60 protein-coding genes and 2 pseudogenes (2 of these 62 cut by a window edge) are annotated in these 55,586 nt (G+C 65.4%); 27 read left to right on the top strand and 35 right to left on the bottom strand.

The features are described 5' to 3' along the window. The 5 genes in view from glnT to ACQHI0_RS02655 are tightly spaced (at most 28 nt apart) and all read left to right on the top strand, a layout consistent with a single transcriptional unit that may run on beyond the window. Positions 1-706 carry the 3' portion of a type III glutamate--ammonia ligase gene (gene glnT / locus ACQHI0_RS02675; protein WP_427906343.1) on the top strand. 656 nt of this gene lie to the left of the window's left edge, so the window shows 706 of its 1,362 coding nt (coding positions 657-1,362); its start codon lies off the left edge, out of view; the stop codon is at positions 704-706. Between the two features lie 23 nt (positions 707-729). After that, complete coding sequence (locus ACQHI0_RS02670; protein WP_427906342.1) at positions 730-1,629, top strand: class II glutamine amidotransferase; 900 nt, start codon at positions 730-732, stop codon at positions 1,627-1,629. Further along, the gene (locus tag ACQHI0_RS02665) at positions 1,614-2,312 is read left to right on the top strand and encodes a protein glxC (protein ID WP_427906341.1); all 699 of its coding nucleotides are present in this window, start codon (positions 1,614-1,616) and stop codon (positions 2,310-2,312) included. The genes ACQHI0_RS02670 and ACQHI0_RS02665 overlap by 16 nt, the downstream gene beginning before the upstream one ends. A 28-nt stretch (positions 2,313-2,340) precedes the next feature. Further along, complete coding sequence (locus tag ACQHI0_RS02660; RefSeq protein WP_427906340.1) at positions 2,341-3,654, top strand: FMN-binding glutamate synthase family protein; 1,314 nt, start codon at positions 2,341-2,343, stop codon at positions 3,652-3,654. An 11-nt stretch (positions 3,655-3,665) separates the two neighbouring features. After that, positions 3,666-4,907 carry an allantoate amidohydrolase gene (locus tag ACQHI0_RS02655; protein ID WP_427906339.1) on the top strand — a complete coding sequence of 414 codons (1,242 nt, stop codon included), beginning with the start codon at positions 3,666-3,668 and terminating at the stop codon, positions 4,905-4,907. A gap of 253 nt (positions 4,908-5,160) precedes the next feature. Here ACQHI0_RS02655 and ACQHI0_RS02650 read toward each other — a convergent pair whose 3' ends face one another. The 13 genes and pseudogenes from ACQHI0_RS02650 to ACQHI0_RS02590 all read right to left on the bottom strand — a co-directional run bounded on the left by ACQHI0_RS02650 (position 5,161) and on the right by ACQHI0_RS02590 (position 14,406). After that, entirely contained in the window at positions 5,161-5,574 is a 414-nt protein-coding gene (locus tag ACQHI0_RS02650) for a helix-turn-helix domain-containing protein (protein WP_427906338.1), read from the bottom strand. Continuing rightward, positions 5,571-5,810 (bottom strand): annotated as a pseudogene (locus ACQHI0_RS02645) (type II toxin-antitoxin system RelE/ParE family toxin); the annotation flags it as partial. The pseudogene ACQHI0_RS02645 and the gene ACQHI0_RS02650, both read right to left, overlap by 4 nt. A gap of 422 nt (positions 5,811-6,232) precedes the next feature. Further along, entirely contained in the window at positions 6,233-6,607 is a 375-nt protein-coding gene (locus tag ACQHI0_RS02640; protein ID WP_427906337.1) for a DUF5615 family PIN-like protein, read from the bottom strand. Continuing rightward, positions 6,604-6,837, bottom strand: a complete 234-nt coding sequence (locus ACQHI0_RS02635; protein ID WP_427906336.1) for a DUF433 domain-containing protein — start codon at positions 6,835-6,837, stop codon at positions 6,604-6,606. The genes ACQHI0_RS02640 and ACQHI0_RS02635 overlap by 4 nt, the downstream gene beginning before the upstream one ends. Before the next feature lie 342 nt (positions 6,838-7,179). Next, positions 7,180-7,695 (bottom strand): DUF3558 domain-containing protein, encoded by a 516-nt coding sequence (locus ACQHI0_RS02630; protein WP_427906335.1) that lies wholly within the window; start codon positions 7,693-7,695, stop codon positions 7,180-7,182. 75 nt (positions 7,696-7,770) lie between these two features. Then, positions 7,771-8,814, bottom strand: a complete 1,044-nt coding sequence (locus ACQHI0_RS02625) for a HEAT repeat domain-containing protein (RefSeq protein WP_427906334.1) — start codon at positions 8,812-8,814, stop codon at positions 7,771-7,773. Then, a complete protein-coding gene (locus tag ACQHI0_RS02620; protein ID WP_427906333.1) occupies positions 8,801-10,108 on the bottom strand; it encodes a putative toxin in 1,308 nt (435 codons plus the stop codon). The genes ACQHI0_RS02625 and ACQHI0_RS02620 overlap by 14 nt, the downstream gene beginning before the upstream one ends. 2 nt (positions 10,109-10,110) lie before the next feature. Then, positions 10,111-10,413, bottom strand: coding sequence for a WXG100 family type VII secretion target (locus ACQHI0_RS02615; protein ID WP_427909060.1), 303 nt, complete (start codon positions 10,411-10,413; stop codon positions 10,111-10,113). Beyond that, complete coding sequence (locus ACQHI0_RS02610) at positions 10,413-10,736, bottom strand: WXG100 family type VII secretion target (protein WP_427906332.1); 324 nt, start codon at positions 10,734-10,736, stop codon at positions 10,413-10,415. The genes ACQHI0_RS02615 and ACQHI0_RS02610 overlap by 1 nt, the downstream gene beginning before the upstream one ends. A gap of 119 nt (positions 10,737-10,855) precedes the next feature. After that, on the bottom strand, positions 10,856-11,131 hold the full coding sequence (locus tag ACQHI0_RS02605; RefSeq protein ID WP_427906331.1) for a hypothetical protein: 276 nt from the start codon (positions 11,129-11,131) through the stop codon (positions 10,856-10,858). Positions 11,132-12,231: 1,100 nt separating this feature from the next. Beyond that, positions 12,232-12,675: a hypothetical protein gene (locus ACQHI0_RS02600; protein WP_427906330.1), complete on the bottom strand. Its 444-nt coding sequence runs from the start codon at positions 12,673-12,675 to the stop codon at positions 12,232-12,234. Further along, positions 12,657-13,307, bottom strand: a complete 651-nt coding sequence (locus ACQHI0_RS02595; protein ID WP_427906329.1) for a hypothetical protein — start codon at positions 13,305-13,307, stop codon at positions 12,657-12,659. The genes ACQHI0_RS02600 and ACQHI0_RS02595 overlap by 19 nt, the downstream gene beginning before the upstream one ends. Further along, positions 13,291-14,406 (bottom strand): hypothetical protein, encoded by a 1,116-nt coding sequence (locus tag ACQHI0_RS02590; protein ID WP_427906328.1) that lies wholly within the window; start codon positions 14,404-14,406, stop codon positions 13,291-13,293. The genes ACQHI0_RS02595 and ACQHI0_RS02590 overlap by 17 nt, the downstream gene beginning before the upstream one ends. 537 nt (positions 14,407-14,943) lie before the next feature. Here ACQHI0_RS02590 and ACQHI0_RS02585 point away from each other — a divergent pair. Beyond that, positions 14,944-15,699, top strand: coding sequence for a class I SAM-dependent methyltransferase (locus ACQHI0_RS02585; RefSeq protein ID WP_427906327.1), 756 nt, complete (start codon positions 14,944-14,946; stop codon positions 15,697-15,699). A gap of 7 nt (positions 15,700-15,706) precedes the next feature. Here ACQHI0_RS02585 and dnaG read toward each other — a convergent pair whose 3' ends face one another. From dnaG to ACQHI0_RS02560, 5 genes and pseudogenes are all read right to left on the bottom strand, one after another. Then, positions 15,707-17,632: a DNA primase gene (gene dnaG, locus ACQHI0_RS02580; protein ID WP_427906326.1), complete on the bottom strand. Its 1,926-nt coding sequence runs from the start codon at positions 17,630-17,632 to the stop codon at positions 15,707-15,709. A gap of 25 nt (positions 17,633-17,657) precedes the next feature. Continuing rightward, entirely contained in the window at positions 17,658-18,911 is a 1,254-nt protein-coding gene (locus ACQHI0_RS02575) for a deoxyguanosinetriphosphate triphosphohydrolase (protein WP_427906325.1), read from the bottom strand. Between the two features lies 1 nt (position 18,912). Further along, a complete protein-coding gene (locus ACQHI0_RS02570) occupies positions 18,913-19,491 on the bottom strand; it encodes a YdcF family protein (protein ID WP_427909059.1) in 579 nt (192 codons plus the stop codon). Between the two features lie 119 nt (positions 19,492-19,610). Beyond that, positions 19,611-19,889 carry a hypothetical protein gene (locus ACQHI0_RS02565; RefSeq protein ID WP_427906324.1) on the bottom strand — a complete coding sequence of 93 codons (279 nt, stop codon included), beginning with the start codon at positions 19,887-19,889 and terminating at the stop codon, positions 19,611-19,613. Between the two features lie 72 nt (positions 19,890-19,961). Further along, positions 19,962-20,066, bottom strand: a pseudogene (locus tag ACQHI0_RS02560) (MBL fold metallo-hydrolase); the annotation flags it as partial. A gap of 44 nt (positions 20,067-20,110) precedes the next feature. Between ACQHI0_RS02560 and ACQHI0_RS02555 the strand changes: the two are divergent. Both ACQHI0_RS02555 and ACQHI0_RS02550 read left to right on the top strand, forming a co-directional pair. After that, positions 20,111-21,853 (top strand): N-acyl-D-amino-acid deacylase family protein, encoded by a 1,743-nt coding sequence (locus ACQHI0_RS02555; RefSeq protein ID WP_427906323.1) that lies wholly within the window; start codon positions 20,111-20,113, stop codon positions 21,851-21,853. Next, positions 21,854-22,531: a TetR/AcrR family transcriptional regulator gene (locus tag ACQHI0_RS02550; RefSeq protein WP_427906322.1), complete on the top strand. Its 678-nt coding sequence runs from the start codon at positions 21,854-21,856 to the stop codon at positions 22,529-22,531. On the opposite strand, the gene ACQHI0_RS02545 is transcribed toward ACQHI0_RS02550, so the two are convergent. Continuing rightward, the gene (locus ACQHI0_RS02545) at positions 22,503-23,180 is read right to left on the bottom strand and encodes an MBL fold metallo-hydrolase (RefSeq protein WP_427906321.1); all 678 of its coding nucleotides are present in this window, start codon (positions 23,178-23,180) and stop codon (positions 22,503-22,505) included. The genes ACQHI0_RS02550 and ACQHI0_RS02545 overlap by 29 nt on opposite strands. 68 nt (positions 23,181-23,248) lie before the next feature. Here ACQHI0_RS02545 and ACQHI0_RS02540 point away from each other — a divergent pair, with 68 nt between their 5' ends. Continuing rightward, entirely contained in the window at positions 23,249-25,219 is a 1,971-nt protein-coding gene (locus ACQHI0_RS02540) for a TPM domain-containing protein (protein WP_427906320.1), read from the top strand. 45 nt (positions 25,220-25,264) lie between these two features. Continuing rightward, the gene (locus ACQHI0_RS02535; protein WP_427906319.1) at positions 25,265-26,083 is read left to right on the top strand and encodes a MerR family transcriptional regulator; all 819 of its coding nucleotides are present in this window, start codon (positions 25,265-25,267) and stop codon (positions 26,081-26,083) included. Positions 26,084-26,159: 76 nt separating this feature from the next. Here ACQHI0_RS02535 and ACQHI0_RS02530 read toward each other — a convergent pair whose 3' ends face one another. Together ACQHI0_RS02530 and ACQHI0_RS02525 are read right to left on the bottom strand one after the other, a co-directional pair. Then, entirely contained in the window at positions 26,160-27,431 is a 1,272-nt protein-coding gene (locus tag ACQHI0_RS02530) for a phthiocerol/phthiodiolone dimycocerosyl transferase family protein (RefSeq protein WP_427906318.1), read from the bottom strand. Positions 27,432-27,588: 157 nt separating this feature from the next. After that, a complete protein-coding gene (locus ACQHI0_RS02525) occupies positions 27,589-28,989 on the bottom strand; it encodes a glycine--tRNA ligase (protein WP_427909058.1) in 1,401 nt (466 codons plus the stop codon). A 189-nt stretch (positions 28,990-29,178) separates the two neighbouring features. Between ACQHI0_RS02525 and ACQHI0_RS02520 the strand changes: the two genes are divergently transcribed. The 12 genes from ACQHI0_RS02520 to ACQHI0_RS02465 all read left to right on the top strand — a co-directional run bounded on the left by ACQHI0_RS02520 (position 29,179) and on the right by ACQHI0_RS02465 (position 37,013). Next, entirely contained in the window at positions 29,179-29,529 is a 351-nt protein-coding gene (locus ACQHI0_RS02520) for an ArsR/SmtB family transcription factor (RefSeq protein ID WP_067456316.1), read from the top strand. A 4-nt stretch (positions 29,530-29,533) separates the two neighbouring features. Further along, a complete protein-coding gene (locus ACQHI0_RS02515) occupies positions 29,534-29,974 on the top strand; it encodes a Fur family transcriptional regulator (protein WP_427906317.1) in 441 nt (146 codons plus the stop codon). Positions 29,975-30,080: 106 nt separating this feature from the next. Continuing rightward, positions 30,081-30,374 (top strand): type VII secretion target, encoded by a 294-nt coding sequence (locus ACQHI0_RS02510; RefSeq protein WP_427906316.1) that lies wholly within the window; start codon positions 30,081-30,083, stop codon positions 30,372-30,374. Beyond that, positions 30,374-32,233: an alpha/beta hydrolase gene (locus ACQHI0_RS02505; RefSeq protein WP_427906315.1), complete on the top strand. Its 1,860-nt coding sequence runs from the start codon at positions 30,374-30,376 to the stop codon at positions 32,231-32,233. Before ACQHI0_RS02510 ends, ACQHI0_RS02505 begins: the two co-directional genes overlap by 1 nt. 5 nt (positions 32,234-32,238) lie before the next feature. Further along, a complete protein-coding gene (locus tag ACQHI0_RS02500; RefSeq protein WP_427906314.1) occupies positions 32,239-32,736 on the top strand; it encodes a hypothetical protein in 498 nt (165 codons plus the stop codon). 57 nt (positions 32,737-32,793) lie between these two features. Beyond that, on the top strand, positions 32,794-33,405 hold the full coding sequence (locus ACQHI0_RS02495) for a DUF3558 domain-containing protein (protein WP_427909057.1): 612 nt from the start codon (positions 32,794-32,796) through the stop codon (positions 33,403-33,405). Positions 33,406-33,415: 10 nt separating this feature from the next. Next, complete coding sequence (locus tag ACQHI0_RS02490) at positions 33,416-33,796, top strand: hypothetical protein (protein WP_427906313.1); 381 nt, start codon at positions 33,416-33,418, stop codon at positions 33,794-33,796. Next, positions 33,793-35,118 carry a hypothetical protein gene (locus tag ACQHI0_RS02485; RefSeq protein ID WP_427906312.1) on the top strand — a complete coding sequence of 442 codons (1,326 nt, stop codon included), beginning with the start codon at positions 33,793-33,795 and terminating at the stop codon, positions 35,116-35,118. Before ACQHI0_RS02490 ends, ACQHI0_RS02485 begins: the two co-directional genes overlap by 4 nt. Next, positions 35,105-35,857, top strand: a complete 753-nt coding sequence (locus tag ACQHI0_RS02480) for an ESX secretion-associated protein EspG (RefSeq protein WP_427906311.1) — start codon at positions 35,105-35,107, stop codon at positions 35,855-35,857. The genes ACQHI0_RS02485 and ACQHI0_RS02480 overlap by 14 nt, the downstream gene beginning before the upstream one ends. 42 nt (positions 35,858-35,899) lie before the next feature. Next, complete coding sequence (locus ACQHI0_RS02475) at positions 35,900-36,160, top strand: type II toxin-antitoxin system CcdA family antitoxin (protein ID WP_427906310.1); 261 nt, start codon at positions 35,900-35,902, stop codon at positions 36,158-36,160. Further along, positions 36,063-36,527: a PIN domain-containing protein gene (locus ACQHI0_RS02470; protein ID WP_427906309.1), complete on the top strand. Its 465-nt coding sequence runs from the start codon at positions 36,063-36,065 to the stop codon at positions 36,525-36,527. Before ACQHI0_RS02475 ends, ACQHI0_RS02470 begins: the two co-directional genes overlap by 98 nt. Before the next feature lie 69 nt (positions 36,528-36,596). Next, positions 36,597-37,013 carry a DUF4172 domain-containing protein gene (locus ACQHI0_RS02465; protein ID WP_427906308.1) on the top strand — a complete coding sequence of 139 codons (417 nt, stop codon included), beginning with the start codon at positions 36,597-36,599 and terminating at the stop codon, positions 37,011-37,013. A gap of 138 nt (positions 37,014-37,151) precedes the next feature. Here the strand turns inward: ACQHI0_RS02465 and ACQHI0_RS02460 are convergent, their stop codons facing one another. From ACQHI0_RS02460 to ACQHI0_RS02440, 5 genes are all read right to left on the bottom strand, one after another. Continuing rightward, complete coding sequence (locus tag ACQHI0_RS02460) at positions 37,152-37,520, bottom strand: hypothetical protein (RefSeq protein ID WP_427906307.1); 369 nt, start codon at positions 37,518-37,520, stop codon at positions 37,152-37,154. Further along, positions 37,520-38,614, bottom strand: a complete 1,095-nt coding sequence (locus ACQHI0_RS02455) for an RHS repeat-associated core domain-containing protein (RefSeq protein WP_427906306.1) — start codon at positions 38,612-38,614, stop codon at positions 37,520-37,522. Before ACQHI0_RS02455 ends, ACQHI0_RS02460 begins: the two co-directional genes overlap by 1 nt. A 197-nt stretch (positions 38,615-38,811) precedes the next feature. Continuing rightward, complete coding sequence (locus ACQHI0_RS02450; RefSeq protein ID WP_427909056.1) at positions 38,812-42,912, bottom strand: putative T7SS-secreted protein; 4,101 nt, start codon at positions 42,910-42,912, stop codon at positions 38,812-38,814. Beyond that, entirely contained in the window at positions 42,815-43,579 is a 765-nt protein-coding gene (locus ACQHI0_RS02445; RefSeq protein WP_427906305.1) for a hypothetical protein, read from the bottom strand. Before ACQHI0_RS02445 ends, ACQHI0_RS02450 begins: the two co-directional genes overlap by 98 nt. Continuing rightward, entirely contained in the window at positions 43,579-43,980 is a 402-nt protein-coding gene (locus ACQHI0_RS02440) for an SseB family protein (protein ID WP_427906304.1), read from the bottom strand. Before ACQHI0_RS02440 ends, ACQHI0_RS02445 begins: the two co-directional genes overlap by 1 nt. A 157-nt stretch (positions 43,981-44,137) precedes the next feature. Between ACQHI0_RS02440 and ACQHI0_RS02435 the strand changes: the two genes are divergently transcribed. Then, positions 44,138-44,401, top strand: a complete 264-nt coding sequence (locus tag ACQHI0_RS02435) for a type II toxin-antitoxin system Phd/YefM family antitoxin (RefSeq protein ID WP_427906303.1) — start codon at positions 44,138-44,140, stop codon at positions 44,399-44,401. Beyond that, positions 44,386-44,784 (top strand): PIN domain-containing protein, encoded by a 399-nt coding sequence (locus ACQHI0_RS02430; protein WP_427906302.1) that lies wholly within the window; start codon positions 44,386-44,388, stop codon positions 44,782-44,784. Before ACQHI0_RS02435 ends, ACQHI0_RS02430 begins: the two co-directional genes overlap by 16 nt. A 68-nt stretch (positions 44,785-44,852) precedes the next feature. Here the strand turns inward: ACQHI0_RS02430 and ACQHI0_RS02425 are convergent, their stop codons facing one another. Beyond that, on the bottom strand, positions 44,853-45,827 hold the full coding sequence (locus ACQHI0_RS02425; RefSeq protein WP_427906301.1) for a hypothetical protein: 975 nt from the start codon (positions 45,825-45,827) through the stop codon (positions 44,853-44,855). A gap of 105 nt (positions 45,828-45,932) precedes the next feature. Between ACQHI0_RS02425 and ACQHI0_RS02420 the strand changes: the two genes are divergently transcribed. Beyond that, positions 45,933-46,544: a TetR/AcrR family transcriptional regulator gene (locus tag ACQHI0_RS02420; RefSeq protein ID WP_427906300.1), complete on the top strand. Its 612-nt coding sequence runs from the start codon at positions 45,933-45,935 to the stop codon at positions 46,542-46,544. Positions 46,545-46,653: 109 nt separating this feature from the next. Further along, on the top strand, positions 46,654-47,400 hold the full coding sequence (locus tag ACQHI0_RS02415; protein WP_427906299.1) for an LGFP repeat-containing protein: 747 nt from the start codon (positions 46,654-46,656) through the stop codon (positions 47,398-47,400). Positions 47,401-47,404: 4 nt separating this feature from the next. On the opposite strand, the gene ACQHI0_RS02410 is transcribed toward ACQHI0_RS02415, so the two are convergent. The 5 genes from ACQHI0_RS02410 to ACQHI0_RS02390 all read right to left on the bottom strand — a co-directional run bounded on the left by ACQHI0_RS02410 (position 47,405) and on the right by ACQHI0_RS02390 (position 51,083). Continuing rightward, positions 47,405-47,758, bottom strand: coding sequence for a YbjN domain-containing protein (locus tag ACQHI0_RS02410; RefSeq protein ID WP_235569852.1), 354 nt, complete (start codon positions 47,756-47,758; stop codon positions 47,405-47,407). An 83-nt stretch (positions 47,759-47,841) separates the two neighbouring features. Further along, the gene (locus tag ACQHI0_RS02405; protein ID WP_378637531.1) at positions 47,842-48,657 is read right to left on the bottom strand and encodes an isoprenyl transferase; all 816 of its coding nucleotides are present in this window, start codon (positions 48,655-48,657) and stop codon (positions 47,842-47,844) included. A 146-nt stretch (positions 48,658-48,803) separates the two neighbouring features. Beyond that, a complete protein-coding gene (gene recO / locus ACQHI0_RS02400) occupies positions 48,804-49,583 on the bottom strand; it encodes a DNA repair protein RecO (RefSeq protein ID WP_427906298.1) in 780 nt (259 codons plus the stop codon). 47 nt (positions 49,584-49,630) lie between these two features. Next, positions 49,631-50,230, bottom strand: a complete 600-nt coding sequence (locus tag ACQHI0_RS02395) for a TetR/AcrR family transcriptional regulator (protein ID WP_427906297.1) — start codon at positions 50,228-50,230, stop codon at positions 49,631-49,633. Beyond that, positions 50,217-51,083 (bottom strand): alpha/beta fold hydrolase, encoded by an 867-nt coding sequence (locus ACQHI0_RS02390; protein WP_427906296.1) that lies wholly within the window; start codon positions 51,081-51,083, stop codon positions 50,217-50,219. The genes ACQHI0_RS02395 and ACQHI0_RS02390 overlap by 14 nt, the downstream gene beginning before the upstream one ends. 142 nt (positions 51,084-51,225) lie before the next feature. Here ACQHI0_RS02390 and ACQHI0_RS02385 point away from each other — a divergent pair, with 142 nt between their 5' ends. Beyond that, positions 51,226-52,653, top strand: coding sequence for an amidase (locus ACQHI0_RS02385; protein WP_427906295.1), 1,428 nt, complete (start codon positions 51,226-51,228; stop codon positions 52,651-52,653). Between the two features lies 1 nt (position 52,654). Here the strand turns inward: ACQHI0_RS02385 and ACQHI0_RS02380 are convergent, their stop codons facing one another. The 3 genes in view from ACQHI0_RS02380 to ACQHI0_RS02370 are tightly spaced (at most 19 nt apart) and all read right to left on the bottom strand, a layout consistent with a single transcriptional unit that may run on beyond the window. Beyond that, on the bottom strand, positions 52,655-54,292 hold the full coding sequence (locus tag ACQHI0_RS02380; protein WP_427906294.1) for a serine/threonine-protein kinase: 1,638 nt from the start codon (positions 54,290-54,292) through the stop codon (positions 52,655-52,657). Beyond that, on the bottom strand, positions 54,289-55,452 hold the full coding sequence (locus ACQHI0_RS02375; protein WP_427906293.1) for a DUF7373 family lipoprotein: 1,164 nt from the start codon (positions 55,450-55,452) through the stop codon (positions 54,289-54,291). The genes ACQHI0_RS02380 and ACQHI0_RS02375 overlap by 4 nt, the downstream gene beginning before the upstream one ends. A 19-nt stretch (positions 55,453-55,471) precedes the next feature. After that, positions 55,472-55,586: the end of a serine/threonine-protein kinase gene (locus ACQHI0_RS02370; RefSeq protein ID WP_427906292.1), read on the bottom strand. The gene runs 1,511 nt beyond the window's last position; the window shows 115 of its 1,626 coding nt (coding positions 1,512-1,626); its start codon lies off the right edge, out of view — the gene reads right to left on this strand; it ends in the stop codon at positions 55,472-55,474.

The following is a 55,586-nucleotide window of genomic DNA, read 5'->3' as shown; positions in this document are numbered from 1 at the left end:
CACCGCCGACCGCGTCATCACCGCGCGGTATCTGCTGTCGGTGATCGCCGAGAAGCGCGGCATGCAAGCCACATTCATGCCCAAGCCGTTCACCGACCGGACCGGGTCGGGCATGCACATGCACCTGTCACTCTGGAGCGAGAACGGCGCGGTCTTTCCCGATCCCACCGATGACAAGGGTCTCGGATTGTCGCCGACCGCATACGGTTTCATCGCCGGTCTACTCGAGCACGCCTGTGCCCTGCAAGCCGTGATCGCCCCGACCGTCAACTCCTACAAGCGCATGGGGGCCACAACCACCAGCAGCGGTGCCACATGGTCGCCGCGTTTCGCGACCTACGGCGGCAACGACCGCACGCACTATCTGCGCGTCCCCGACTCGCACCGGGTCGAACTGCGTGGCGGCGACGGCTCGGCCAACCCGTATCTCGCGGCTGCCGCGGCCGTCGCCGCAGGACTCGATGGCGTCGAACGGGCCCTCGATCCCGGCGCGCCGGGCAGCGGCGACCGCAAGAGCGACATGTTGCCGATGACCCTGCTGCACGCCATGGACGCGCTCGAACAGGATTCCGTACTCACCGGCGCCCTCGATATCGCCGGCCCCGGGGTGGCCGAATATTTCGCGCGTCTCAAGCGCGAGGAATTCTTCGCCTGGCACAACACGGTGTCGCGCTGGGAGATCGACCAGTACCTCACCGCCTTCTGACCGTCACGAAAGAGGAGCACAACATGTGTGGAATCGTGGGTTTGCACCTACGTGACCGGGCGCTGTATCCCCAATTGGGGACCTTGCTCACCGGCATGCTCGACCAGATGTGTGACCGCGGACCCGATTCGGCGGGCATGTCCATCTACGGCGACCCGACTTGGTCACCGGCCGGCCACGCCACCGTCTCATTGCTCGAAAACCCAGTCACAGCAGAAGATTTCGCGGCGGAACTCGCCGGTCGCCTCGGCGTCGATGTGACCGCGTTCGACCTCGACCCCACCACGGTGGTGTACGGGCCGGTCACCTCAGAACAGCTGCTCGACGCGGTCCGTGCCCTCGCACCGACCGCCCGGATCATCGGCTTCGGCACCGAGGTGGCCGTCCTCAAAGGAATGGGCAACCCCACCGAGCTGGCTCACCGCTTCGGGCTTTCGAACGCGTCCGGGTGGCAAGGCGTCGCGCACACCAGAATGGCCACCGAGTCTGCCGTCACCGCCGAGGGCTCACACCCTTTCTCGGTCGGCCCCGACCAGTGCCTCGTACATAACGGGTCCTTCTCGAACCACATGAGCATCAAGCACAACCTCGAACGCGAAGGCATCGTGTTCGACAGCGAGAACGACACCGAGGTCGGTGCGCGTTTCGTCGCAAAGCAACTGGCCGACGGCGTCGATCTCGAGAAGGCGTTGCTGATGCTGAACGAGACATTCGACGGCTTCTACACACTGCTGGTCTCCAACAAGGACTCCTTCGCCGTGGTCCGCGACGCCATCTCGTGCAAGCCTGCCGTCATCGCCGAGACGGACCGCTGGGTGGCGATGGCGTCCGAATACCGCGCCCTGGCAGATCTGCCGGGCGTCGACTCCGCCCGAATCTTCGAGCCCGAACCAGAAAAGGTGTACGTATGGCACCGTCAGTGACCGACACCGCCACGACCTTCGATCTGCGCACGACCACCGTGCGCAGTACCAATCAGGCGTTGCAGTCCGCCGACGCGCCCGCCCGCTCGGTGATCACCGCACCGCGCGGCGCGCATGCCTTGGCGTGCGGACTCGACAACGACATCGACGTCACCATCGACGGTCATGTCGGCTACTACTGCGCAGGCATGAACCAGCAGGCATCGGTCACCATCGCGGGCAACGCGGGTGTCGGGGTGGCCGAGAACATGATGTCGGGCACGGTGCGCGTGCAGGGCGACGCCTCGCAATCCGCCGGTGCCACCGCGCACGCGGGCCTGCTCGTGATCGAGGGCAATGCCGCTGCGCGCTGCGGCATTTCGATGAAGGGCGTCGATATTGTCGTCGGCGGCGATATCGGCCATATGAGTGCCTTCATGGGGCAGGCCGGTCGCCTCGTCGTCTGCGGCGATGCTGGCGAGGCACTGGGTGACTCGATCTACGAAGCCCGGATCTACGTGCGGGGCACCGTGGCGTCGCTCGGTGCGGACTGCATCAAGAAGGAGATGGCCGCCGAGCACCTCGCCGAGCTCGCCCAACTGCTCACCGCTGCCGGAATCGACGCCGACCCAGCAGATTTCACCCGCTACGGCTCGGCCAGGCAGCTCTACAACTTCCACGTCGACAACGCCTCGGCGTACTGACGTCGCCGCGAACGAGGAGACGACTTCCATGACCTTCAACCCGACGCTGCGCGAATCGGCGACCTTCGACCGCGCCGTGATCGCCGAGATCCAGCGGGCCGCCGAGACCGGCATCTACGACATCCGCGGCTGGGGCGCCAAACGCCGGCTCCCGCACTTCGACGACCTGCTGTTCCTCGGTGCGTCGATGTCGCGATATCCCCTGGAGGGCTATCGCGAACGCTGCGATACCGACGTGGTGCTCGGTGATCGCAACGCCAAATTTCCCCTGCACCTCGACATTCCGATCACCATCGCCGGAATGAGCTTCGGAGCGTTGTCCGGGCAGGCCAAGGAAGCGCTCGGCCGTGGCGCCAGCGAAGTCGGCACCTCGACAACCACGGGCGACGGCGGCATGACCCCCGAAGAACGTGGCCAGTCGAAGAATCTGGTGTACCAGTATCTTCCGTCGCGATACGGAATGAATCCCGACGATCTGCGCAAGGCCGATGCCATCGAGATCGTGCTCGGCCAAGGCGCCAAACCCGGCGGCGGTGGCATGCTGCTCGGCCAGAAGATCACCGAACGAGTCGCAGGCATGCGCACCCTGCCCCAGGGCGTCGACCAGCGCAGTGCCTGCCGTCATCCCGACTGGACCGGTCCCGACGACCTCGCTATCAAGATCATCGAACTGCGCGAGATCACCAATTGGGAAAAGCCGATCTATGTCAAGGTCGGCGCGACCCGCACCTATTACGACGTCAAGCTGGCGGTGAAGGCCGGTGCCGACGTGGTGGTCGTCGACGGCATGCAAGGCGGCACAGCCGCGACCCAGGACGTGTTCATCGAACATGTGGGTATCCCCACCCTCGCCGCTATCCCCCAGGCTGTCCAAGCCTTGCAGGAAATGGGACAGCACCGCACAGTGCAGCTGATCGTCTCCGGTGGCATCCGCAGCGGCGCCGATGTCGCCAAAGCGATGGCACTGGGCGCCGACGCGGTCGCGATCGGCACCGCGGCACTGATCGCGTTGGGCGACAACAGCCCTCGCTTCGCCGACCAGTACCGCGAGCTCGGCTCCGAAGCCGGGTTCTACGACGACTTCCAGGCCGGTCGCGATCCCGCCGGGATCACCACCCAGGACCCCGAACTCGCCGCGAACCTCGACCCGGTCGAAGGCGGCCGCCGACTCGCGAACTATCTGCGCGTGCTCACCATGGAGGCGCAGACCCTCGCCCGCGCCTGCGGCAAGTCGCACCTGCGCAACCTCGAACCGGAGGATCTGGTGGCGCTGACCGTCGAATCGTCGGCGATGGCCCGCGTGCCGCTCGCCGGAACCACCTGGATCCCCGGCCGGCCATGAAAGGCGCCATCATGAAAGACACTGTGCCGCACTCCTTCGACACCATGTGGGCGTCGATCCTCGAGGTCGGTCGGGCACCGTCGACCGGCGGCTATCGACGCTTCGCGTGGAACGACGCGGATATGACCCTGCGCGAATGGTTCACCGGCGAAGCGGATCGACGCGGCATGACCGTCGAAGAAGACCGCAACGGCAACCTCTGGGCCTGGTGGATGCCGATCGGCTGGACCGGCGAACCCCGCGATGCCTTCGTCACCGGGTCACACCTGGACTCCGTGCCCGACGGCGGCGCCTTCGACGGACCGCTGGGCGTGGTCTCGGCGTTCGCCGCCGTCGATGTCCTGCGCGAACGCGGCATCGTGCCGACCAGACCGGTGGCGGTCACCGCGTTCACCGACGAGGAAGGCGCCCGCTTCGGAGTCGCCTGCATCGGTTCACAATTGACCTCCGGCGCACTGAAACCCGAACGCGCGCTGCGGCTTCGCGACGCCGACGGCATCACCCTGGCCGAAGCGCTCACCGGCGCAGGCCGCAACCCCGCGCACCTCGGCGCCGATCCGACCCTGACCGAACGCGTCGGCGTCTACGTCGAACTCCACGTCGAGCAGGGACGCGCACTCGACCTCGTCGATCAACCCATCGCGGTCGCGTCGTCGATCTGGCCGCACGGCCGCTGGCTGTTCACCTTCACCGGCGAGGCCAATCACGCGGGCGCCACCCGACTCGTCGACCGCCGTGATCCCATGCTCACCTTCGCCTCATCGGTCCACACCGCCCGCGCCGCGGCCGCACTGCACGACGCGGTCGCCACCTTCGGCAAGGTGCGCGTCCTCCCCAACGGCGCCAACGCCATTCCGTCCGAAATCAAAGCGTGGCTCGACGCACGCGCCGCCGACGAAGCAACACTGACCGAACTCGTCGACCACATCACTCGCGAAATCCACGGGCACGCGGCCGCCGACGGCATCGGCTTGCATACCGAGGCCGAATCGATCACGCCGATCGTCGAATTCCCCGCGGATACCCGCAACCGTCTGCAGTCGGCACTGGGCCACCTGGGCGAAATCCCGGTGCTACCCACCGCAGCGGGACACGATGCCGGCATCCTCTCGGCCAAGGTCCCCACCGCGATGCTCTTCGTCCGCAACCCCACCGGGGTCTCGCACTCCCCCATCGAACACGCCGAAATCGACGACTGTCACGCCGGGGTGCAGGCGCTCGCAGATGTCATGGCGGACTGGGCGTCAGCCTGACTCTCTGCCCTGCAGTGATCACACCCGGCAATTAGCGGCGTGCAATATTGCTGGGCACAGCCTGACCGGGCCATATCTGCGCAGGCAACGATCGACGTTCGCAGCGGACGGCCAAGCGCCGGAATTGATGCAGCAAGGCCAGGGTTTGCTCGACGATCCAGCAGCCGGCGGTCACTTGTCGCGGCAGCTCAGCCTGGCTTCGTATCGGCCGTCGTTCGAGTTGACGGATTTGGGTGGATCGCGGAGCAAGGACTCAATGGCCCGAGAGACTGCCCTGGCATTTGGGGAATTCCTCTGGCATCTGTGGCAATGCGAGATCGCTGCTGAAGGGCCGAGCTCGGGTGGCGCTGGTGTGGCGACTGGTGAAGCTCACCTGGGTGTCATCGGCATCGAGGGCGATGTTGAGGGTGGCGTCGAGAGCTGCAGCGAGTTTCGCTAGCAAGGGCAGGGTGGGGTCGGTGTCGGAGCCCTCGATCCGTGAGATTTTGGCTTGGGTCAGACCTGCCCGTTCGCCGAGTTCGGCTTGGGTGAGGCCGAGTTCGGTGCGGCGGTCGTAGACGGCTTGGGCAAGTGCCATGGAAAGTCGGATCTCGCGGCGAGCCTCGGTGACCTCGGCGGGTTCGGTGAGTTGGCGTTCTCGGAGGGCCTTCCAGCGGGTGTGGCTCATCGGTCCAGTTCTCCTCTCTCGATCGCCCGCAAGAATTCTTGATGGGCGGGTTCGTGTTCGGCTCGGCAGGTTCGTTGCGCCAATTTCGCGCGTTTGACTTCGCTGTCTTCGCGCATCTTGGTCTTGCGGAACACCGTCAGCAAGACTGCGCGGCGTCCGGGTGCGAGCCAGTAGGTGATGCGGATCGCGGCGCCGTCCAGCGTGGGGCGTAGCTCGCGTACCCCGTCACCGAGGTGTCGGGCGAATGGTCACCACGCGCGGCGCATCTGCAGGTGTGGGCGGTGTCGGGAACATTAAAAAGTGTTGGGACACAGCGTATTTCGATCGGGGGGTTTCTGGTTCGAGTCCAGGTGGGGGAGCACGTCAAAAAGAGATTCTGACCGGCGAATATTCGCATGTGTTGGGATCTCTTTTGTGTTCCACTGAGGACGCAACGCTCTCACCTGGCCTTTTGCGCGACTCGACCCGAAGGGCAGCACGGAATCAACACGTTTTGGATTGCGCGTTGCCGCTCTCGGCATCGACAAGAAGCGCCCGTGACGTTCCTGCACCTGTTCTTGGGCATTTTGGCTGACCATGAACGCACTCGACCGTAACCCGGTTGCCGTGTATTGATCCGGATCGTCGAGCACGGATTCGCCGGGCGTCCCGCTTGTCCCTAGTCCTGTTCCGGCGTCTTTCGCTGCCAGGCCACAATCTGCGTGGGTCGGACCTCGACTCGGTCGGCATGGTCGAACGCTGCCACGATGGCGGCTAGGTGTGTCTCGAACACGGCAAGCAGATCGTTGTTGCTGATGTTGCCCATAGCTACGACCAGAAGTCGACGGGGCTGGCCGTGTAGTTGGTGTGAGATCCGGAAGTCGGCGTCCTTGGAGACCACTACACGGCCCTCCGTGTCGGCGACCTTGGCTACCTGGTCGTCGGCGGTGCGGTTTCCTGCGGGCAACTGCGCTGTGTGCCTCGCATCGTGCCCAGCATCGAGCAGGAACCGTGCGAGCCGTGCCGGGAGTTGCGCGTCGACCAGGAACTTCACGCTGCGCTGACAGAGACGACGGTGTGTCCGCCTGCCGCGAGAGCACCGAACTCCAGCGCAGCGAGCAGGTCGTCGGATTCCAGGTCTGGGTAGTCATCGAGGATTTCCTCGGTGCTCATGCCCGAAGCCATCATCTCCAGGATGTTCTGCACAGGGATCCGAAGGCCGCGCACTACCGGCTGACCATGGCAGATCTGCGGATCAGAGGTGATGCGATCGAGGCGGGACATAGGGACCATCGTAGCCTTGGCGATGAGATCTCTGCCAGCAATCATCGCTGATAGGGGCCGCGGCCCGGTCTGGACCCCGACTGGTCCGCGGTCTGTGGTTTCGTGCTGAAAGTTGGGATCGGTAGGGGGCGAGTCTGGCATCCACTTAGCTCAGTGGTAGAGCACTCGTCCTGTAGCGAAGGTCGTCAGCTCAATCCTGACAGGGGGCTCAATGCGAAAGAAAGGTTCTGCCCCTGGTCAGAGCCTTTTACGCGCTGGCCACCGCCCGCGAAACCCACAAATCGATCGCCACCTCAGCCTCGCTGAATCCGGATTCTCGAGGCAGTCAACTGATCGAGTTCATCAGGGAAGGCTGGGCGCCAGAGCGTTTGCGACGTCCAGCGCACGGGTGCACGGATCGGGTGGGTTCCGAGCTGCGGGGTTGTCGGAGGCTTGGATATATACCGTGCCTGTTCCGACAGCGAGGACGATCTCGCACTGTCGGTCGGCTGGGCGGTCCTGGATTCCGGCGCGCCCGCCGACTGCGGTCTCGATGGCTGCGGGTTTGGTTCGTCTGATGGCCTCGAGTGGGAAACTCGTGGAGAGAATGCCTAAGTGGTATGCCCAGACAGCCTTCGAGTCGTGCCAGGTGCAGTACTTCGAGTTGGGTTGCGCAGTCGCCGTGGAGGTCTTGGTGTCTGGATCGACGCCCATCTGTCGAACGAGATCGGGCGCGACCTCTGTACAGGGGTCCCACAGCGCCGCGGTGGCGGGTGCGGTGACTTCCGGTCGCTCCTCCGGCTGGTCGGGTGTGGATGCGCACGCGCCGGCGGAAAGGGCCAGCGCTGCAATGAGTATCGGGGCCGATCTTGTTCGCACGTACTCTCCTGTCTGCAGGTGCGGGCACGCAGGGACCGAGCCGGTCGGTGCGCGAGTCGATAGACCCGACTGGCCCTACTCGGACAGTCTCGCGAGCGCCTTCCTTGCTTGGTTACGTGTGTAGGGGTCGGGGTCGTCGAGATAGGACTCGATAACGGCTCGGACGCCGGTTGCCTTCATCTGTCCGAGGGCGTCGATCGCGAAGTTGCGGGTGTGTGGGTGCTCGAGGTGTGCGAGCGCGATGTCCTTGGCTCGTAATGTTTTTTGGCGGCCGATGAAGCGAAGAAGGGCGGCGATGACGGGGTGGCCGAGCGGTTGTTCGGAGATCAGGGTGACGACCAAGTCGAAGTCGCCTCGTTCTGCGATTGTGGCCAGGGCCGAACCTGCCCGGAAACGTACTTCGTCGGTCAGTGCGGGTTGCCGACGCAACTGTCCGACGAGTAGGTCGATGGCTTTGCGATTGCCTTTGGCGGCGGGGTCGTTGAGGTTGCGAATAAGATCACTGCGGATGCATGCCTTGTGATGCTCGGCGCTGTTGAAGCGGCCCCATTCCTCAGGTCCGGGGATCTTGTCGTCGAGGTGTTCGAGCCAATCGAGAAAGACCGGGATGGCGGGCGGGATCGTACGGAGTTTCGCGAGCTCACTGAGCCCGTAGCTACGCACGCCGACAGCGGCGAGATCGCGTACCAGCCGAATGTCGTAGCCATTGCGGCCATCGTGGAACCAGGCAGGCGGGTTGTCGAGCCAGTCGTCGCCGTGTGGCATTCCTGGATAGTTGAAGGCCGCTCGCGTGACGGGAAGGGAGTCGGCTGCTTCCGGTAGATCGCTGGGTTCGTTGCGCGCCGCGGCGGTTCCCGTGCTGGTCTTCGTGATGGCGAGGTGATGAATGTGTATTGCCGCGAGGCGCTTTCGGTACTGCCGGAGGCTGGCGAGTACTTGATCTCCGCGGCGGCTCCAGGCTTCGAGGTCGGCGGCAGCGCTGTGAGCGGGCGGCCCAATCGAGTCCAAGGGCTCCGCTCTCGCTTCGGCGATGCTGGTCTGCAGGGTATCGATGAACCGATCGAGTTCGTCGATGAGACGGGCAAGGTCCTGCTCGCTCGGTGAATCAGAGGTCGGCATTGTCATCGAGCTCCTTTCGGATCAGCGTGATCTTGCCCTCGTCGACCAGCTTCTGCACGTCCGGTGTGAGTGTGGTGCGGTGGTCGGTGACCAGGATCGGTGAGTAGCCCTGACTGTTGGCGTAGTCGACCATGTCCGTGATCTGCTCGGTGTCGCCCTTGTCGAGTTTGTTCTTGTTCTTGACCTCGGTGACCTGGCCCAACTGATCATCGATGTGGTCGGGGATCCTGACCCGGCCATTGACGACGACCTCCTCTTTCGGGCCGCGCGGGACGCCGGCACGATCTTCGCCTTGCTGTCCGGTTTCGCCGCTCTCACGGGTGTCGCCGTTGTGGATCGGGTCGGTGTTGCGGGGTGTTCGTTCCATGATCCCTGTCAACAGCCGCGCAGAAGCGGTGGCGTTGGTGTAGATCGCGGTGTTCGAGTTGATAGCAGTCGCGACGAAGCCATCCAGTTCGACCATGAGTGTGTCGAAATCGGCCGCCGCCTGACGGATGAGGGCGTCTTTCGCCGCGTCGTATCCGGCGTCACCCGCCTTACCTGCCGGGGCCGCCCCGGCCACATCCAAGGAGACCAGCGCGGTGACCAGGCTGTTCAGAATCGCCTGCACCTGCTGGCGTTCGGTATCGGACTTCTCGCTGACTTCCGTACAGGCGGGTCGGAGAGCCTTGGCAAAGGTGCCAGCGTCTCGGTATGCCGTCGCGAGCAAAACCATTTCTTCGAGAATTCCGTCGACGTCGGTTTCGGTCTGGTCGTAGAGATGGGTTTTCACCTCATTGAACATCTTGGTCGCATCGTCTTCGGCGTGCTGGCCGAATTCCTGGAACTTCTCGCCAGCGTTCTTGATTCGCGTGAAGTCGCAGTCCGGCCATTTCTTGGTGACCTTGTCGGCGATCTTGTCCCAATGCGCGGGGCTGTCGCCGGTCCCTCCTGCCGAGATCTGCTTCGGATGCAGGGAGTCTGCGATCTGGGCAGCGCTCGGGGCCGCCGGCGGGTTGGCACCCGACTGATTGGGGTCGGTCGCCGATTCATTGGTTTCGTGGTTTACGCCGAGTTGATGGACCTGACGTGCGAGTTCGCCAGCGGCGATGGCGCTGAGCGAAGCGAGCTCGAAGACGTCCGAAGCGGACTGGTCATAGCTGGTCGACCAGCGAACCCCAGCCTCGTGGACCCCCGCCGATCGTGCGACGTCAAGATTGCCGTCCAGGGTCCGTAAGGTCGCCTCGATGTCGCGGCTGGACTGGGCAATTCTAGCTGCCGCCGCGTAGTACGCGGCGGGATCGATATCGGCCACGACTATCCTGCAGACCGACCGAGGATCTGCGCATTGACTTGCCGCACTTGCGCGTAATTGTGGTGGGCATTGTCGATCTCGAGCCGGTGGTCGGCCAGCTGCCCGACCAGTCGCGCGCCTTTGGACTGCCAGGTTGCGTGAGCTTGCTCGAATGCGGCGGCGGCGTCACCGCTGAATCCTGCGGCGCGAAGCTCGGCGACAATTGCCGTCGCCCCGGACATCTCGTCAGTTACCGCACGCAGGAAGGCATCCAACGCTTTGGAAAACGTGGCCAGATCATCGAGATTGTAGCCGAACGGGGTCATCACGCACCCTGCTCATTGCCTGGGATCTGGACCTGGGTAATCGCGTTGCTGTTGGCGCTGTCGGTCTGCTCGATCTGATCAGCCACAGTTGTCAGCTTCTCCGCCAAGTCGGTCAGCTCATCGATGAACATCCTGAGCTCGCCGAAGTCGCGCTGCCAGATCTGCTTCATCGACTCCGCGGCGCTTCCGGTCCAGCTGCCATACAGACTCGAGTTCTTGGTGTCGATGTCGCGGGCCGCTGCCGCCAGCGTTCCGTGCAGACTCGCCAGACGTGCCGCCGTGGCACGAACCTGGTCAGGCGAGATCGCTAACTCGTCCCCCATCTCGACCTTCCCCGTCCCCGATATCAGCGTTTAGCCGATACCGTGCGTATCGTTGACGCACACAGTAGTCGAGGTAGGAATGACCGGGAAGGGCGCTGATGCAGTGGCGGGACAATGCCTCACAACTGGCACAGGACGACGTCGACGACCTGTTCGCAGACAGCCTGGACTTCGCGCAGACCGAGCTGCGACAGCACAGATCGTTCGCCCCGTTCGCATTCGTCATCGATCACGACGGCCAGCGCACCGCGCGGATGACCGATAGCGCAACCCCGTCGAAGGACGCCGTCCACGATGCTCTCACCTTCGATCGCGACGATATGCATCTGCGCGCGTTCGCGGTCACCATGGATGTAGGCATCCCCGCTAACGGCGAGGATGCCGTCGAGGTTCACATCGAACACCGCGACGGAATCGCCATCGACCTGCTCGTTCCCTACACATTGTCCCCAGACGGCAGTATCGCACTGGACACAAGCCGGATCAGGGCAGCGCAAGGCCAGCGGCGTATCTGGGGCCTACGTCTCTAGACGAACAGCCGCACATCTAGATTGGGCTCCGCCAGCGCCACCGCATTCAGGTAATGGACTTCAAAGCGCGGCCTAACTGCCTGACACAGGGGTCCGCAGCTGGAGCGACAGGCCCTTCGATGGCCGCCGCGCAGACGGAAAGAATGTATTTAGACCGGCCATCGGCCCGTGCCAGCGGCCGAAGCTCGCTGTTTCGCGTCGGATGCGCGCCGCGAAAGACAGCGTCGCGCGACTCGGCCAGGAATCCAAGTGTCAGTTCCCTTGTCTTGTCTTGTCTTGATCTAGTCCTGGACCACAGGTCGGTGACTCGAGGACGGGCTGCTTCACGAGTAGGTGTCAGGTTGGCTGCCCTGGCTCGAGGCTCGCAGGTGCGCCACTCGACATGGCTGTTCGACACAGGCTGACTCGACCCACAACACGGAAACAACACGGATTCAACGGGTAGTAGCGGGAACGGTTGGGATACAGCGGGAACACCTTCAACGACGAATCCGCAAATGATCGGGTCTATTGGGGATCGATGAGAAATATTGGGGCACAACGGAATTCAAACGTCAGGTTTCTGGTTCGAGTCCAGATCGGGAGCCTAAGGGAGGCCTCTGACCAGGTAAAATGGTCAGAGGCCTTCTTCGTGCTAACCCGTACTTTCGTCCCGCGTCAACGACCTCGAACTCGACGGCGAGGAGGCTCTCAAAGGGCAAGCAGCCCTCAAGCCATGAGAATGCGCTCTCTACTGACTGACCGAGCACAGTCCGATGCGCTATCAGACGAGTTCGGAAGGCACCATAAGTTCGGCAGGTGCATAGAGTTCGGCGATTGCAGCAAGATTGTCGCCTGTGGACGTGACGGCGATCGAGTCGAGAAGTAAGCAGGATAGCGGTCGCGTCGGCGTCGAGTCTGGGTGCTTATCCAGACGACGCCCGAACCCGATCAGACCAGAACACCGGTCGCGAAATAGATCGAGGTCAACAGGCGGCCCGGATAAAGACCAGATCGGATGCGCCCTCGCTCGAATGTGCAACCCATCGAGTCTGAGAAACACCCCCTTCATCGACGTGTTCAGCACGCTGCGATCCGAGCGCAGGAAAATTCTCTGTGTTACGCCAGTAATATTTCCAAGATTCCGGCACACCGGGATTGAATCGGTCGATATTTGAGCCTATTTTGAACTCATTAAATTCACTCGCAGGAACTTCAACGACCGCAACCATGACCTCGTCCCCAAAGGCCGTCTGGTTTTCATACTCCGCGAGTTCGGTGCCCGCCGGAAACCGCAAGGAGCCACACGATTCAAGAGCACGGAGATCTGAATCTTGGCTCGCGCAGCCCCCCGTCACGCATGCATACAGTACGACCACAGTAGCAACAACTACCCCATCAGTCTTTCGCTTCACAGCATCTGGACCCATGTCTGGACGGTCTCGGACTGTCCGCGTGCCACATAACTTCGCGCCCATCCGAATTCCTCGAGCTCACGCATATGTGATCCGATATCGTTCGCAATATTCTCCTTGACGTTGCCGAACGGCATCCAGGTCTCCGCTTCGAAGTTGTAGTAGTCCCAAATGTATACCTTATAGCTCACTTCGGCGCGCAGGCCATCGTCCGCGGAACGTACAACTGTGTCGCTTCCGACTGAAACATCGAAATGCCCGATCCCGAACTTGACATCCGAATCCTCTGTCGGACCGGCACCTTCCCAGCCAGAGGTGAGCTCACGAACGATCCCCACCTGCGGGTCCAGCCTTGCCTGGTCAATTATATTGTCGAGACACCGCGAAACGAAGTACTTGACATTCTCGGTATTTACCGCCTTCTGAAAGTGCTCCGATTTGATCGTGAAGTCCGAATTCGGACCAGGGTTGGACAGGTAGAACTTCAGGAGGTCCGCCGAAAAGGAGTATCCAGCCTTCTCGAAATACTGCATAGCGATAAAGGCGTCAACAACCTTGTAGGTTCTGGCCTCAATCTTGTCCGTAATGCCCGTACGTGAGCCATAGGCGGCCTGGTTCTTCTTCGGCGGATCAGGCGGCGGATGCAAGGCTGTTCTCCCACCATACGTTGTTGCTGTAACCGTATCGACGAACTCTCATATCCGCGACGGCGCGGGCCGGGGCGATGAAATCGCTGGATGAAAATACAGGAGCTGCGCGACCTGGCGTATATTCCAACGCCTGGGATACCTGCCCGATCGCTGTCCGGATTTGGTCCTGGCGAGACTTAGCGGCCGCGAGGAGGGCATCGAGTTCGGATGAGATCTTCGAACGCAGCGACTCCTCGATCGGTTCAGCCAGCGCTCGAGCCCAAGTCCCCAAGGGAAACGTAAAATCGAGCAGCGTGATCGATGCAGCCAGACCGCCGCTGAGTCCCGCGGCCTGGTTGAATACGAGACGCTCCAGCAGGGCTGCAGCTGCCTCGAGAATCTGACCGACGGCCTCCATATCGTCGCTGCGCTCGGTCAACGACTTCGAGGAGGTGCCCGCACCCGACTCGAACGCCAGCGCAGCATCGCCGGACCAGTCAGTCCGGAGCCACCTCGTACCGCCGGATAGGTTCTCGGATGCGACAAAGTCGTTGATCCCGAGGAGCCGTACTTGCTTGCCGACAGCCTTCAAAGACTCCCAGTCGGCTTCGAGCGGAGACAGGTAGTCCGCTGCCGGCTTGACACCGACCGCAGCCATGATCGCGTCGTCATAACACGAGATCGAATCAATAGCCGCAGTTACTGTTTGACGGACCGAGTACTGAACTGGTTCGGTGTTGGTGAGTACCGGCAGCTGCAGGGAGGTATATCGAACGGGTTCGATGTCGGCCGACTGACCAGCGGGGCGGGTTTGCCCGCCGATGTCAGCTAGATCGTTTGCGTATTCCTGGTCTGTCGTTTGGAATCCAGATGCCGCCGTCGACAGCCCATCAGCGAGACCTTGAATCGCAGTGAGGTCTGCACGCTGCCCAGCCTCGACCGAGGAATGAAATCTTGCCAGTGGCGGCGTTAGCTCAGCGAGAAGTCCCGATGATCCTTCTGGCAATCTGATCTCGGGCATCAGACGCGAGGCATTGGAGGAAAGGTTCGCTCCGACGTCCAGTAGATCCAACCTGAACCCGTAGAGCCGAGCCGCCTCGACCGAGAGTTCGGTCACGATCGGTCCCGCGAAGTGATTGTTTGGAAGGTTGTACGCTGCCCCCGAAGTCGCAATATTCCCATTCGAAGTCGATCCCCCTGGTAGGGCAACTGCCCGCTGGATGGTACGTCAGCCCGGCAGCGAGCGTGATGAGCTGTCGCCGTGCGGCTCGCGGTCGTAGAGGATGTGGATCGCTCGTCCGATCGCCGAGATTACGATCGGACAGTACCGGATCGGCCGAGGATCCACCATGTCCCGAGCGGAGCTTCCGGCTAACTCCACTGCCGGAAGTGGCAGCGCACCAACATGTTTCGGCGCGCTACAGGTCCGCAGCCCTGCTCACCGTCTCTGGTTGTCTGGCCCCTCTACAGTCCGTCACATACCTAGGCCGTACAGGAGCCGCGGCGATCGACAGGCTCAGCCGTCACAAGCGGATCCGGTCAGATCACCCGCGTTCCCAAGGAGGGCGCGAACCTGCGACGACCCGTCGGGACAGGCATTCACCCGCATCTCGACGAAATTGTCGACCACCCGTCGCTGGCATAGTGATTTCACATGGGACGGACATTCGAGGATCTGATTGACGAGGCGACCACGGCTTCTGTGGAGGGGTGGGATTTCTCTTGGCTCGATGGGCGAGCCGGTGAAGCGCGGCCTTCGTGGGGGTATCAGCGGCTGATGAGTGGTCGGCTGAAGAACGCTTCCGCCGCGCTGGATATTCAGACCGGTGGGGGCGAAGTTCTGGCCGGGGCAGAGTTGTTTCCGCGGACCATGGTTGCCACCGAGTCATGGGCTCCCAACGTTGCCAAGGCGACCAGATTGCTGCACCCGCGCGGCGTGGTCGTCGTCGCCGCGCCCGACGAGCCGCCGTTGCCGTTTGCCGATGAGGCGTTCGATCTGGTCACCAGTCGGCATCCGGCCACGATCTGGTGGGCCGAGATCGCCCGCGTACTCCAGTCGGGTGGAACGTATTTCGCGCAGCACGTCGGGCCGGCCAGTGTGTTCGAGCTGGTCGAGTATTTCCACGGTCCGCAACCGGAAGCGCGGCGCGCGCGCCATCCCGACGATGAAGCCGCTGCCGCGCGAGCTGCGGGGCTGGAGATCACCGACCAGCGGACCGAGCGCCTGCGGATCGAGTTCGACGACATCGGCGCGGTGGTGTATTTCCTGCGCAAGGTGATCTGGATGGTGCCCGGGTTCACCGTCGATGCCTACCGCGATCAATTGCGACGGCTGCACGATCGAATCGAGCAGGAGGGGCCGTTCGTCGCGTACTCCAGCCGCACTCTCACCGAAGCCACCAAAGTGTGACCCGTTGTCAGGCCCCGGCTGCGTAACCCTCGCTGCCCATCGCCTGGGCCGCGAGGCTCTTGCGGTACTGCTCCAGCGCCACCAGGTCGCCGAACAGCGTCATGTAGGTGTCGGGTTCCTCGCTGGCGGACAGTCGCTGCAGCTTCGATTTGAGCTCGGCGATCTGGCGGCCGACCCAGGCCTCCTGGGTGCGGGCGAGGATGGCGGTGACGAAGCGGGGGGTGTCGTTCTGTGAGCGGACCGGGAGCTGCTCGTTGGCCAGTTCGGAGACCAGGGCGCGGATCATCAGGTCGTCGGTGTGGTCGGCGACGGCGGCGACCCATTCGGCGCCGCTGAGACCCGCTGCCGTGCCGCCCGCCTGGGCGATCATGATGCGTACGGCCACGTAGGCGGGGTGGGTGAAGGCGGCGGCGTCGATGGCGTCGAAGGACACGCCCGCGATGCCGGGATATTGCAGTGCGGCGCTGAGGGATTGGCGTTGGGCGTAGAGGACCGGATCGTTGGGGGCAGGTCGCACCGAGGAGCTCTCCTCGACGCGTGGCGCGGGAATCGCCGCAGCGCCCTGCTTCAACGCCGGGGTGGCGTTGCCGCCCATCCGGTTCTTCTTCGCCTCTTCACCGACCCGGCGCACGACCAGCTGGATGTCGTCCCAGCCGACCCAACCGGCCAGCTTGGTGGCGTACCCCTTGCGGGTGGCGTTGTCCTTGATCTGCGCCACCACGGGCACCGTACGGCGCAACGCCTCGACCCGGCCCTCGACATCGTCGAGATTGTGTTCGGCGAGCAATCCGCGAATCACGAACTCGTACAGGGGAGTTCGCCGCGCCACCAGATCACGGACGGCACTGTCACCGGAGTGCTGACGCAGCTCACACGGATCCTGGCCGTCGGGCGCGACAGCGATATAGGTCTGCCCGGCCAGCCGCTGGTCGCCGCTGAACGCCTTCAACGCCGCGGCCTGCCCGGCCGCGTCACCGTCGAAGGTGTAGATGATCTCGCCGCGCCAGAAGTTGTCGTCCATCAGCAGCCTGCGCAGTACCTGCAGGTGCTCTTCGCCGAATGCGGTGCCGCAGGACGCGACTGCCGTTTTCACGCCGGCCAGGTGCATGGCCATGACGTCGGTGTAGCCCTCGACGACCACGGCCTGATGCCCCTTGGAGATGTCGCGCTTGGCGTGGTCGAGACCGAACAGCACCTGAGACTTCTTGTACAGCAACGTCTCCGGGGTGTTCACGTACTTGCCGGGCATGGTGTCGTCGTCGAACAGCTTGCGCGCGCCGAACCCGATCACCTCGCCACCGAGGTTGCGGATCGGCCACAGCAGGCGCCGATGGAACCGGTCGATCGGACCGCGCTTGCCCTGCTTGGACAGCCCGGCCGCTTCCAGCTCCTTGAATTCGAAACCCAAGCGCTGCAAGTGTTTTGTCAGGCCGTCCCAGCCCGCGGGCGCGTAACCGCAGCCGAACTGCTGCCACGCTGCCTTGTCGAAGTTGCGGTCGGTCAGATACTTGCGCGCGGCCTCGGCCTCGGGTTCGTGCAGCAATCCCACGTAGTACTCGTGCGCGGCGGCATTGGCCGCGACCAGCCGCGAACGGGTGCCGCGATCGCGCTGCACCGAGGTGCCGCCACCCTCGTAGTTGATCTGGTAGCCGATGCGGTCGGCCATCTGCTCGACGGCCTCGACGAAACCGATGTGTTCCATCTGCTGCAGGAACTTGTAGACGTCGCCGCCCTCGCCGCAACCGAAGCAGTGGAACAACCCGTGGTTGGGCCGCACATGGAACGAGGGTGATTTCTCGTCGTGGAACGGGCACAGACCTTTGATCGAGTCGGCGCCCGCGCGCTTGAGCGCCACGTACTCACCGACTACATCTTCGATCCGGACACGTTCACGGATCGCCGCGATATCGCGATCTGGGATTCGTCCGGCCACGGTGAACGAGTCTAGTCGGGTCCGCTCAGCGGCAGTCCAGCGAGGCGGCGACGCGTTCGAAGCGGCTCTCGGTGTAGGAGGCGATCTGGTCGATCACCACCCGCACCCGGGCGACCTCGGTGGTGGCGGCGTTGAACCAGGGCAGCAGCTGATCGTCGAGGTGGGCGGGCGCGGTGGTGAGCAGGCGGTCGGCGACGGCCTGCACGCGGTCGCGCTGGGTCTGCTGGCGGGCGAGGTGGCCGGGGTCGGAGCGCACGTAGCGCAGCGCCACGGTCTTGAGGACGGCGACCTCGGCGGCCACGATCGGCGGCACGATCAGGTCGGCCTCGTAGCGGCTGAGCGGGCCTTCGCCGTAGCGCGCGTGGGTGGCCGAGATCGCGGCGGTGGCGAAGCGGCCGACCAGCTCGCTGGTGAGTCGTTTCAGGGCCACCGAGCTGGTGAAGCTGCCGTCATAGGTGGCGGCGTCGGCCACGATGTCGAGTTCGGAGAGCCGTTGCGCGGCGGCGGCGAGTGCCTCGATCGACTGGTCGGGGTGCTGGCCGTGGCCCTGTTCGGCGAGCGCGGCCTGTTCGGCCGGGTCGGCGAGGGCGCGCAGGTCGATGCGGCCGACGATCACGCCGTCCTCCACGTCGTGCACCGAGTAGGCGACGTCGTCGGACCAGTCCATGATCTGGCATTCCAGGCTCTGTTTGCGGTCGGGCGCGTCTTTGCGCACCCAGGCCAGGCGCTCTAGATCGTCGTCGTAGGCGCCGAACTTGGTGCCGGAACCGCTTCTGCCCCACGGGTACTTGAGGGTCGCGTCCAGCGCCGCGCGAGTCAGGTTGAGCCCGAAGCTTTCGCCGTCTGCGTCGAGGACCTTGGGCTCGAGGCGGGTGAGGATGCGCAGGTTCTGGGCATTACCTTCGAAACCGCCGTAGGCGTCGGCGAATTCGTCGAGCGCGCGCTCGCCGTTGTGACCGTAGGGCGGGTGGCCGATGTCGTGGGCGAGGCCTGCCAGGTCGACGAGGTCGGGGTCGGCGCCGACGCCGTCGGCGATGCTGCGCCCGATCTGGGCCACTTCGAGGGAGTGAGTGAGGCGGGTGCGCGGGGTATCGCCTTCGCGCGGGCCCATGACCTGGGTCTTGTCGGCGAGACGACGCAACGCGGCGGAATGCAGCACGCGGGCGCGATCGCGGGAGAACTCACTGCGATGACCCTTGTCCGCGGCGCCGGGCCATGCGGTCTTACCCGGCTCGTGGACCATGCGTTCCTGGTCGTGCGGGGTATAGGTCTCTGTCATCTCACTGTCCCGCCTCATAAGAGAAGTCTGCCGAGAAATGAGTGAGCTGGTACCAGAGCAGCGCGCCGGTTTCGCGGGCGATGCCGTGGAACTGCGACTCCCTCGTGTAGACGGCCGGACCGGTGCGGGTGGGTGCGGTCCACGCTTCCAGACCGGCGTCGCGAGCCATCGTCCTGGTTCGCAGTGAATGCCACGGATCGCTCACGAGTACGGCCGATGACATGTCGCGCTCCCCCATCGCCGCCGCCACCGCCTCGATGCTGCGCAGCGTGTCGGACCCGGTCTCCACCGCGAGGATGTTCTCGCTCGGGACGCCCTTGTCCTCCAAATACTGTTTGCCCGAGGCGGCTTCGGTGTAGAGGTCGCCCTCCTGCTTGCCGCCGACGGTGATCACCGTGGGTGCCACCCCGGCTTCGTAGAGCCGCCACGCCTGATACAACCGCGCCTCGAAAACCGACGACGGCGTCCCCGAATACTGCGCCGCGCCGAGCACCACGATCGCGTTCGCCGGGGTGTAGTCGTCGATCCGCGCGACTTGCCACACCCGGAACGCGGTCCCGGCGACCAGCACCACCCCCATCAGGACCGCCCCGACGATCAACCGGACGAACCACACCGAGACCGTCGACACCAGCCCGCGCGGATGCCTGACATCCGGGGCGGGCGCGGCCGTTCGCGAGAAACCCGATTTCACCTTCGTCAGTCTGCCAGGTCGGTCCGACGCGCCGCGGGGTCAGCGGTCACCACCGGATTCCGTTCCGGTGAACTACCGGCCGGTGCCAACGAGATCGTCGCGGCGATATCGATGAACGAGCGGATCAGCGGGCTGTCGTTGTTCCAGGCCAGCACGAGACTGCTCGGCGGTTTGTCGACGAGCGGAACCACCACGAGCCCGTCCGGTACCGGATGGCCGACCGGCGTCAGCCCGACGGTGCCATTCCACAGGACCGCCTGCTGACATTCGTGGACGGTGCGCACCACCGGGCCGGTATCCGGATCGGTCTTGGACGCTGCCGCTCGCGCGATGGTCAGCTGGAACCCTGCGCTGATTCACCAGCCCCGCGCACACCATTCGGGCAGGTTCGCGCGGTCGGCGCCGAGGATGGTGTCGTCGCCGTGGCCCGGGTAGACGACGGTGTAGCGGTCGAGGAGTTTGCCACCTCTTGACACTTTGTGACCGATCGGTTGCAATGTTATCTGTGAGCTATGACACGATCATCAGAGGCGGCCGCTGGTTCGACGGCGCCGGTTCCCCGTCCGCCATTCGCCACCTCGGCCTGCGGGAAGATCGTGTCGTCACGGTCTCGGCGGACCCGCTGGACGAAACGGGTTGCCCGAATGTCGTTGCCGCCGAAGGTAAATGGGTGCTGCCCGGCATGCTGGACATCCACACGCACTACGACGTCGAGGTGCTGAAAGAGCCGGCGCTGGCCGAATCCGTGCGGCACGGCATGACCACCATCGTGCTCGGGTCCTGCTCACTGTCGACGGTGCACGTCGAGCCCACCGACGCTGGTGATCTGTTCGGCCGCGTCGAGGCGATTCCGCGACCGCACGTCATCGGCACCGTCGAGGAGGTCAAGTCCTGGAGCTCGGCGCGCGAATACGCCGAAGCCCTCGAGGGCCTGCCGCTGGGGCCGAATCTGGCTGCCATGATCGGACATTCGGATATCCGGGCCGCCGCCATGGGCCTGGACCGCGCGACCCGCAAGGACGTGCGGCCGACGCGCGCCGAACAGGCGCGGATGGAGGCCTGGCTGACCGAGGCGCTGGACGCCGGGTTCGTCGGCATGTCGGCGCAGCAGCTGCTGTTCGACAAGCTCGACGGCGAGGTCGCGCGCTCTCGGACGCTGCCCTCGACCTATGCCGGTTGGCGGGAACGGCGGCGGCTCAACGCGATTCTGCGCCGGCGCGGCCGACTGCTGCAGGGCGGGCCCGACATCAAGAATCCGCCGCGGCTGGCCGCGATGATCTTCGCCAGCGCTGGCCTGTTCCGCAAACGGCTCAAGACCACGCTGATCTCGGCCGCCGACCTCAAGGCCAGCCCGCTCATCGTCTACCTGATGAGCGGCCTCGCCCGCGCGGTGAACGCGCTCAACGGTGATTTCCGCTGGCAGCATCTGCCGGTGCCCTTCGAGGTCTACGCCGACGGCATAGACCTGGTCATCTTCGAGGAGTTCGGGTCCGGGGCGGCCGCACTGCACCTGGCCGACCAGGTCGAGCGCAACGCGCTGATGCGCGACGAGGCCTATCGCCGCCGCTTCCGCAAGGACTACGACGCCAAGTTCGGCATCCGGGTCTGGCACCGGGATTTCTTCGACGCCGAGATCGTGGCCTGCCCGGACGAAAGTGTCGTCGGCAAGACCTTCGGCGAGGTCGGCGTGGACCGGGGCGGCGTGCATCCGGTCGACGGCTTCCTTGACCTGGTGGTCGAGCACGGCACCAAGATGCGCTGGCGCACCACGATCTCCAATCACCGGCCCGAGATCCTGAACCGGCTCAGCGTCGATCCCGGTGTGCAGCTGGGCTTCTCGGACGCAGGCGCGCACCTGCGGAACATGGCCTTCTACAACTTCGGGCTGCGTTTCCTGCGCCGCGTCCACCGCGCCGAGCAGGCCGGGAGTCCGTTCATGACCCTGGAACAGGCGGTGCATCGGCTCACCGGCGAACTCGCGGATTGGTACGGCGTGGCAGCCGGGCATCTGCGCCCGGGCGACCGCGCCGACCTGGTCGTGGTCGATCCGGCGGGCCTGGACGACTCGCTCGACGCGTACGCCGAGTCCCCCGTCGCGATGTACGGCAACCTGGCTCGTATGGTCAACAGGAACGACAGAGCCGTTTCGGCCGTGTTCGTCGGTGGTCAGTATGTGTTCGGCGAGGGGCAACCCGCCGAGGCGCTCGGCGTCCGGCGCACCGGTCGTTTCCTGCGAGCCGGAGGGTAAGTGACCAACGCGCGACGAACACAGGCCGAGCGCAGCGCCGCCACCATCGCCAAACTGGTCGAGGCCACCATCGAGGCGATCGAGCAGGTGGGCTATCACAGCACCTCGCTCGGTGAGATCAGCAGTCGTGCGGGGGTTTCCAAGGCGGCCGTCTTCCGGCACTTCGACTCGCGCATGGACCTGGTGGTGGCGGCGGCGGGCGAGGTCAGCCGTCGGCACCTGGCCGTCGTCGCCGAGCTGCGCATCCCGGAGAGCATCACGCACCCGGTCGACCTCGCTGCGCTGATGCACTTGATGCGCAAGCAGATTCGCAGCGACATCAACACCGTCTGGCTGGAACTGCTGGTCGCCGCCCGCACCGAGCCCGAGCTCCGGCTCCGGATCGCGCCGGTGCTGCGGGAGCTCTACGATGAATTGGAGGAGCTCGCGGTCAGCGTGCTGACCCCCGACGTCGCGCCCGAGGCGGCCCGGCTGCTGGCCACCTCGCTGATCCACATGTTGGACGGCGAGGCGATTCTGCGCACCACCTATCCGCGCCCGGAACTCGAGGACGCGCGCATCGACCACGTCGCCGCCGCGTTCCGGGCGCTGACGGGTCCTACAGGCCCCAGTTCAGCTCACCACCGCGGCGATTCGAAACTCGACCACGTCACCAGCCTCGGTCACGCCAGACCGTGAGGTGGGGACGTTCAGCACCTAGAGTCGTGTCATCACCGTGGCCGGGGTAGACGACGGTGTCATCAGGCCAACGATCGAAGATCTTGCTGGTCACGTCGCTGAACAGGGTAGCGAAGTCGGTGGGATTTGTGGTCCGCCCAAGACCCCCCGGAAACAGGGAATCGCCGGTGAAGAGGTGGGTGTGGCCTGCGTCGTCGGTGAGGGCCAGGGCAATCGAGCCGGGGGTGTGACCGCGCAGGTGGATGATGCGCAGGGCGAGGTCGCCGATTTCGAGGGTGCCGCCGTCTTCCAGGAGGCGGTCGGGGCGGACCGGGATGTGGTCGGCGTCGAGGGCGTGGGCGGCGGTGGGGGCGTCGAGGGATTTGGCTACCTCGGTCAGTGCCTGCCAGTGATCGGGGTGGCGGTGGGTCGTAACGATCTGTTCGACCTGGCCGGGGGTCTCGAGCGTGGTGAGTTCGATGATGCGCTCGGCATCGTTGGCGGCGTCGATCAGCACGGCGGCGCCGGTGGTGGTGCTCTGGATCAGGTAGGTGTTGTTGTCCATCGGGCCGACGGACATCTTCACGATCCGGGCGCCGGGGACATCGCGCTGCTGGGCGTGCGCGCCCGCGGAGACGTGGCCGGTGTACTGACGATCGACTGAGACCATGCACCGATCGTAGAAGCCACGCGTCGCGCTGTCGTGTCCGTGTCGGTCTCGAGCGTTAGATTCGACACATGCCGCTGTCGAGGAAGAGTTCGGCCATGATCGGGGCGATGATCGCCGCGCTCGTCGTCCTGTGCGCGCCGGGAGCCGTCGCGGAGCCGCCGTCGCGGATGGGTCCGCAGCTGGTCGACTCCGCCGGCGTGCTGAGCGCGGCCGACGAGAGCCAGGTGCTCGACGCGGTCGACACGTTGTACCGCGATCACCAGGTGAAGCTGTGGGTCATCTACGTGCGCGACTTCGCGTCGATGGCCCCGCAGGACTGGGCCGACCGCACCGCCACCCTCTCCGGCTTCAGCGATCGGGACCTGCTGTTCGCGGTGGCCGTCGACGACCGCGGCTACTGGCTCCACGGCACCCTCCCCGAGGGCGTGAGCGACTCCGAGCTGGACGCACTTCTGGCGGGTTCGGTGGAACCCGCTCTGCGCGACCAGAAGTGGGCGCAGGCAGCGGTCGACACCGCCGAGAGGATCGGATCGGCGATGCGTGGTGGTGGGGTGCCGTGGGGTGTGCTGATCCTCCTTGTGCTGGCCGTGGTCGTGGTGGCCGGTGGTCTGATGTTGTTCTCGCGCAAGCGTCGTCGCGACCGCGACCGGGCCGAGCTAGCCACCGCGCGCGAGGTGGACCCGACCGACTCGGCCGCGCTGGCGAAACTGTCGCTGCCGACCTTGCATACCCTCTCCCGCGAGCGACTGGTCGAGATCGACGATGCCGTGCGAACGAGCGCCGAGGAATTGACCTTGGCCACCAGCGAATTCGGCGATACCGCGGTGACCCCGTTCCGCTCAGCGCTCGACGCCGCCCATGCGGCCACCGTGAAGGCCTTCACCCTGCGCCAGCAACTCGACGACGCCATCCCGGAGACCCCCGATCAGCAGCGCGCCATGCTCATCGAACTCCTCGCCACCGCGGGCAAGGCCGATCGCGAACTCGACGCGCAGGTAACCGATTTCGACGCCATGCGCGACCTGCTCATCGACGCGCCCGCCCGGCTGGACGGCCTCACCCGCGACATCGTGGACCTCACCGCACGCGTGCCGGGCTCCGAAACCGAACTCGTCCGGCTCGATTCGACCTACCCGCCCTCGGTCATCGCGCCGATCCACGACAACGTGCGTATGGCGCTCGAACGAATCACCTTCGCCCAGACCAACATCGACAACGCCCGCGCCGCACTCACGCGGCCCGTCGGGCAGCAGGGCGGTGCGGTCGCGGCGATCCGCGCGGCCGAAGGTGCGATCGGGCAGGCCAGGACCCTGCTCGACGCCGTCGACCAGGCCGCGACGAATATTCAGCAGGCACGAGATGGTCTGCCCGCCGCTCTCGACGAGCTACGCGCGGACCTGAGCTCCGCCGAGAGTCTCACCGAGTTCGGCGGCGCCGACCTGGCTGCCGCGGTCACCTCCGCAACCGCGGCCCTCCACGCTCCGAACGCCGACACCGACCCCCTCGGCGCTTTCCACAACGCGGTCACCGCCGACGCCGAACTGGACCGGGCGATCGCCGCGGCCTCGGACCGCAAACTGGCCGTGGAGGATCTACGACGCCGACTCGATCGCACCCTCACCGACGCGGCCGCGCGCATCGATGCGGCATCGTCGTTCATCACCACCCGGCGTGGCGGCGTCGACGCGGAGGCGCGCACCCGGCTCTCCGAAGCCCAACGCCACCTCGCCGAAGCCCGCGCGCTCGCGGGTAGCGACCCCGAACGCGCACTCGTGAGCGCGCAGACCGCGGCCGACCTCGGCGGCCGGGCCATGCAGCAGGCACAGGCCAGCGTGCAGGCATGGGAGACGCGTCAGCCGATGTCGGGCGGCGGCTCGCAGACCGGCGCGGTTCTAGGCGGAATCCTCCTGAACGAGCTTCTCCGCGGTGCGATGAGCGGCGGTTCCCGGCGCGGAGGCTATGGCGGCGGTGGGTATCGGCCAGGATCCTACGGCGGCTCGTCGGGATCGCGACGAGTGAGCCGAGGCGGCAGATTCTGAGCACTTGACTCTCTCACTGTGTGAGGACGTACACCGAAAGGCGTCATGTTCAGCATCGGAGATTTCGCCAGACACGGTCAGGTGTCGGTACGCATGCTGCGCCACTACGACGCAGTGGGTTTGTTACCGCCCGCCAGGGTCGACGCGGCCACCGGCTACCGGTTCTATACCGCGGCGCAACTGGCTCGGCTCAACCGGCTCGTCGCGCTCAAAGAGCTCGGGTTCACTCTCGAACAGGTAGGCCGGATGCTCGAGCCGGGGCCCGACGCGGCAGAACTGCGCGGCATGCTCACCTTGCGCCGAGCCGAGTTGGAACAGCGGATCGCGGCGGACCGCTCGCGATTGACCGAAATCGAATCGAGACTCCGAATCATCGAGAAGGAGGGCGTCATGCCCGATCAGGATGTAGTGATCAAGTCGGTGCCCGCGGTGCGAGTGGCCGAATCATCCAGCTGCGCATCGGGATTCGGACCCGAGGCGATCGGCCCGGTGATCGGGCCGCTCTTCGACGAACTGGCGGGCAGGCTGGCGGAAGCCGGGATCGCGATCGCGGGGCCCGCGATCGCCTATTACGATCCGCGAGACGACGGCACGGTCGGCGTGCACGCGTGCATGCCGGTGACTGTGGAACCCGATGCGGCGCCGGACTTCACGATCGTCGACCTGCCCGCGCTCGAACAGGTGGCGAGCACGATCCATCGCGGGAATGTGAGCGGAATCGGCGCGGCGTGGCAGGCCTTCGGCCGCTGGGTCGAGGACAACGGGTACCGCACCTCCGCACCCTGTCGCGAGGTCACCCTGGAATGGACACCTGACCCCGATAGCTGGGTCACCGAGCTGCAGGAGCCGCTCGCTCCGCGATGATGCCGCGCCGGCCCTCGGCGAGCGAGAGCCGCGTCACCGGCGGCTGCGGACGCAGATCGAATCAGGTCCGCCGAACTCAGGCGGTCGCGGCTTCCTGACTGGCGGGTGGCCAGGACAGCTCCGATGCCATGGCATCCAGAAGTTCGGCGGCGAGCGCGCCGCCGCCCAACCGCCCGATGGTCAGTCGACCGAGGTAGGTGTAGACGAGGAATGTGACGGCCGCGGACGCCCCCGTCGACGGGCGGGGGTGTGCGGAGAGGTAGACGATCTCGTAGTCGTCGAGGATCAGCCCGGCGGGGGCGTGGAAGGTGGGCACCGTTCCGGTATTGGTGAGGGCGATATGGCCTGCGGTGGAACGGATTCGGCCGGGGCCGAAGAAGTCCGGAAAGTGCAGCACCGACTGTTCGATCACACCAGCGCCGAGATCGTCGTGCAGACTCGTGCCGATGCGCCGAGCCAGTCCGACGAGGTCGTCGGTATCCGCCGACCCGGTGGCAAAGCCAGCCAGCCCCGACAGGTTGGTTCCCCCGGCCGCGGCGACCGGCGGGTCGAGCCGCCTGCGCAGATCGACCGGGTACACACATCCCACCCACGCCACCCCGTACACCGCGGCGAACGCACGCACCGCCGCCGCCGTGACCAGCCCGTTGACACTCACCGCCTGAGCCCGCGCCAGCTCGAGCACCCGCGCGGTCTCGGCCGGATCGAGGTGCACGCGGGCGGGTCTGGCCAGCGCCGGACTCGACGGCGGGGACGGTTCGACGACACCCACCGCATCGGCCACCACCAGCGGACGCGTCACCAGCTCGAGTCCCGATCGTGGGCCGCGCTCGATGCCCCGGTGCGCCAGCAGCGATTCCAGCGACACCGGGTATTCGTGGGCGTCGACGGTGATCGCGCCGGTCTCGACATAGCCGGTGTAGTAGCTCCACAACCGCGCGAACAGTTCGACGCAATGCGCCGCATCGGCGACACCGTGATGGACGAACAACGTGACCCGGGCCCGATCCTCTTCTGCCAGAACCACATCCAGATACGCCAGCTGAGCACCGGGATCCATCGGCTCGGTCGGGATCCTGACCTCGTCGGGCTCGCCGAAACTCACCCACGCACCGACAGCCTCGATGTGCCCGGGCCGCAACAGGATTCCGTTCTCGTCGGCGTCCTCGACGATCCGGCACACCAGGATCGGATACGCCTGCTGCAAGGCAGCGAACGCCGCCCCGAGCGCGGCCGCCTCGAGTTCGCCGAGCACGGTGACCGACCGCCCCGTGTAGGTCGCATGCCGCACGAATCGCTGCTCCGACGGATCGAGCACCCGCACCACGTCTTCCGGTTCCCACAGCACACCGGAAATCGTGAGGCACACGACTCCCCAACGCAAACCGTCAGCTACACAGTGTGATCAACGCAGCTCGCTCGAGATCATCACGATCAACCGTCCAGGGCGCGGACGCGTAAGGACCCGCACCGAACATCCGGTGCGGGTCCTTACGGCTGGCGAATCAGGCGCCGATGAGGCGGGCTGCGAGGTAGGCCTCGACCTTGTCCAGGGCGATGCGCTCCTGGGCCATCGAGTCGCGCTCGCGGATCGTCACTGCCTGGTCGTCGATGGTGTCGAAGTCGACCGTGATGCAGAACGGCGTGCCGATCTCGTCCTGACGACGGTAGCGGCGGCCGATGGCACCCGCGTCGTCGAAGTCGACGTTCCAGTTGCGGCGCAGCTGGGCGGCGAGGTCCTTGGCCTTGGGGGTCAGGTCGGCGTTGCGCGAGAGCGGCAGCACCGCGGCCTTGACCGGCGCGAGGCGCGGATCGAGACGCAGGCTGATGCGCTCCTCGGTGGTGCCCTTCGCGGTCGGCACCTGGTCGACGGTGTAGGCGTCGACCAGGAACGCCATCAGCGAACGGGTCAGACCGGCGGCCGGCTCGATGACGTACGGCGTGTAGCGGTCACCGGTGGCCTGGTCGCGGTAGCTCAGGTCGACATTCGAGTGTTCCGAGTGCGTCTTGAGGTCGTAGTCGGTCCGGTTGGCGATGCCCTCGAGCTCGCCCCATTCGCCGCCCTGGAAGCGGAAGCGGTACTCGATGTCGGTGGTGCCCGCCGAGTAGTGCGACAGCTTTTCCTTCGGGTGCTCGAACAGGCGCAGGTTATCCGGGTCGATACCGAGATCGGTGTACCACGCCAGCCGGGTGTCGATCCAGTACTTGTGCCACTCGACGTCTTCGCCGGGCTTGACGAAGAACTCCATCTCCATCTGCTCGAACTCGCGCGTGCGGAAGATGAAGTTGCCCGGCGTGATCTCGTTGCGGAAGCTCTTGCCGATCTGGGCGATGCCGAACGGCGGCTTCTTGCGCGCGGTCTCCTGCACGTTCTTGAAGTTGACGAAGATGCCCTGCGCGGTCTCGGGTCGCAGGTAGTGCATGCCCTCTTCGTCGTCCACCGGGCCGAGGTAGGTCTTGAGCAGGCCGGAGAAGTTGCGCGGCTCGGTCCACTTGCCGGGCTGGCCGGTGTCGGGATCGTTGATGTCGGCCAGGCCGTTGGCGGGCGGGTGGCCGTGCTTGGCCTCGTAGGCCTCGATGAGATGGTCGGCGCGGTAACGCTTGTGCGTGTGCAGCGACTCGACCAGCGGATCGGAGAAGGTGGCCACGTGGCCCGAGGCCTCCCAGACCTGACGCGGCAGAATCACCGAGGAATCGAGGCCGACGACGTCGTCGCGGCTGGTGACCATGGTCCGCCACCACTGCCGCTTGATGTTGTCCTTCAGTTCCACGCCGAGTGGACCGTAGTCCCACGCCGACTTGGTGCCTCCGTAGATCTCACCGCACGGGTAGACCAGACCCCGGCGCTTGGCGAGGTTGGCAACGGTGTCCACCTTCGACTTGGGTGCCACGCGAGATTTCTCCATCCACTGCGAGTCGGAATTGTTCGGCATGCCGTACCGGTGTTCGATCCGGCCTACCGTACGTAAGTGGGTCCAGCGTATCGGGACGCGTCCAGTGGGTTTGCAGCAGCCGAGGTGTCCGCGCGGCGCGTCATTTGACATGCGCAATTATGCATATCAAAATGGAATCTGTTTCCATTAAGGAGTTGGTTCATGACCACCGAGGCCGCGCCCGCGCACCCGCACAACCCGTACCACTCCCCCGCCCCCGCCGCCGTGCCGTCGCGCACGGTACTCGAGGACGCGGGCGAGCTGCTGCGGGCACTGGCCGCGCCGGTCCGCATCGCCATCGTGCTGCAACTGCGTGAGTCGCCGCGCTGCGTGCACGAGCTGGTCGACGCCCTCGGTGTCACCCAGCCGCTGGTCAGCCAGCATCTGCGCATTCTCAAATCGGCGGGCGTCGTGCACGGCGAACGCTCGGGCCGCGAGGTGCTCTACGAACTCGTCGACGACCATCTGGCCCATATCGTGGTCGATGCCGTCGCCCATGCCGAAGAAGGGTAAACCGTTGGCAGACAACATCTCCGCGAAGCAGGTCGGTGTTCGCAGCACCCGTCAGCGCAGCGCCATCTCGGCCCTGCTCAGCGATATCGACGAGTTCCGTTCGGCCCAGGAACTGCACGACGAGCTCCGCAAACGCGGCGAGAACATCGGCCTGACCACCGTCTACCGCACCCTGCAGTCGCTCGCCGACGCGAGCATGGTCGACGTGCTGCGCACCGACACCGGCGAATCCGTCTATCGCCAGTGCTCGAGCGGCCACCATCACCACCTGGTCTGCCGCCGATGCGGGCGCACCGTCGAGGTCGAGGGCCCGACGGTCGAAGCATGGGCGGAAGCGATCGCGAGCGATCACGGCTTCACCGAGGTGAGCCACACTCTCGAGATCTTCGGTACCTGCCGCGAATGCGTGCACATCCGGGCCGCCGCCGAGACCGCTTCGGTGTGACTCACATCACATAATGGAACCTTCACTACGCGTGCTCCGTCCAACCTTCACGAAGGGACCGGTCCACCCGGACGCGTAGTCCTTCGGTGACGAAGGAGGGGACATCGTGAGTGGAACCCTGGGCGTCGAGCCCGATCAGTTGAAGACCATGGCGACGGCCTGGCGCCGGGAGGCAGCCGAGGTCGACGCGCTGAACTGGGCGACTTCGGGCGAGGCGACCGGTGACGGCAGCGATGTGCTCGCCGCCGTGCGCGGACTGCCCGACCCGGCATCGCAGGCGATGGACTCGATCGCGACCCGCTACACGACGCTGGCCGACCTCGTCGACAAGTTCTCGGCCGACATCCAGGCTCGCGACGCCGAGACCGCGGGCGAGATCGGGAAACTCGGTACCCGCTGATGCGCCCCACGATCCCCCAACTCGACACCTGGAATCTCGAGGGCCTGCACCGCGCCGCCGAAGCCGCCCGCGCCAACGCCGACGTGCTCTCGACCTCGGTCGACGACTGCTCGCGTGCGATCTCCGCGGCGGGCAGCTGGCACGGACAGACCAAGGACGCGGCCTCGCGGCGGATCGATGAGGAAGTCGATCACGGGTACGAGGTGCGCACCGTACTGCTGCGGGTGGCTGACGATGCCGATGACGCCTACCAGGGCTTGAAGCACTCCACAACCTATGTGCTGGAACAGAAGAACCTCGCGACGGCGCAGGGTTTCGCGGTGGCTTCCGACGGACGGGTGACTCATCCCGATCCCGAAAAGGAAGGCGACGCAGGGGTTTTCCAGCTCAATCTGTTGAGCGGGCTGGATGAGATCGAACGCCTCGACAATCTGTTCGGTGCGCGGCTGCGCGAGTCGGTGGGCGACCTCGGCGCGATACGCGACGGTCAACCCGACGTCACCCTCGCGGACGGTTCGGTCCAGGATCCGGACGCCGTGGCCATTCAGTTGGCCTCGATGTCGCCGGATGATCGGGCGACGTTCCTGGCCGGGTTGAGTCCCGAAGCGCAACGTCAGCTGGTGATCGCGGCTCCGGAGAAACTGGGCAACCTGAACGGGGTGCCGTTCGTGATGCGGATCGAGGCCAACGAGATCAACGTCCGGAATGCGCTGACCCAGGAGAAGGCCAAGCCGAATCGGGACGAATCCCGGGTCAAGCAACTGGAAGCGATGCTGGCGCCCATCCCGAATCCGGAAGTCGCGGACGCTCACACGGATACGGCCACCGCGACCGGCAAAGACGCGACACCGCAGCTGGGCATGGTCGACCGCAAATTCGTGATGTTCAGCACCGAGGGCAACGGTCGGATGATCGAGATGATCGGCGATATGAAGTCGGGTGCGCCTGGTGTCGGTGTCTACGTGCCCGGCACCAGCACGAACCTGAACGGTTCCGGTTCCAATCATGTAGCCGCCTGGAACCTCGCAGACAAATCCGGGAGCCCGGTATTCCTCTATATGGAAGGTGACTTCCCACAGAGTCTGACAAGTCTGTCCGACGGTGCGCCGAGTCCGCGATTCGCGGCGGATATGGCACCCCGACTGGTCGACTTCGGTCGCGAAATCGACAGAGAGGTCGCAACGTCCGCACCGGGAACACCGGTTTCCTATGTGGGCCACTCCTATGGCGGCTCGATCGTCGGATCGGCCGAACAGTTGGGCCTACGCGCCGACCGCGTGCTCCATGCGTCATCGGCGGGAACCGGTGTGTTCGAAGGTGGTTGGAACAATCCGAACCCGAATGTTCAGCGCTACTCGATGACCGCGCCCGGCGATCTGATCGGTGTCGTGCAGTCCTATCCGGATGGTGGGCTGACCACTCCCGGCGGGATTCATCTTCCCGGCAATCCGCACGCTTCGGACGTTCTCGGTGGCGATCCTGATGAAGTACCCGGCGTGACCCGCCTGGATACCGGCTATTACAGCGACGAGTCCAAGGACCACCGCAACGACCTCGTCTTCGGAAGCGACGGGCACGGCGATTACTGGGACGATCGGAACTCGACAGCGTTCGAGAACATCGTCGGCGTCATCAACGGCTCGAACGCGACAGCCTATGTCGAACGTGGGATCGAAACACGGTATGTCGACATCGGTTTGGGCGACAACGGTGATGGCGGCAAGGAAGGCTTCGACGCCGCGAAGGCCGCCGCTGCCGCGGCACTCGCGGATGCGTTCGGCAACCCGAACCTCGACCCATACGCGAACCCGCACGTCACCGACCACCCGCAACTCGGCGAAAAGATCGACATCAAATGAGGATGATGACCGCATTCGCGGTACTTGCCACCACGACTCTGACCGGGTGCGGCGGCTTCATCGACAGAGGTCCGACCAACCAGGAGATCAAAGACACAACGGGGCTGACCGTCGACGAGGCGAGTCCGATTGTCGAGCGCAATCTCGAACTCGTCTGGCCGGAACAGGTGACGATCAAACGCGGCCCGCTGCCATATTCCGGCGTCGGCTGCCGGACCAACGACTCGATGATGTCGGAAGGGCCGCCGTGGTACCTGCGCATCACAAAGGAGGAGGTGAACCCGTCCCAGGAGTTCATCGACCGTGCGCTGGCCAACCTCGAATCGATGACCGCACGGGGATTCATTCTCGAACCGAGCAAGCGACCGGACGCCGTCCCCGCGGATCGGTACTACCGTGATCCACGCGGCTACACCGTCTCATCGTCCCTCGACACCGACGTTGGGCCGAAGAAGGAAGTGCGGTTCTCGATGACCGCGACCTCACCTTGCGCGGCGGAGTAGGGCGTGACCTTTCGCGATGCGCATCGGCGTGACTACGATCTCGGAAGCGGGGAGACCATGAACGAGCACCGGTTCTGTGGGAGGGACGAAGGCATGGCAGTTCGAGGTAGCGCGATTCGGGTGATCGGTGTGCTCGTGGCGGTGGGGTTGGCTGTCGCGGGGTGCGGGAGCGATGAGCAGGGGACGGCTGGTCCTCAGTCGAGTGCTGTGAGTGTGGCGGCGAGTCCCACTTCGGTAGATCCCGAGGCGAAGGTGTGGGATCCGTGTTCAATACCGGACTCGGCAGTCAGCGGGGTTGGACTGAACGCGGGCACCCGGAAGAACGAGGTTGCTGGGGTCGACTTCACTGGGTGGAAGACGTGCAGCTGGCAGGACTCGGCCAAGCAGTACACGTTTTCGATCATGTCGTCGGAACACACGCTGGCCGAATCCCGGACACGGACAGATTTCACCGACTTCACCGAGACCACTGTGGGCTCGCACACAGCGCTCCAGCTACGTCCGACCGGAGCCACCTACGACCTGAGTTGCACTCTCGTCGTAGAGGTCCCGAACGGGTCGGTTATGTTCAGCCTGCTGAACCGCGTCAGCGCGTCCTCGCCACCAGCGCCATGCCAGGAGGCGCGCAAACTCACCGACAGCTTCGCCCAACACCTTCCCGCGATCTGAGGGGCGAGTAATGCTGTTGAGCATCGACCCTGGCGAGTGGAGTCAGCTGTTGGTCCAAGCTGAAGCCGGTCAACTTTCGCTCGATCCCGAAATCGGCAAGGATCTCGACAGAGTTTGCGATGACCACTTGGAGCGACTGGAAGAGGTCTTTGCCCAGGTTCTTCAGGTCCGCAATATCGCCGGCTTCGGCTCGTTCAACTCGAGCCAGACGCTGGAACGGAAATTCTCGCTGACAGCATCAGGCGGCGATCGCCCACTGGACGAGGTCCTCAAGAAGCACATCGAGTCCGTCCAGACGGCGAAAGAGGTTGTTGCCAAGGCGATTGCGAACTTCGTCGCCCAGGATCAAGCGACCGGCGCCAAGATCTCCGCGACAGGAGAACATGTGTGACCTACGAGGATTACAAGAGCAAGGTGATCGCCGCGCAGGAGCAGTGGAATACCGAGCGGGCCAAGATCTACGACCGGCAGCGATCGGGCAACTACTCCACGATTTTCGACGGCGATACCCAACCTCCGCACATCACCACCCCCGACAACTACGACAGCATGTCGCTCGAGCAGATGCAGGCGGCGGTGGCGGCGATGAAACCGCAGATGGTCGATGATGCGGTCACGGCATGGGCGAATATCGGCGGCGCGCTGATGGGCACGTTCACCGGATTCAACCAGCAGTTCGCACGCACAGTCACCGGGGCCGGCGGCCACAGTGGGTGGACAGGCGCGGCCGCTTCCGCAGCGGTTGCCGCCGTGAACAACTATGCGCAGCAATCGATTCCACTCTCCCAGGCCGCAACCGCGATCAGCCTGAAGCTGAACGAGATGCGCACCGGACTCGAACAGACCCAAGCCTTGATGCCTGGTCTCACCGAACGCGCCAACGTCACCGGCAAGTCCTTGCCCGCCGACGGCGTGATGAAGGTCGACGACCACAACCGCGAAGAGGCCACCCAGGAGGCGCGCCGGATCCTGCGGTCGGTCTACAGCCAGGTCGCGGGCCAAACCGACGTCGGCGTCCCCTTCCTGCCCACCGCACCGACGATCGCCAGTGGCGACAGCGGCGGCCCTGGTACCAACGGCGATACGAATACCGGTGGCTCCCAAGTTGGTTCGAACGGCGGCACGACGACCGGGAACCCGTCGACCGGCACCCCAGGAGACGACACAACCACTGAGGAACCGAACTCCGAACCGGGCTCCACCACCCCGCAATCCACCGAGGCTGCCTCGACCACCCCGCAAAGCTCCACTGCCGCACCACAATCCAGCACACCGACCACCTCGACTCCCACCACAGGTACTCCGGCGACATCCACGCCCGGCGTTGGCACCCCGAGCACGGGTCGACCCGGCGGCGGGTCCGCGGCCGGCCGAGGCGGCTCCACCGGCGGTGGGGCCGGCGCCACCGGCGGGCGCGGCGGCTCCGCGGGCGGCCCTGTCACCCCGGGAAAGACCACGCCGGGCAGTCCCGCCGCAGCCGCGGCCGCCGCGGCGGGCACTCGCGCGGGCACGCCCGCGGCCGGTGGTCGCGGTGCCGCGGGAATGGGCGGCATGGGCGCGCCCGGCGCGCGCGGCAGCTCGGACGACGAACGCACCAAAGGCATCCCCGACTACCTGATCACCCAGGAGAACGGCGAGCTCCTGCTCGGCACGAACGAGATCCGGACCGTACCCCCAGTGATCGGCGGAGACAACGACAGTGCACCGAGCTGAATTCACCGGCACCGAATTCGACATCCTCTGGTCCGGCTACGGCCGCGACCGTCTCCCCTACCCCCTCCAATACCGCACCGACATCGTCGAATTCGACGAACTGAAGCGGCATCGCGAGGCAGCCGTGGAGAGCCTGCTCGGCAAGTACGATCCCGCGATCGAACGCGCCATCACCGTCCTGCTCGACCCCGAAGCCAGAGTCGAGTCCAAAGGCTATGTCGGACAGGATGATTCGGCCATCATCCGTTTCCACGGTGCGATCCGCGGCGAAGTCGGCGCCACCCTGCAACAAGCGCCGGGCACCGCCGAGGACACGGGCGCCAATGTCACCCTGACCTACTGCACCCCCATCCAGGTAGCAGCCCTGACGGTCGCCGCCCTCCCCCGCACCAAACCCGGCAAGAAGCCCCCGGTCGAGGTAAGCCGCGAACAGCTGGCCGCCGAAGAAGACCACTTCGAATACCGCGCGAGCCGCCTCAGCTCCGCCGAACAACTCAACCGCATCTTCCACCGCCCCCGCCAAGCCTTCGGCGAAATCTCCGCCCTCTCCGGCCCAGCCCTCGACGCCCGCCCCACCCCCACCCGCACCTTCTGGTGGATGGACTACCCCGACGGCCGCTACTACGTGAAAACCGGCGACCCCATCATCGCCGAACCCCTCCCCACCGACCGCATGATCGCCGGCATCCACCGAATGCTCACCCGAGCCCAGCGCTACCACCAGGAATTCCCCGCCTGAAGTTCGATGCCATCCAGCCGACCAGACGGGCACGATACTTATATGGCCAAAAGTAAGATCACAGTGACCGTTGATCAAGAGGTGGTCGAGCAGGCGCGCAAACTCGGCGACGCGCATGTGTCCGCGGTGGTCAACGCCGCATTGACCGAGCACGTCGAACGGATTACACACAACGCCGCCCTGGGCGATCTCCTCGACGGGTGGGATGACGAGTCCGGTCCTGTTTCCGACGCGGATATGCGAGACGCCGCAGCGGCATTCGATGAGCTCGACGCAGCGAGCGAACGGCGCGAGACCTCGTGACCAGTCGTTCTCGATTCGGATGGGCTGTCAGCACTGTGAGGTGCTTGTGCCCGCCGTCATCTGCGCGGAAGTATGCCGGGGTGTTGCCCGAACTCGCCGGGTCGAGACGCTGGTTTCCCGCAAACCCCATGACCACCCATGGCAACGACCCGTGGCCATCGTGCCCACCGACTTCGACATGGCCCGACTCGTCGGCGCGATATTGCACGGCGCACAGGTCGGCAGCCGGTACCTCGCCGACGCCCACGTCGTCGCACTGTGCGCTCGTTACGGCGGCGGACTGGTGATCACCTCGGATCCCGACGACATCCGCCAACTCGCCGCAGCCGTTCCATCAGCTCGAATCATCTCCCGAAGCCCTGACTGAACCGGATTCTGACCGACATTCGGATTATTCGCTTCAGATTCTGCAGCGAATAGACGCTACTTTCACTGCATGACGAGCCGTAGGTATATCTGGGAGTCCGCCGACTGGCCGCACTACACCTACGATGCCGCCCTGCTCGCCAAGCCCACCGAGGCCGTCGCGCTCGCACAGGGCCGCCTGCACGGCCGCCTCATGGACGCCGACGATGCCACGCAAGACAAGGTCGAGTTGGACGCGCTCACCACCGACGTCGTGCAATCGAGCGCCGTCGAGGGCGAGTTGCTCGATGTGGCATCGGTCAGATCGTCCATCGCCCGCCGACTCGGCGTCGACATCGGCGCAACAACCCCCTCTGATCGCAGAGTCGACGGTGTCGTCGACATGATCCTGGATGCCACACGCCATCACGACCAACCAGTAACAGCGGAGCGCCTTTTCGGCTGGCACGCCGGTCTATCACAGAATTTGAACATAGAATATTGGTAACAGCAGCTTCAGAAGTTCTCACTGGCTATCCGCCAGAACCTGATGCCGATCACCGGCAGTCTCCTCCACTGCGAATACGATGACCGTCCCGACAGTTTATAACCGTCTTGACCTGGAAATCCGATCGAGAGACAGGACCTAACCCGTATTACCTCGGTTCCTGAAAGGTGGATACCATTCTTTTGGGTGAGTCTCTATTGTTTCAATTTCGCCGTATTCGTCATTGATAATTCTAAAGCATGTGTATGTATGCGGGTAGTTCTCTGCGTCCATTGCGTCGTTGTTGGTAGTCACCCGAAGTTCCCCGTTTGCACTGCCAACCATACGAAGCTCGGCAGAAAAACTGCCGTCACTACTGCGAAAAACGTCCACGTCGCCAAGCGGGTGTGCCGCCTTAAAGGTGAGCTGCCAAACAGTCTCCCAGCAACCATCGCCCATGTCCCTGACGCTTCCCCAGGTTGTCTTTTTGATGTTGGAGGCGGAGTACTCGTAGCTCTTGGAAGACATTATGGCGTCACCTTTGCAATCCATTCCAACGTCGCGTTCAGTGTTTCAAACGATCGCGGATGGAATATCGTCTCATCAGGAACCCCTTCACCTACTGCTCGCACCTCGACGTGCCCTCTTTCGAGCAGTTGCTGGTAGACGTTTTCAGGAATCCTTCCCACGATTACGGTAGAGGGGGAATTGGGGTCCACGCGAAGGCCCCATTCGTATGCTGACTGAAATCCGGGAGAGTCTCCACCTGCGACTTCATGTGTAAAGAATGATCCTGGTCGGCTCATTAATCCTCCATGTGTAGCTGCTTGCCCGGCATTGGCATCGAGCCCGTTGTTTACGATATTGTTCGCGTTGTCCAGGGACGTTCCGTGTGCAAATTCACGATATTCTGGAGTAAGCCCCAGCGGGTCCGACCACTTTGTTGGGTTGTGTGGGTAGGAGTGAGGATTTGGAGCTGGAGCGAGTCCAAGTGGGTCGGCAGTGAGAAATCTGCCTGTTTCCGGGTCGTACGTTCGAAAACTGTTATGATGTAAACTCGATTCGGCATCCTCGTATTGTCCATGATACCGAAGAGGTGTACTTGTTGCACCAGTCCAGAGGTTGCGCCCCCAGAGGGTTCGCTTGGACATTCCTTGACGTTCAGCAGTGTGCGGGTTAATTAGTTCATCTGGGCATCCGGTGAGGTCGGTAACGACAATGGAAGATACAGCCACCGACATCTGCTTCACAGACTGGGCCGCAGGGGTCAGCGTCCCAGGAATATAGTGCCAGCAGGTCACCGAGTCCTTTTGAGACTCCTCAATTAGACAAGTCGCCTCATACACATAGGACGTCTGCTGAATTACTTCCTGCGTGGTGGTGTCCAGTCGCGCTTTGCCCACCCTGCGCGCATGAGCATCGTAGTTGTAGCACCACCATTCACCTTCGGGCGTGTACACATCGGTCAGCTGATCGAACGCGTTGTACCGATAGTGCCAGACTGCTGGTTTACGGGAGATTCGTGTCGTGACTTTTCGGATGAGCCAGCCAGCAGGGTCGTAGTAGTAGTGGTTGCGGCCATCTCGAACGAGGAGATTGTTGTGGTACTCGCGGCCTTCCATGGACACCCGCTGGGATTGCGCGGGCGGTGGGTTCCTGGTCGGAGAGGGGAGGCTGGCGGTGATGTTGGAGAGGGGGTCGTATTCATAGGCTTCGGCGACCTCAGCATCACGGGTGATGGTGTTGGCACGACCGATGGGGTCGAGGGCGTACGTGGCGCGGGATTGGCCAGTGTCGGGGCGGGTTGTGATGTGGTCGGTTAGATAGCCGTCGGGGCGGTATGTGTAGTCGTCGCGGCGGATCGTGAACGGATCAGGCCGCGCGATCGGAGTGTCGCCGAAGTCGAGAGAGAAGGTCGCGGTAGGGAATCCAGTGACTTCCTGCGTGGCGATGTTGCCGTTGCTGGTGAAGGCTCGGTCGATTTGGACTTCGCCGATGCGCCAACCAATGAGGCGACCTGCGCGGTCGTGGTTGAACGAGATGTCGGCGCCATCGGCGTCCAACGCCGTAACTTGGCCGAGTACGTTGTGGCGCCAGGTAGTGACCGCACCTGAAGGGGTGGTTCGGCGCACTCGTCGACCGCGGTGATCGTAGTCGTTGACCATCGGAGGTTGGTCGTCGAGCGTTTGGGTGGCGACTTGCCCGGTGGGGGTGTAGGTGAATTTGAGAGTGTGGGTGAGGGTTTCATCAGTGCCGTTGATCGCGGTGAGGATGCGTCCGGCGGGTCGTGGGTATAGGCGAGGTATTCGCCGGAGTCGGCGGTGATGGAGGTGAGGTTGCCGAGGATGTCGTGGCGGTGGTGGCGGGTGATCCCGGTTGCGGGGGTGACGGTGGCGATGCGTCCCGTGACAGCGTGGGTATATGTGGTTGTGGCGCCGGTGTAATCAGTTTCCGAGACCAAACGACCGGCGAGGTCATAGTCGTAGGTCCAGCGCTGGCCGAGCGGGTTGATGACCGCTGTCAGTTGGCGTTCGGTGTTGTACAGGTAGCGGGTAGTCGAGCCGTCGGGTTCGGTCCGAGTAGCGACCTTGTCGAAAATGCCGTAGGTGTAGGTGGTGACGCCACCGATGCGGTTGGTGTGGGTGAGGAGGTTGTTTTCGCCGTCGTAGGTCCAGGATTCAGCGAAGCCGTCGGGGTCGACTCGACGAGCTGGTCGTCCTTCGGGGTTCCACTCGTAGCGGGTGGTGTGCCCGAGCGCGTCGGTGACCTCAGCAGGACGGCCGAACTGGTCTCGGCGGATGGTCGTAGTCGCACCGTAGGGGTCGGTCACCGTGACGGGGAGACCGGCGGGATCGACGCCGACGTGGGTGACGGCACCGTCAGGATCACGGACTTCGATGACTGCGCCGCACGCGTCGTGGGTGTATTCGGTTCGCGCGCCTCCGGGGTCGGTGACAGCGACGAGGTCGCCCGCCTTGTCCCATTCCCGAATCGCGGTTGTGCCATCAGGATTGGTGATCGTGGTGGGCCGGTTGCTGTACGCGTATTCAATGCGGATGTCGCTGCCGTCGGGACGGGTGATCGTCGCGACATCACCGTCTTCGGTGTACGTGTACCGGGTGACCGCGCCATCAGGTTCGGTCACGGCGAGTGGTTTGCGTGCTGCGTTGTAGTCAATGTGGCGGTGGCCGCCGTCGGCGTTGCGGAAGTCGCGCAGGCGAAGGTCGTTGTCGAAGCCGTAGCCGGTGACGCCGCCGCGGGAATTGGTGAGTCGGGTGAGGCGGCCGGTGCCGTTGCCTAGTTCGAGGTATTCGAAGTCGGCGTTCATTACCCCGTCGAGGCCGCGTTGGGCGATGACGCGCCCGGATTCGTCGTAGGTGTTGGCGACCCAGGTGCCGTTGGAATCGGTCCACGACAGCATGCGGTGGTGTTCGTCGTAGGCGAACCGAGTGGTGCCGCCGACGCCGTTGACCACGGTGGTCAGCTCGCCGTGCTCGTAGCCGAATTCACGGACGCGGGTGAGGGTTTCGAAGCCATTTGCTTCGCCCGCGACCGAGATCGCGGTCACGCGGCCGTTGGCCGAGTCGAGCACAACACGGTAGCCACCGGAGTGGGTGACCTCGGTCGGGTCGCCGTTGGTGTTGTAGTGGAACCTGATCCGGTTGTGGTGGCGGTCGGCAATCGCAGAGATCGCGAAATTGCCCAGCAGCGCGTCCAGGCCGTCGAGGACTGGTTCGGGGGCGAAGTGCCACACCAGTTCTCGGTCGGGATCCCAGAGCCGGTAGCCACCGACTTCAGTCCGCGTCAGCTTCCACCGTTGACCTCCGGCGATTGGCTCGACCCCTACGCCGACTTCGGCGTGCGGGTAGGCCAACAGCATGCCGTCTTCGAAAACGACTGTCACGCAGTCAGCTTCGACGACAACGCGCATGTCGAGGGTGGCTGACCAAGAGGGCCCGAACCAACGGCCGAACCGATAGTTGGAGTGGTGGGCCCGCTTCAGAGCCAGGCGGAGGATGCCTGGCAGGTCGAGATCGGTTAGCGGTAGTAGGAATTCGCCGGTGGCGAGGTTGACCGGATCGCCGCCCTCCTCGGTTTGGTCCCGGGTGGAATCGGTCTTCGGTGGATCCTGCTGGGCGGTGTCGCCGACACTGTCCTGGCCGTTTGCCCCGCTGTCGGTTTGAGCGCGGGGTTCGGGAGCAGCGTTCTGATCGGGTGTAGCGGGGTCGCTATCGTGGGCGCCTGGGCTGGTTCCGTCCCCTTCAGGGTTGCCGCTGTTGTCCGGGTCGGGTGTCGGTTTCCCGGATTCTGGGTCGGCTGGTCCGTTGTCACCGTCGTGGTGGGTCGGCGTGCCGTCATGCTGGTCAGGGGTGGAGTTGTCGCCGTCCGGTGACGGAGAGTCCGGGCTCGGACTCGGGCTGCCACCATCGGTATCGGGGGCAGGCTTGCCCGATGAATCATCGGTGCCGTTCGGCGACGGCGTGTTCTCCGGCGACTCTGGTGAACCGTTGCTCGGGGCCGCGGAATCGGTGTCCGGATTTCGCGGGGTCTCGGGCGCCGATTCGGGATTCGGGTTAGGCGTGTCCGACGGGGTAGCGGCCGGGTTGGTCGGCGATGCCTCTCCCCCGTTCCCGCCCGGGTTCGCCGGCACATCGGGTGTGGCGGCCGGCGGATTCGGCGCGGGCGAATCACCAGTGTTCCCTGCGGGATTCGTGCCCGGCGACGACGGACTGTCCGGCACGCTCGCAGGCTGGGTAGGCGAGGTCGGGGCGCTGGGCGACTCAGGCGCATTTCTGCCCGCGGCACCCGCGGCATTGTCGAGAACGGTGCGCCCGGTATTGCCTGCTCCGATGACATCGTCGGCCCGATTCGCCACAGTAGCGGCAGCTTTCGCCGCGCCACCAGCCCCGCCGGTGGCCAGCGTGGTCAGCGCATCACCGGTCAGCGCGCCCAACGCTTCGGATGGGTTGGTTTTGAACCCCGCGAGCATCGCCGATGCGGTCGCTTTCGGGTCCGCCGCGGCGAGCACCATCCCGGTGCTCAGGTCCGACATCTTCGACAGGTACTCGGCCGGATGGGTGATGTTGTAAGCATCGACCGGGCTGATCGACCGCACGAACTGCACCATGCCCGTCAGCGAGGTCAGCAACCCGGACACGAAGTTGGTTTGCGCATGCTCCAGCGCGGCGTTCAAGTCGTCGAAGTTACTGCCCCACCGCGACAGGAACGGTGGTTCCGTCGGCGCGGTTTCGGTCGCCGCGGTGATTGCCGACACTGCGGTGTTGGCGGCGTTATCGCGTTGGGTGCGAGCACCATTGAGGATCGCGCGTGCCTCGTTGCGGATATCGGTCCACGTATCCGTGAGGTTCTTACCTTTGCGCTGGTCGTCGGTTTGAGCGTTCCAGCCGTTCTTGCGGTCGCGCTCCTCGCGGTCAGCGGCCTCCCATTTCGCGATCGCGTCCGAGGCTTTGGCTTGGGCTGCGGTGACCTCGTGGAACCAGGCGTCCAACGCGGTTTTGGCTTTGCCCATCGCGTCGGCGCCGTCCCACCACAGCTTCGGCTGTTTCGCGAACTCCTCATGGAATGCCGACGACGCGTCACCGGACCAATCCGCGACGTCGATCTTGCGCAACGCGTCACCGGTTTGGTCGATTCCGGTTCCGATCTTGCCCAGATGCCCGGCGACCTCGGTGATCTTGGCGGGGTCGCCTCGGATCAGCTCTTTCGGATCGGTGGTTTCGCCGAGTTCCTTCTCCGGCACCGCGCCACCGGTCGCGTCGACGACCTTGTCGCCGAGATCGTCGAGCCAGTTCGATAGCCCGTCAGCGCCAACAGCTTTCGCGACCTTGGACTCGGCGTCGAGAACAGTGTTGTAGGCCTGGCCGACCTTCTCGGTGGCCGTCTCGAGCCCGTCTTCGATCTTGTCGCCGAGGCTGTTGACGAAGTCCCCGATACCCACGAACTATTTCCCCCCCACGAGCTGCTTGTTGTGCTTGTTGGATCTCGGCAGCCTTCGCTGCCGCGCCCGTATCGGCCAGGAACATGTCACCGAGGCTGTCTTGTTCCGGGACGTCATCGGAGGCCAAGTACTGTCCGACCTGGCCCAACATCGACACGTTGTCGCGCATATGAGAGAAAGCGTCACCGAATGATTCCGCGCTGTACTGCGGGTTCGTGACCGTGTTGAAGTTGCTGTTGTCCCAGACCTGGCCCCAGTCCATCGCCTCGATATCGGCCTTGCTCAGGTGCGGGTTGCCCGCCAGATGGGTGAACATCTGCTTGAACGTGTTCGAGAACTGCTCGTCCATCTCGTGGTAGCGGCCCGCCGACAGGTCCAGGACCTGGGCGATCTCGTTGCCCGACTGAACCAGCGCCCGCACACCCCACGACCAGCGTTCGGTGAAGGTCTCGAAGCAGGTTTGAACGTTGACCTTCCCCGCCTCCATCGCCGACATCGTCAGCTGGGCGAATCCGCGCCCGACCGCACCGGTCTCACCGACACCGAGCTCAGACAGCTCGCTGATGATGCCGTTGATACCGGTCGCCGCCTGAGTCAACAGGGCAGGATCGATATTCAAATCCGCCATCAGCCACGCCCACCGTCAGCCGACGGCTCCTCGGACAATTCCGGCGGGAACGACATCGGCGCCGCACTCAGCATGTCGACGGCAACACCGGTCGGGTCAGGTTGTGCTGCGGCGAACTCACGCAGACGACGTCCCAGGAAGGTATGAAAGCGGTAGGACTGGTCGGCGAGGACACCGCGGGCGGTCATGAATCGCGCGTACTCCTCGACCCCGGTGAACACGCACAACCACGCCATACCGGCGGACTCCACCGTGAACACCCGGTCCTCCGGGCCGACCAACGGCACCAACAACGCCGACGACTCGAACGCCGCCGTCAACTCGCTGGGCACTCCGAACCCCGCGTAGAACGCCGCGATCTCCGACTTCAACCGCGCAGAATCGACAACGACAACAGACATGTCCGCTGACACCCTCCCCTCGGACACCATTCCGTAGCCACCGTAACGAACCAGCGATGACGTTCCAAGGTTGAGAATGAGATTTCACATAACTCTCACGACCCTGCCCGCGATAGTTGACCTAGCCGGATCAGACAAATTCAGATAATCTGAATTAATGACCACGATGTCTGCCGCCGAGGCATCCAGAAACTTCTCGGCCGTTCTGAGCCGCGCCGAACACGGTGAGACGATCCGTATCGTCCGCCATGGGCGGACGGTTGCGACCGTCTCTCCGCCGATCAAGAAGACCGGTCTGACCCTTCGGCGCGCGCTGGAGGAGTCCGACACACCGCCCTTCGACGACGATTTCGCTACCGACATCAACGAGGCGCTCGCCATGGTTACCGATGAGCTGGAGGACCCATGGGGCGACGACTGATCCTCGACACCGGAGTGTTGATCGCTTATGAACGTGGGACCATCGATCGCGCAGCTTATGACAACGACGAATTGGCGATAGCGGCAGTGACAGTCGCTGAGTTCCGCGTCGGCATCGAACTCGCCGATACGGCGGAGCGTGCGGCACAGCGTTCGCGGCGCCTTGCCGTTCTCCTCGACGACATCGACATTCTCGAGTACACCGACCAGACTGCCACTCGCCACGCACAGCTACTCGCGCATGTCCGCCGATCCGGGAAGCCGCGCGGCGCCCACGATCTGATCATCGCGGCGCACGCGGCGGAATCGGGTCGCACGGTCGTATCCCTGGATACGAAAGCCAAGTTCGCCGACCTGCCTGGCGTCACCGCGATCACCCCGTAGGGTCCGACCGGGCCGACAAAGATGCTCCGCACGACAGGCGGTCGTGCGGAGCATCTTTGCGTCGAGAGTCAGGCGGGAACGCCCACTGGTTCATTAGCTGCGATAGGTGTGGCCACCTGGCGGGAGCGCACCGCACCGAGGCCGAGGAGGGCGAGACCACCTGCACCCCAAGCGATCAGGACCGTCAGCGGGGCGATGGCACCTGCACCGTCGAAGTAGGCGACCGAGCGGAGTAGGGATGCGGCGGCGCCGGGTGGGAGGAGTTGGCCGAGGGTTCCCCAGGGCTGGGGCAGGAGTTCGGGGGCTGAGGTGGCGGCGGAGAAGGGGTTGCCGATCAGGAGCATGGTGAGGGCGCCGAGGCCGATGCCGGGGCGGCCGATGGCGGCGGCGAGGCCGACGACGGTGGCGGAGACGGCGAAGGAGGCGAGGCCGGCGATGGCGGCTAGTTCAAGGTAGGAGCCGGGGAGGATCGAGAGCCAGGTGTGGAAGACCAGGGTGCTCAGGAGGCCGCCTGCGATGGCGAAGGTGGTCAGGCCCGCGAGGCGGGCGCCGAAGACTGGGATCAGGAGGGTGAGCAGGACGCCTGCGGCGATGCCGGACATGACCAGCGGGAGGACCATCGAACCGAAGCCTGCGCCGCGGGGGTCGTCGGGGTCGGTGGCGATCACGTCTTGGACCGCGGCGGCGGGGAGGCCGCTGAGCTGTTGGGCGACGGCGGTGAGTTGCTGGGCGACGGCGGGTGCCGCGGCAGAGGCGACCATGACCTGTGGTGCGCCGTTGCCGGTGACGATGGCGCCGTAGATTTCCCTGTCGGCCAGCGCATTTCGCGCCGCGGTCGCATCGGCGACGGTGGTGATCTCGAAGGCGCCGGGATCGCGCTGCTGCAGTTGCTGGGCGACCTGGGCAGAGGCGGGTCCCGCGACGGCGATCGGCAGGTCGCGCGGGGCGATATTGACGGTAGGCCAGGCGAAGGCGATCAGCATCAGCGCCTGGATCGCGGTGGCCGCGAGCCCCAGAGCTACTGCTCGGCGGGTGATCGTCATGGCGGTTTCTCCCCTTAAAGCGAATGTTCGTTCTTTTTGACGTTTCTACCGTGACACCACCCACCGCCGCTTGTCAAGAACGGACATTCGTTTTACTTTTGACCCATGCCCCGAGTCAGCGAAGAACACCTGGAACGCCGCAGGCAGCAGATCCTCGACGCCGCGCAGCTGTGCTTCGCCCGGAAGGGCTTTCACGAGACCTCGATGCAGGACGTGTTCGCCGAATCGCAGATGTCGGCGGGCGCGGTCTACCGATACTTCACCAGCAAGAACGAGATCATCGGCGCGCTCGTGCACCGCACGATGGGACCGTTGCGCGTGCGGCTCGCCGAGATCGTCCGCAGCGAAACACCCCCTCCCCCAGCGGAAGTCATCCGGCTGCTGACCACCGAGATCGTCAGGCGCAGTGGGCCCGACGGACCGCTGCGGCTCGCCCCGCAGGCATGGGCACTGGCATTGGTCTCGGACGAGACCGCGGTCCCGGTCCGCCACGCCATAGCGTCGATGCGTGAGCTGTGGTTCGAGTACGCGGACCGGTTGTGCGAATCCGGCTGGCTGCCGCCGGGTACTGATTCCGATGCGATCGCCAAGACGCTCATCGGCTTGCTGCCCGGGTTCATCCTGCAGCATCTGCTGCTCGGGGACGTCGAGCCGGACGATTTCGCCCGCGGTCTCGCGATCATGCTGCCGGGACCGCCACACCACCACCCAGGGTGAGCAATGACACTGTTGCCACCGGCGTCCAACGGGTAGGTTCGGGTGCGGCACCGGAGGGGGTCCCGAGCGCCGGACATCGTTGAATATCGATCCGACCAGGGAGTTACCTGTGACAATTCACCGTCGAAACCTTCGATCGCGCGGTCTGGCCGCCTTGGCGACCGTCACCGTGGCGGCCGCGCTGCCCGCCGCCATGGCAGGCTCCGCGCAGGCCAGGATGATCGGTGGATTCGAGGTGGGCGGCGCGATCGAGATCGAGTACGACCAGGCGGGCGGCCCGGCGCTGGGCGACCCCACGTCCCCGGAAGCCGATGCGGCGGCGGGCGGCAAGTACCAGACCTTCGCCAACAACGCGGCCATCTACTGGCACCCCGACACCAACGCCAACACCGTCGCCGGCCAGATCCGCGACAAATTCGCCCAGGTCGGCAACGAGTCAGGCCAGCTCGGCTACCCGGTCACCCGCGAAGAGTCCGCGGTGGGCGGTCGCTTCAACCACTTCCAGAAGGGCTCGATCTACTGGTCCATCGGCACCGGCGCGCACCAGATCAGCGGCCCGATTCGCGACAAGTGGGCAGCGCTTGGCTGGGAGTCGAGCCCACTCGGGTTCCCGCTCACCGATGTCTCCGCGGCGGGCAAGGGCGACGGCCAGTTCACGATGTTCCCGACCGGCGCCATCTACTGGACGTCGAAGACCGGCGCGCACGCGGTGTGGGGCAGCATCCAGGCCGACTGGATCCGCGCGGGCGCCGAGGGCGGCCGCTACGGCTACCCGACCAGCGACGAATACGACTACCAGGGCGGCAAGGCCCAGGATTTCCAGGGCGGCAAGATCACCTGGAAGCCCAGCAACTGACGCGCTACGGCGCGAGCAAGCCCTGACGGGCTCGGCTCGCGCCGGACAGGGCCAGCAGCAGCATGGTGGTGAGGGCGCCGTCGTCCAGGCCTTCGGCGGGGAAGGTGTAGCGCAGGATCACGTCGCCCAGCTGGCCACGGGCGATCAGGGTGACCGAACCGAACTGGATCTCGTTGTTGCGCTCGGCGACGCGCTTGTGCAGGGCAGCCTTGAGCGGACGATCCCAGGCCAGCACGCTGGTCAGCGACAGCACGGTGAGGCCGGGGGCGAGGGTGACGGCGCGGATCGAGCACAGGGCGCCGTCGTATTCGAAACCCAGCGACCGGTCGGCGTCGACGCGGACTTCGATGTCCTGCATCTGCAGGCAGGCGCCGGCGCGGGCCTGCAGGTCGAGTTCGGGGGTGAGTAGCGCATCCATGTCGGCTCCGTCGTGACTGTCGCTCATTTGGCGCCACCGAAGCGACGGTCGCGCTTGGCGTATTCCAGGCACGCGTCCCACAGGTTACGCCGGTCGAAGTCGGGGAAAAGCGTGTCCTGGTAGACGAATTCGGCGTAGGCGGCCTGCCAGATCAGGAAGTTCGAGCTGCGGAACTCGCCGGAGGGGCGAAGGAACAGGTCGACATCGGGCATATCGGGTTCGTCGAGGTATTTCGCGACGGTGGCTTCGTCGACCTTCTCCGGGTCGATCTCGCCCGCGGCCACCCGGCGCGCGATTTCCCTTGCGGCGTCAGCGATTTCGGCCCGGCCGCCGTAGTTGACGCACATGGTCAGCGTCATCACGTCGTTGTCCTTGGTGAGCTCTTCGGCCACCTCGAGTTCCTTGATCACGCTGCGCCACAGGCGAGGCCGGCGGCCTGCCCAGCGCACGCGCACACCCATCTCGTGCATCTCGTCGCGGCGGCGGCGGATCACGTCGCGGTTGAAGCCCATCAGGAAGCGCACCTCGTCGGGGCTGCGGCGCCAGTTCTCGGTGGAGAAGGCGTAGGCCGACAGCCACTTGACGCCGATCTCGATGCAGCCTTCCACGGAGTCCATGAGCACGGCCTCGCCGCGTTCGTGCCCGGCGGTGCGCGGCAGGCCACGCTCCTGGGCCCAGCGACCGTTGCCGTCCATCACCAGCGCGACATGGTTGGGCACGAGCTCCGGCGGGATCGCGGGCGGGCGCGCGCCGGAGGGATGCTGGGACGGCGGGCGCACGGTGCGGGTGCCGTCCTTGCTCGCGGGAGAAGAGTCACGACGCAGGATCACGGCATCCATCCTGCCTGATCGCCGGGTGCGGGTTGCACGGGCTCCGGGTTGACCGGCGGACCGGTCGCCGGTCGAGCTACTCGTGGGCATCGAGTGGGCCGCGCGCGCTGCGACCGGCTCGCGGAGGTGAGCGCTGGGTGGGGCCTTCGGCCTGGTCAGCCGACCCGGCCGACGACAGCGTCGTCGGACCGATCCGCTGCGATGCGGGACCGCTCGATCAACGGCAGCGTGCGCAGCTGACGTTCCAGATGCCACTGCAGATGGGCGGCGACGAGACCGCTGGCCTGGCGGCGGACATTGTCGGGGACGCTGTCGATGTAGGCCCACTCCCCCTTCAACAGGGCGACGAGCAGATCGAGCACCCCGGTGACCGGCGTGCTCGCACCCGGCGGGCGACAGTGCACACAGACCGCGCCGCCCGCTGCCACGTGGAAGGCGCGGTGCGGGCCCGGGGTGGCGCAGCGGGCGCATTCGTCGAGCGCGGGTGCCCAACCGGCGAAACCCATGGCGCGCAACAGGTATGCGTCAAGGATCAGTTCGTGGGGGCGCTGCTTGGCGGCGATCGCGCGCAGGGCACCCGCGGTGAGGACGTGCAGTTTCGGGGCGGGCGCGCGTTCTTCGCCCGCGAGGCGTTCGGCGGTTTCGAGGATCGCGCACGCGGTGGTGTAGCGGCCGTAGTCGTCGATGATGTCGGCGGCGAAGGCCTCCACGGTGATCACCTGGGTGACGATGTCGAGTGTGCGGCCCGGGTGCAATTGCACGTCGATGTAGGAGAACGGCTCGAGCCGCGCCCCGAACTTCGACTTGGTGCGCCGCACCCCCTTCGCCACCGCCCGGACGAGTCCATGCTGCCTGGTCAGGAGCGTGACAATGCGATCGGCCTCGCCCAGCTTGTGCTGGCGAACCACCACTGCCTCATCCCGATACAACCGCACGCGCCCAGTCTTCCATGCGGGCCCGACACCACGGTCACGGACACGGATCAGGACTGGAGCAGACCGGCGATGAGCAGCAGCAGCGACTGCTGGGTTTCGACGCGGGCGCGGTCGGGGTCGTCGGCGTGGGCGACGATGAGCGAGGCTTCGGTGATGGCGCTGAGCAGTAGTTGCGCGAGTACCGGGACCGGAGTGACCGGGATCAGGCCCGCGTCGGTGGCGCGTTGTAGTTCGGCGGTGATGAGGCCGAGTCCGTGGCGCGCCTCGAATTCGCGGAAGGCGGGCCAGCCAAGGACGGTGGGGGCGTCCATCAGCACGATGCGCAGCATTTCCGGGCGGGCGCAGATATCGAGGAACCGCGCCAGACCAGCGGTCATGCCACCGATGACGTCGGCGCGGTCGACAGCGGCGACGGCGGTCTCGATCTCCGCGGTGGCCTCGGTCTCGATCTGTTCGAGCACAGCGAGGAACAGTCCGCGCTTGTCGCCGTAGTGATGGTGCAGGGCGCCGCGGGTGACACCGGCGGCGGCCACCAGCTGTTCGGCCGAGGTACCGGCGAAGCCGCGCTCGGCGAACAGGCTACGGCCTGCCCGCTCGAGCGCGGCTCGGGTGGTGCGGGAGCGATCCTCCTGGCTACGGCGCTGCATGGAGCCGAGTGAACTCCACGATCAGTTCGGTGAGCAACTCCGGCCGGTCCTCGGGGATGAAGGTGTAGGAATTGTCGATGGTGCGCAGGGTCGCCCGGGGTAGGTCGGTGACCAGGCGTTCGGCCAGCGTCATCGGGAACAGTTTGTCCTCGGTCGACCAGACGACGAGCACCGGCAGGTCGACCTCGGCGAAGCGTGCGGCGGCGGCCGAGGTGAATCGCTTGTCGACGCCGGCCGCGAACCTGCGCAGATCGTCGCGGATGGCGGCGCTGCGCCGGGCGGGTCGCAGATAGGACTGCGCGATGTCTTGCGGCAGATCGTGTTTGGTGACCAACCCGAATCCGAGTGGCAGGCGCTGGATGAACCTGAACCGCATCGGCGCCAGCAGCGGGCGGATCACGCCGGGAACCTTCGCCACCTTCAGCAGATCCGCGAAGGGCCGCGGCGGGAACGTTTCGTAGCAGTCGACGGCGGCCAGGACGACGCGGCCGATCCGTTCGGGTCTGCGCGTCATCAGGATCTGGGTGAGCGCGCCGCCGGTGTCGTTGGCGACGATCGTGACGTCGGTGAGGTCGAGCGCGTCGAGGAACTCGGCGATGAGATCCGCGAGGCCGGTGGGCGAGAGGTCGGCGGCGGGCACCGGGATCGAATGCGAACCGAGCGGCCAGTCGGGCGTGAGACAGCGGTGTCCGGCGGCGGCGAGGCCGGGCACCACGCCGCGCCACAGATCGGCGTTGACGAGCAGTCCGTGGACGAACACCACCGGCGATCCGGTGCCGGTGTCGTGATAGCGGATGCGGCCGGATGACAGGGCGATCTCGTGCGCCGGGCCGAGTGCTGAGCTGATTCCCATGGGGTCCTCCCCTGGTCGAATGCTGGGCCAGTCCACTGTTACATACATTCGGTATGTATGTCTATACCCACCCTAGGGGATGTGGACGAGTGACCAGGTTCGCGTTACGGTCGAGCCAACTACCTGGAGAGACGGAGCTCACATGTCCGCGCCCGACCACGTCGCGCCGAATTCCCCGGCCGATCTCGGCCTCACCGAACTGTCAACGGCCATCGCCGAGGGCGCCGTGTCCTCGGTCGCGGCCGTCACCGACGCGCTCGATCGGATCGAGGCGTCCCAGCCGACGCTCAACGCGTTTCGGGTCGTGCGTCGCGCGGCCGCGCTGCGGGAAGCGGCCGAGGCCGATGCGCGGGTGGCCGCGGGGGTGCGGCTGCCGCTGTTGGGCGTGCCGATCGCGGTGAAGGACGACACCGACATCAGTGGTGAGATCACCGCATTCGGCTGCGGTGGGGAGTTCACGCCGAAGACCGCCGACGCCGAATCGGTGCGCCGGTTGCGCGCGGCGGGTGCGGTGATCGTCGGCAAGGCCAATACCTGCGAGCTGGGACAGTTGCCGTTCACCAGCGGTGACGCGTTCGGGCACACCCGCAACCCTTGGGATCGCGCACGCACGCCGGGTGGGTCGTCGGGTGGGTCCGCGGCGGCGGTCGCGGCCGGATTGGTCCCTGCCGCACTGGGTTCCGACGGCGCGGGATCTGTGCGTATTCCGGCGTCGTGGACGAACCTGGTCGGGATCAAGCCACAGCGTGGGCGCATCTCCACCTGGCCGCTGGCGGAGGCGTTCAACGGGCTCACCGTCAACGGGCCGCTCGCGCGCACCGTGCGCGACGCGGCACTACTGCTCGACATCGCCGCCGGGCCGCACGACGGCGACCGGCACAAACCCGCGCCGATCGAGGCGAGCGCGGCGGTCGGGCGCGATCCCGGCAAGCTCAGAATCGCGCTCTCCCTGAACATTCCGTACACCGCGACCAAGACCACGCTCGATCCGCAGATCGCGGCGAGTGCGCACGCGCTGGCCGCCACGCTGCGCACGCTCGGCCATACCGTCACGGTGACAGGCCTGCACTACGGGTTGATGATCGGCGCCTCGTTCCTGCCGAGGTCGCTCGCGGGAGTCAGCCGGGTGCACCGGGATATGCCGGGTGCCGTCGTCGACCCACGGACCACGGCCAATTCGCGCATCGGCCGCGTTCTCAGCGGACCCGCTCTCACCGCGGCGCGGCTCGCGGAACCGTTGCTGCACAAACGAATCGGTTCGTTCTTCGACGACTACGACCTCGTGCTGGCGCCGACCACGGCAACCCCTCCCCCTCGGGTGGAGGAAATCGATGGCATCGGTGTCGGCGCGACCAACAACCTGATCACCGGCGCGTGCCCCTACACCTGGCCGTGGAACGTTCTCGGGTGGCCGAGCGTGAACGTGCCGGCGGGGTTCACCGATTCCGGGCTGCCGATCGGCGCGCAACTGATGGGCCCCGCCGACAGCGAACCCCTGCTGATTTCCGTTGCGGCCCAGCTGGAATCAGTGCTGCGCTGGGACAGCCACCGGCCCGCGCGCTGGTGGTGAGTCACAGCGGCGTTTTCAGCCACCAGCCGTCGTAGAGTTCCGCGCCGCTGGTGCCGCCGAGGACGAAGATCAGGCAGAAGTTCCTGGCCGGATCGTCGAATTGGATGTTGAGCCCGCCCATCACGGTGCCGGGCGTGCGGCCGACCAGATCGTGGACGATGATCCGGCCGCGCCCCGAGGGCCGTTCCCAGTTCTCTTCCCTGGTCGAGATCGCGTCCACGAACGGCTCGACAGTGCTCGGCGAGCGACTACCGTTGCACGACACCGTGACTCGCCGCACCGGATTGCTGTCACCATTGCAGCTGAGCCTGCCGACGTTGTCGTGTCGGTCGAGCGGAACTGGTTGATATTCGGTATCGACAGCCGCACAGCGCGCGCCTTGGAATCCGCTGGCGAACGGGGTACGCGGGAGCAGGTCGGGAAACGCTCGGACGATGTATTCGTAGGATTTCCAGGCTGATTCGGCAGTGGTCGTGGTCGGCGTCGAGGACGCGATGGGCGCCTCGGGGGTGGACCCACCGCGGGTCAGCACGGCGACGCCCGCGACCGCTGCGACCAAGAGCGCGACCACCGACCCGACAACCAGATACCGCCGACGGCGCGGACGAGGTGACGCGCCCCGGCCGTTGACAGGTTCGATCGGCGCCGCGACAGCACCGATCAGCCTGCCGGGCCGCGCATCCGGTGGCGGCGGCGTCGCCCGCACACCGGCGAGCCCGGGCCGCGCATCCGGAATCGACGGAGCCGCCCGCACGCCGGTGAGCCCGGCCTGACCGACCCGCATCGTGGGCGGGGCAGGCATCCCGAACGCTGCCGCCGCGGCGGCGGCGAGCGCACCGCAGCTCGAGTATCGATCGTCGGGGTTCTTGGCCAGCGCCCTGGCGATCACCGCGTCGATCGCCGGTGGCAGGCGTGGGTTCAGGTCCGTCGGCCGTGGTGGCGGTTCGGTGAGATGGGCGTTGAGCACCGCGGCCGCGGTCTCGCGGGGAAAGGGTTTGCGGCCGGTGAGCAGCTCGAACAGCGTGCATCCCAGCGAGTACAGATCGGCGCGATGATCGACGGCGTCGAGCCGGATGAGCTCGGGCGCCGCGTAGGCGAGCGTGGCCAGGAAGGCGCCGGCTTCGGTGAGCGCGGTGCCGTCGGTGCCGGATTTGGCGATGCCGAAATCGGCGACCAGGACCCGATCCGGTTCCCCCGGCCGCGTTTCCAGCATCAGGTTGGCGGGCTTCACGTCGCGGTGCAGCAGTCCGGCGCGGTGGGCCGCGTCGAGGCCCGCGGCGGCACCGGTGACGATGTGGAGCGTGTGGCGCGGATCCGGCACGCCCGCGCGCAACACCGCGGCCGCGTCGGTGCCCGCGATGTACTGCATCGCGATCCACAACGCACCGTCGGCCATGCCACGATCGTGGACCGCCACCACGTTCGGGTGGTCGATGCGGGCCGCGAGTTCGGCTTCGCGAATGAACCTGGCACGGAATTCCGGTGAGCCACTGTGGATCTCGCCCAAGACCTTGAGCGCGTCCAGACGTGGCAGGCGCGGATGGCGCGCAGCGTAGACGGTGCCCATGCCGCCACTGCCGAGCACCCGGTCGATCACGTATCCGGCGAACACGGAGCCCGGCCGCAGCCCGGCGGTCATTCGGCACGCACCAGCAGGCTGTATTGGGCGGCGGCCTTCTGCCTGATCTGCTGTTCCTCTGCGGAGAAGACCGTGGCGACGTAGCGCCCGTACGGCACGCGGCAGACATACCGCACCGCTGGGTTGTCACCCTGCTCGCCACAGCGGACGTCGGTGAGACCCGCCGGACCGGACACGGCTCGCATCGCGTCGTACATCGGGTCGGTGCGCTGGAGCGCTCGGCGCGCCTCGGTCGCGTCGGGGAATCGCTGCAACCCGTCGAAGCCGATCATCGCCAACACGTCGGTCGAACCCCGCTGACGCGAACCGAAGAGAAATCCCGCGTGTGGCCCGTACACCACCCCGCTGACGTGCACCATCGCCTTGGCGCCCGCGATCATGTCGGGGTCGATCAGGACGACGGCGGGCATCGACCATCGCCCCGGCTTCTCCGGCACCATCCGGCTCAGCATGTTCTCGGGATCGATCGGCAGGCTCGCGAACTGCTCCGGCGGGGTGAGCACAGCGTGGTCGAGTCCGGGGAGCTGCGCCTCGAATGCCTTGCTGATCAGCGTGGTCAGCGCCACTGGGTCGGGGGTGGTGTGTTCGGCCAGCACGCTCAGCACGAAGGTACCGCGGGCGATGGTGGCCGCCATGCTCGCCACGGTGGGCCGCCAATGCGCGTGGGCGGCAGGATAATTCGGAATACCGATGGCGACATTCTCGGTGCTCACCGCGGCGTCGGTGGCATCGATCGCCGCGGCGGCGGCGGTGGCGGCCGCCTGGTCCGGCATGCGCAAGGCCACCAGCATCAGCTTCCTCGCCGCGGCCGAATCAGCGCCGGAGACAACAACTCCCGACAGCATGCCGTGCTCGGTGAGCACCGCGCGGGCCTGCTCCGACAACACGCCCGAGACCTTGGCGGGGGTCGGCAACGGCGCGATCGGCTTCTCCTTGGTCGGCAGCGCGAGCGCGGGATCGGCGCGAGCCGGATTGACCATGATCTCGGCGAGCCGCATCGACTCGATGATGCGACCCGTGTACTCGGTGCCGGGTGGCACGGACAACGGAATATGCTGGTATTCGCCGTAATCCAGTTGTGCGAGGTCGACCTGAACCGGTTCGGCGGTGCCGGGCACCGTACAACCGGCGACGACAACAGCCAGGGTCGCGATGATCACGCCACCCACCTTGCGGGCATCACAGCGGCGCATGGGTCCACCACTTCTCACGCAGGTCCGCACCGTCGGTGCCACCGGTGACATCGATCCGGCAGAACGATCGGGCGGGACCGTCGAAATAGACGTACAGGAAT

It is taken from the genome of Nocardia sp. FBN12 (genome assembly GCF_050320175.1).
Classification (GTDB): Bacteria; Actinomycetota; Actinomycetes; order Mycobacteriales; family Mycobacteriaceae; genus Nocardia.
This window is presented reverse-complemented; position numbering and strand designations above follow the sequence as displayed.

Bases quoted from the DNA above. Each gene is read 5' to 3' on its own strand.
- ACQHI0_RS02670 (WP_427906342.1), top strand. From the start codon at position 730: ATGTGTGGAATCGTGGGTTTGCACCTACGTGACCGGGCGCTGTATCCC.
- ACQHI0_RS02665 (WP_427906341.1), top strand. From the start codon at position 1,614: ATGGCACCGTCAGTGACCGACACCGCCACGACCTTCGATCTGCGCACG.
- ACQHI0_RS02660 (WP_427906340.1), top strand. From the start codon at position 2,341: ATGACCTTCAACCCGACGCTGCGCGAATCGGCGACCTTCGACCGCGCC.
- ACQHI0_RS02655 (WP_427906339.1), top strand. From the start codon at position 3,666: ATGAAAGACACTGTGCCGCACTCCTTCGACACCATGTGGGCGTCGATC.
- ACQHI0_RS02650 (WP_427906338.1), bottom strand. From the start codon at position 5,574: ATGAGCCACACCCGCTGGAAGGCCCTCCGAGAACGCCAACTCACCGAA.
- ACQHI0_RS02635 (WP_427906336.1), bottom strand. From the start codon at position 6,837: ATGTCCCGCCTCGATCGCATCACCTCTGATCCGCAGATCTGCCATGGT.
- ACQHI0_RS02625 (WP_427906334.1), bottom strand. From the start codon at position 8,814: ATGCCGACCTCTGATTCACCGAGCGAGCAGGACCTTGCCCGTCTCATC.
- ACQHI0_RS02615 (WP_427909060.1), bottom strand. From the start codon at position 10,413: ATGACCCCGTTCGGCTACAATCTCGATGATCTGGCCACGTTTTCCAAA.
- ACQHI0_RS02610 (WP_427906332.1), bottom strand. From the start codon at position 10,736: ATGGGGGACGAGTTAGCGATCTCGCCTGACCAGGTTCGTGCCACGGCG.
- ACQHI0_RS02600 (WP_427906330.1), bottom strand. From the start codon at position 12,675: ATGGGTCCAGATGCTGTGAAGCGAAAGACTGATGGGGTAGTTGTTGCT.
- ACQHI0_RS02585 (WP_427906327.1), top strand. From the start codon at position 14,944: ATGGGACGGACATTCGAGGATCTGATTGACGAGGCGACCACGGCTTCT.
- ACQHI0_RS02575 (WP_427906325.1), bottom strand. From the start codon at position 18,911: ATGACAGAGACCTATACCCCGCACGACCAGGAACGCATGGTCCACGAG.
- ACQHI0_RS02570 (WP_427909059.1), bottom strand. From the start codon at position 19,491: ATGGGGGTGGTGCTGGTCGCCGGGACCGCGTTCCGGGTGTGGCAAGTC.
- ACQHI0_RS02545 (WP_427906321.1), bottom strand. From the start codon at position 23,180: ATGGTCTCAGTCGATCGTCAGTACACCGGCCACGTCTCCGCGGGCGCG.
- ACQHI0_RS02540 (WP_427906320.1), top strand. From the start codon at position 23,249: ATGCCGCTGTCGAGGAAGAGTTCGGCCATGATCGGGGCGATGATCGCC.
- ACQHI0_RS02535 (WP_427906319.1), top strand. From the start codon at position 25,265: ATGTTCAGCATCGGAGATTTCGCCAGACACGGTCAGGTGTCGGTACGC.
- ACQHI0_RS02525 (WP_427909058.1), bottom strand. From the start codon at position 28,989: ATGGAGAAATCTCGCGTGGCACCCAAGTCGAAGGTGGACACCGTTGCC.
- ACQHI0_RS02520 (WP_067456316.1), top strand. From the start codon at position 29,179: ATGACCACCGAGGCCGCGCCCGCGCACCCGCACAACCCGTACCACTCC.
- ACQHI0_RS02505 (WP_427906315.1), top strand. From the start codon at position 30,374: ATGCGCCCCACGATCCCCCAACTCGACACCTGGAATCTCGAGGGCCTG.
- ACQHI0_RS02500 (WP_427906314.1), top strand. From the start codon at position 32,239: ATGACCGCATTCGCGGTACTTGCCACCACGACTCTGACCGGGTGCGGC.
- ACQHI0_RS02495 (WP_427909057.1), top strand. From the start codon at position 32,794: ATGAACGAGCACCGGTTCTGTGGGAGGGACGAAGGCATGGCAGTTCGA.
- ACQHI0_RS02490 (WP_427906313.1), top strand. From the start codon at position 33,416: ATGCTGTTGAGCATCGACCCTGGCGAGTGGAGTCAGCTGTTGGTCCAA.
- ACQHI0_RS02475 (WP_427906310.1), top strand. From the start codon at position 35,900: ATGGCCAAAAGTAAGATCACAGTGACCGTTGATCAAGAGGTGGTCGAG.
- ACQHI0_RS02470 (WP_427906309.1), top strand. From the start codon at position 36,063: ATGACGAGTCCGGTCCTGTTTCCGACGCGGATATGCGAGACGCCGCAG.
- ACQHI0_RS02465 (WP_427906308.1), top strand. From the start codon at position 36,597: ATGACGAGCCGTAGGTATATCTGGGAGTCCGCCGACTGGCCGCACTAC.
- ACQHI0_RS02460 (WP_427906307.1), bottom strand. From the start codon at position 37,520: ATGTCTTCCAAGAGCTACGAGTACTCCGCCTCCAACATCAAAAAGACA.
- ACQHI0_RS02455 (WP_427906306.1), bottom strand. From the start codon at position 38,614: ATGGAAGGCCGCGAGTACCACAACAATCTCCTCGTTCGAGATGGCCGC.
- ACQHI0_RS02445 (WP_427906305.1), bottom strand. From the start codon at position 43,579: ATGGCGGATTTGAATATCGATCCTGCCCTGTTGACTCAGGCGGCGACC.
- ACQHI0_RS02440 (WP_427906304.1), bottom strand. From the start codon at position 43,980: ATGTCTGTTGTCGTTGTCGATTCTGCGCGGTTGAAGTCGGAGATCGCG.
- ACQHI0_RS02435 (WP_427906303.1), top strand. From the start codon at position 44,138: ATGACCACGATGTCTGCCGCCGAGGCATCCAGAAACTTCTCGGCCGTT.
- ACQHI0_RS02430 (WP_427906302.1), top strand. From the start codon at position 44,386: ATGGGGCGACGACTGATCCTCGACACCGGAGTGTTGATCGCTTATGAA.
- ACQHI0_RS02425 (WP_427906301.1), bottom strand. From the start codon at position 45,827: ATGACGATCACCCGCCGAGCAGTAGCTCTGGGGCTCGCGGCCACCGCG.
- ACQHI0_RS02420 (WP_427906300.1), top strand. From the start codon at position 45,933: ATGCCCCGAGTCAGCGAAGAACACCTGGAACGCCGCAGGCAGCAGATC.
- ACQHI0_RS02410 (WP_235569852.1), bottom strand. From the start codon at position 47,758: ATGCAGGACATCGAAGTCCGCGTCGACGCCGACCGGTCGCTGGGTTTC.
- ACQHI0_RS02405 (WP_378637531.1), bottom strand. From the start codon at position 48,657: ATGGATGCCGTGATCCTGCGTCGTGACTCTTCTCCCGCGAGCAAGGAC.
- ACQHI0_RS02395 (WP_427906297.1), bottom strand. From the start codon at position 50,230: ATGCAGCGCCGTAGCCAGGAGGATCGCTCCCGCACCACCCGAGCCGCG.
- ACQHI0_RS02390 (WP_427906296.1), bottom strand. From the start codon at position 51,083: ATGGGAATCAGCTCAGCACTCGGCCCGGCGCACGAGATCGCCCTGTCA.
- ACQHI0_RS02385 (WP_427906295.1), top strand. From the start codon at position 51,226: ATGTCCGCGCCCGACCACGTCGCGCCGAATTCCCCGGCCGATCTCGGC.
- ACQHI0_RS02380 (WP_427906294.1), bottom strand. From the start codon at position 54,292: ATGACCGCCGGGCTGCGGCCGGGCTCCGTGTTCGCCGGATACGTGATC.